Origin of the sequence: Ensifer sp. 22460 (assembly GCF_052044935.1) — a bacterium.
GTDB lineage: Bacteria > Pseudomonadota > Alphaproteobacteria > Rhizobiales > Rhizobiaceae > Ensifer.
Map to the genome: position 1 here is coordinate 1 of NZ_JBQENZ010000038.1, position 55,243 is coordinate 55,243.

Below are 55,243 nucleotides of genomic sequence, written 5' to 3' on the forward strand. Positions count from 1 at the left end.
GTGAGCGTCCGGCGAAGGCATTTTCGCTTGGTCGAGAGGCCGATATTATAGGTCGCGTTTCATCTCGTCTGCCATTACGCGGTCGACCACATCCGGATCGCATTGTTCATCGACGAGAAACTGGCGGATTCCACCATCCCATGTCCGTATGTCGGCGAGGAGATTCTGGAGCTCGTCCACGCCGTTCTCGGTCAGGCCCTTTGTGCCGTATTCGCTGCCGTCGCGGACATAAAGCAATTCGCCTTCGCTGATATTATCCGAGTTGGCGGTCACCTCTTCGATCAACTCGAGGTTCTCGCCGATCATCTCAGCGACCTGTTTGAGGGTATAGATGATCCTTGAGCGTGCCATCACGCAGCCTCGTACCGGTCTTTTGCCGGAGTCCACTGCCACGGGAGCAGTTCCGCAAGTCGATCCTTGGGATGGCTCTGGATCCTGGTCAGGACGTCTGCCAGATAGGTCTCTGGATTGTGGCCATGGAGTTTAGCTGTTTCGATGATGGTCAGGATATTGGCGATGCGCTCGCCGCCCTTGTCTGACCCAGCAAAGAGCCAATTTTTTCTTCCAATTCCGAGTGGCCTCATAGCGCGCTCAGCTATGTTGTTATCGATTTCGACACGGCCATCGTCAATGTAGACGCTCAAAGCTGCCCATCGCGAGAGAGCGTATCGCATCGCTTCGGCAAGCTTCTGTTTCTGCGGCAGCGTCGAAAGCGACGTTTCAATCCAAGCCTTGAGGTCCGCCAGAATGGGTCTGGCGTGTTGCTGGCGCAGTGTTCGCCTCTCGTCGGAAGACATGCCGCGGATACGATCCTCGATATCGTAGAGTGCACCGATGCGCGACAGAGCCTCGTCGGCGATCGGAGATGGCTTGAGCTTGATCACATCATGGAACTTGCGGCGAACATGCGCCATGCAGGCGGCTTCGATGATCTGGTTGCCGTAAAGCTTGCTATAGCCAGCATAGCCATCCGCATGCATTACGCCGCTGAAGTCAGCGAGGTGTTCAGCCGGATGCACGCCCTTTCGGTCGGGGCTATAGTAATAGGCGATCGCTCCGGGCGTGGGATCCTGGTAGCCGCTGCCGTCGAAGACATAGACCCAGACCCTGCCGGTCTTCGTCTTTCCTCGTCCTGGATCGAGAACATCGACCGGCGTATCGTCCGTGTGTACTCGGTCGACCGCGGCGATATGGGCTCTGATCAGCAAGATGAGGGGCGAGAGCAGAACGGACACACGGCCAACCCAGTCCGCCATGACAGACCGGGAGATGTCTATCCCCAGCCGGTCGTACATCTCGGACAAACGATAGAGTGGGATATGATCGTCAAATTTGGCGACCATGATGTGTGCGAGCAGTCCTGGTCCAGGTTTCCCTCGCTCGATCGGCAAGCTCGGCATCTCACCCGATACCGTCGTGTCGCAGTCCTTACAGACCATGCGCTTCTCGATATGCCGGACGATCTTCACCGAAGCCGGCACATGCTCCATCACCTGGACCACCTTGTCGGCCGCCTTCAGGAACGACATGCCACCACAAGTCGGGCAACTGCAGGGCGCTGTGTACACCCGCTCTTCAGTTGGAAGGCCATCCGGCAGAGGTCTGCGTTTCGGCTTGTCGGGGGTATCATCCAGATCTGGCAGCAGGCCTTTTCCGGAACGAGCATCAGCCTCGGCGCGGGAAGCCTCGATCTCCTCGAGCATCAGCTCGAATTGCTCAATCTTCCGATCGATCTTTTCCGAGGATGCGCCGTGCTGCCGATGTCGGAGCAGTTCCAACTGCGCGCGCAGAAGGCCGATGATCGAGTCGCGTTTGATGACTTCGGCTTCTTGTGCGCTGAGTTTCGCCGCCTGTTCTGCGACGAGCGCGCGCAATGCCAATAGCTCGTCCTGACTGTCCAGCGGCGGTGCTTTCATGCCCAAAAACATAGCCGATTTGCAGCGAAAGCACTAGCGTTTTGCCCCGGATGTGCCTGTAAAATATAGCTTTTAACCCGTGCGGCCAGGGGCGGAAGTCCACGCTGGTCGGCGCCAGTCAATCCCCTCAACAAGCATCGACAACTGAGCCTGCGTCAGATGCGCAACACCATCTTTCGCCGTCGGCCAAGGAAAGTATCCGCGCTCGAGAATCTTGTAAAACAGGCAGAACCCTTGGCCATCCCACCATAGAAGCTTGATCCGGTCGGCGCGCTTTCCACGGAAGCCGAAGATCGCTCCGGAACCCGGCGCTTCCTTGATCACCGCCTCGACCATAGCAGACAGACCATCGATACCGCGCCGCATATCGGTCACCCCGCAAGCCAAGTAGACCCGCACATTTCCTGTCGGCCCGATCATGCAGCCTCAACACACGCGATCAACGATGACAACGTCTTGCGTTCAATGTCCGCCGGAACTTTCAAACTGCGACCATTTCGTAGCTGGATCTTGATAAGCGCGGGCGCCCCGCCGGCCGCCGGCATCTGCCCGAGGCTTACTTCGTTGACCAGGTGGACCGGAAGGAACGTTGCTGACACATCGAAGTGGCTAAGCGCTTTCCGCCATAAACGGATCTGCGCAGGATAAATGTCATGGCGACGAGCGACATCACCAATGCGAACGCCCGGTTGATCGGCTTCAGCCAATATCGCCAGCTTCGCTTCCTTCGACCACCGCCGCCTACGCTCAACGCCGGAAATGATCTCCATGCGAGCCATGCCAACCTCTCAGATCTGATATTAGTGCCAGCACTAATGCTGGTTCTAATGCCAGAACATCGCCTAACTGGCTCGTTCAGCAAAATCCGCTCACCGGACGCTCACGAGGTGCTTAAGGGCAGATACCTGTTCGCACTTCTACGGCAGTACGATCATCAGACAGCTTTGGAAGCGTTTGGGTCGCCGCGGCAGAAGGTGTTGTCTAGCGATGAAGTGCGTAGCGAATTCGCTCGCCTGGAAAAGCTCCGAGACGAACGCGTTCTGTCTCCCGACAACTATCCGGACCTAGCCACAATTGACGATGTGGGCAATCCGGCGAGCATTAATGAAGTCGATCCCCGTCACCTTGACCTTACGTTTGGTCCCGGCGTTCGCCTGAAGGCGATCACGATATCGCTGACGGACGATCCCGTGACCAAGGGCAATGTAGAGGCGGTCCTTGGTCCGGATTTCTTCAAAAAATGGTCCGTGCAGATGAAGGAAGACTTCAAGAAGAACGGACCTTTTGTCCAGCCACCATTCGCATTTCAGATTTCTCCAAACGATTTTGTGACAAGGAATTAGGCCGATGACTATTTCGCGGCAGTTGTTTCAGGCAATTTTGTCCATAGACTCTTACAACCGTGGATACAATCCGGGTCTCCAACTCACAGGCACCCGTATAGGGAGCGCCGTAATTGGTCGTGACTCGTCGATCTTGACTGAGGGTGATCAGCGACTCGATATCGACGCCGGATTCTATGCGATTTCCTACGACTGGGATGGTCCGACCGTTATTTCGTATCGCGGTACCAGTCCCCAGAGTGACGGTACTATTCTCGTTGACGTACTAAATGGCTATTTTGTGGGCGCTGGGCATTCAACCAACGACCAAGCCTGGCTGGCCGCACAATTCTATCAGCAAATAACGGGCACAGAAGCTGGAGATCCGACTGCGGCCAACGCGATTTTGACAGGGCATTCGATGGGCGGCGGTCTTGCCGGGTTTATCGCCGCCTTGTATCGCCAAGAAGCCTACATTTACGACAATATGACATTCGAGAATGCGGCCGAGAGCGCCTACGACATTGTTCGTGCTGCAACGCTTTTAAGCCGCCCCGGCATGTATTATTGCCTTGAGGGGTCATGACCATCCGGCTGGTCAATGGCCTGGAAGCCTTTACCGAGGAAAAACAACATCTGGTTACTCCAATCGCCAACGCTCCAGCTCAGCCAGAGTGAAGCGCGGCGTAATGTGCTGCGGGCAGTTCCAGTCGAACGCCTCCACCGCGATGAGGACGAGACGCTCCACCCTTGCGGGATAATCGGGTACGGTCAGCTTTTTCGCCAGCACCGGATCGTCTTCTGCATCGATGACGCGCATGTGACCATAGATTTTCAGGCGCCGCCGGTGCGCGTAGTCCATCAGAAACAGTGAGACGCGGTCATTGGCGCTGACATTGCCTGTCGTGATGTATTGCCGGTTACCGCGAAAATCCGCAAAGCCGAGCATCGATGCGTCAACCGTGGTGAGAAAGCCTGCAGGCCCACCACGGTACTGGACGTAGGGCCAGCCGGTCTCCGAGACACTGGCAAGATAAAAACCGTCGCGCGCGCCGATGAAGGCCGTTTCTGCCGGACCGAGGCGCTGGCTCTGCGCAGTTTCGGCTGCGTGAGCGCGCGCGCCGATCCGCGCCCACTGCTCCGCGCTGCCATAGTGCTCCTGTGCGGCCGCTACGGAGGGCGTCGTGGCGATACTGAGATATCTGCTGCTCATTCCATTCCTAACTTTCTAGACCGCCGGAGCTAACTTCAATCCTGCAAGGCCCAGTCCGCCACCTCCCAGCGCATCTGCCCACGGTCGGCGACGACACGGCCGAGCCCTGGGAAGGGCATGTGCGTGGCGGCGATGAGTGCGCCTTCCGAAGCGGCGCGAGGGAAAAAGCGGTCGCGCATCGCCTTGGCCGCTGCACGCTCCTGCTCGAACAGGAAGAACACGTCGGTCGCCCCCGGATGCACGACCGGAAAGATCATGTCCGAGACCATGATGAGGCTCTTCCCGTCATCTTCGACCCGCACGCCGATATGGCCGGGTGTATGGCCGGTCAGGTCGACAATTGAGACGCCGCGCACAATTTCGCGTTCTCCGTCAATCGCCTGGAGTTTCGGGTAGAGGCGCACCACCTCCTCCGCCATCTTAAAGCTGGTCTGCAGATAATCGGGCGCGCCGCTGCGCTTGGCCGGGTCGGTCCAATGGGTGACGTCGCGACGATCGATGTAGAGCTCCGCCTTGGGGTAGTTGTTCTTGCCTCCGGCGATCAGACCGCCCATGTGGTCCTGATGCATATGCGTCACGATCACCGCGTCGATCTGGTCAAGCTGCAGGCCAAGCGCACCGAGCGCCTGCGGCAGTTTACCGGTCTGCCCGATCGAGCCCGCTGCACCGGCATCGATCAGGATGCGGCGCTCGCCATCATCGATGAGATACTGGTTGAAGAGGAACCGCACCCCACTCGGCCGGGCGGTGAACTGAGCGACTGCCGCCTGCTCCACCTCGGCCGGGGCGCGTCCCGGAAAATAGTCGAAGGGCATATCGGCATACCCGTCTGTCAGCGCCGTCACCGCGAAGCGACCGATGCGGATCTGCGCCAGCGGCGTAATGCTGACCGGCGTTTTGGCGGTATTCTGCGCGGCGGCAAGGGCCGGTGCGCCACTGATCAGTCCTCCCCCGAGGAGGCCGAGAGGAAGAGCGCTGGCAAAGGCACGACGTGAAAGTTGAGGCATGACGTCTTTCTCCTGATCATTGGCAATACGGGGAGCCGGCCGGCGTCCCCTTGGCACGACACAAAAGCTAGGATATCCGAAATCAATAGGGTATCCTGCCATTTCAGGAACTTTCCTCTCAATTTCCGGAAGGATTGGATGGATCGGTTTGAAGCGATGTCGGTGCTGCTGGCGGTGGTGGACGCCGGCAGCCTCTCGGCTGGATCGCGGCGATTGCATGCACCGCTCGCCACGGTCAGCCGCAGGGTCGCGGATCTTGAAAAACGCCTTGGCGTGCGCCTGGTCCTGCGCACCCGCCGCGGCCTCACCTTGACGGATGAGGGGCGCAGCTTCGTCGCCGCGTCACGTCGTATTCTGGAGGAACTGGATGCGGCCGAGCGGCAGGCCAGCGGCGACTATGGCGCGCTGCGTGGAGGGCTGCATGTGACCGCACCGATTGCCTTCGGCGAGCGCCATCTGCTGCCAATAGCTCTGGAGTTTCTGAAGCAGCAACCCGATATCAACCTGCGCCTGACCCTCGCCGATCGGCAGCTAAGTCTGGCAGATGAGCACGTCGATGTGGCCCTGCGGATCGGACACTTGGCGGACAGCGCGCTTATCGCAACGCGCGTCGGCGCCGTCCGACGGGTGATCTGCGCGAGCCCCGACTATCTTGCCCGCCGAGGCGTTCCGCGTCAGCCGGAAGACCTCAGCCAGCATGACGGCATAAGCTTTCAGGGCTTTGCGACCGCGCCGGAATGGCGCTACCGCCGGGACGGCGCGGCCTTTACCATCGAGCCGCGCCCCAAATTCGCGGTCAATACGACGGAGGCTGCCATTCAGGCTGCAATAGCCGGTATCGGCATTATCCGCGTGCTGTCTTACCAGATCTCCGATCAGTTGCGCTCCGGTGCTCTGCACGAATTGCTGACGGACTTTGCACCGGAACCGCTACCTGTGAACGTTATCCATGGACCAGCCGATCCCCTGCCGCTGAAGGTGCGGTGCTTCCTCGACTGGATCGTCCCAAGCCTACGCGCGCAGCTGGCTTATTAGCGTCCCGCTTCAGGCGCACCACCGTTGATGGCAGTGAGGCGCACCGGTGCGAATGCTGCCAGATGCGGCCGTCCTTCCTTAAGCGCCTAACATGTCGTCTTCCGCTAAGAGCCAAAGCTTTCTCTAAGACTGAAATGGGGGCGCATTGCTACCGGGCCAAGTCGGACGCTGAGGACCCGGGCTGCCGTTCGATCCGCATTAATGCGCACAAGCTTAACAGCGTTATCGTAGCCCAGCTGATCCACGTTGTCCCGTTCCTGCGCTTGGTTTACCCAGGTCTCAATCGGGTTGATCAAGGACGCCGCGAGTGGGATGGGAAGCACTAGAGCTGTGGGGTAAAGACGCGGTTCGCATAGAACGGCTCGCTGGCGGGGTTGCCAATGACGTCTGGAGCGTGCACATCCACGGGCAACTTGCAGTCAGTCGTCTGGGTACCAGGAGCAACGCTGATCTGGCGTGGGAGGTTGAACTCCTCCGGCACCTTGACCGTGAAGGTCTGAGCGTGCCGGTGCCGATCCCGGCGGTCGACGGCCGGCTATTCGCGGATGGCCTGATGGTTATGAAATACATACATGGCGGACCACCCGAGACCGAGGGCGACTGGCGGCGCGTAGCCGAGACCCTCCGCGAACTGCATCGTTTGACGCAAGGCTGGCCGCAGCGCCCAGGGTGGCGATCCTCGACGGACCTCCTGCATGCCGAGACGGGGACGAGGATCGACCTTGCCGCGATGCCGCCAGATGGCGTCGCTCGATGCCGCGCGGCATGGGCACGGCTTATCGGACGTGAGACAAGCGTCGTCCACGGCAATCCCAACAACCCTGCCAACATCCGCATGACCACGGACCGCGTCGCACTGATCGACTGGGATGAGTCGCATATCGACGTGCCCGACCTTGACCTCGTCTTGCCCCATAATGCTGCCGATCTGGAAGCCGGGGCGTATGACATCGCCGCGCAAGCATCGGCCGCATGGGAAGCCGCCGTCTGTTGGGATGACAAATACGCGAAACAGCGACTTGCCGAAGTTCGAGCGGTCTAAGCGACGGCCGCTCATGGCGCATTGATGCCGTCGAAGCTTAGCTTGATCGACGTCTGCTTTCGGGAAGACGCCACCGCGGGCACTGCGACCGAAATGCGGGCGCAAAGCGGAAACCATTTCCACTTTGGGGCCGGTTGCGGATTGGCGGGTGCCCGAAGACGACCTTTAGCTTCGCTGCTCTCGACGGCGGTAGCGGGTGGAGAGCGGTCGTCGCCAAGCGGATCCCCGAATGACGTGTTTCGGGCCGCATTCCGGACGGGCAGATTCCTGGCGATGAGGATCGCAGAAGGTTAACTGCGGCCGGTGGTGAACTGACCGAAGGTGGAACTGATTACCCCGCTACATTGTATATCTCGGCAAGGTCGCGTAGATCCCAGTTCCCGCCAGACAACACCGCGCAGACTTTTTCATCGGGCTTGACGTCTATGCTGCCCGCCAACAGTGCTCCGACGCCAATCGAGGCGGCTGGTTCAGCGATCAATTTCGCATCCTTGGCAAGAGCACGCATTCCTGTGATGATGTGCTCGTCGTCAACGAGAACAATCTCGTCCACATATTTTTCGATAATCGGATACGGGTTTTGACCCGGAACGCTTATCCTCAAGCCATCCGCAATCGTGTTCTTCAAGGGAAGCGATGTGCGCTCCTTATTGATCCGGCTGTGAAAATACTTCGGTGTCAAGGCAGGCTCCGCCCCGATAACGCGCACCGATGGCTTCGTTTCCTTGATAGCCGTCGCGATTCCGGAGATTAGGCCTCCGCCGCCCACGGGAACGATGACCGTATCTATATCGTCCAGGTCCTGCAGGATTTCACAGCCGATCGTTCCCTGACCGGCCATCACGATGGGGTCCTCGAAAGCGTGAACAGTAGCGTATTTGTTTTCTTCAGCGATTTCATACACCCTTTTCCATCTGGCGGCGGTGTCGCCATCGAAAAGAATGACCTCTGCCCCGAGGGCTTTTGTGTTTTCGATCTTGATTCTGGGCGTGGTGACCGGAACGACCAATATCGCTTTTACGCCCAGCATCCTGGCGGCATAAGCAAGCCCTTGGGCATGATTGCCCGACGACGTCGCAATAATGCCGTTTGCGATCTCTGCTCTCGAGAGCGAGAGAGCCTTGTTCAGGGCGCCGCGGATTTTGAATGCGCCAGTAATCTGCAGGGTTTCCGGTTTGAGATATAGCTCACAACCAGCGGCTTTCTCTATTTTTTCCGCACGCAATAGCGGCGTGTGCTTGACGTGCGGTTTCAGCCGTTCCTGAGCTTCACGGATGTCCTGAATGGTGGGGTAGTTGCGCATAGTCATTACTCAAAGAACTGAAAGAACGTGCCGACGTTATTGGCTATGGCGTTCTGATAGATTTTGCTGGCTGTCGTATTGTCTTGTATGGCCATCCCCGTGGAATCGAAAATCGTGATTTCATCATCACTTTCTCGTCCCGGCTTCCTTCCCAGCAATACCTCGCCGATTTCACCATGGATGTCGTCTCTGGCGATGATGTTTTTATTCAGCGGGTGCCAGGTCTCGCCCTTTTCGGCGCACTGCGCAATTGAGTCGACGACTACTTTTGCGTTCCTGAAGAGCTCTGGATCCAGTTCTTGTTTACCTTGTTGATCTGTACCGATTGCAACGATGTGGGTGCCGGGCTTCACCCAATCCGCTTCCACAAGCGACCCTTTCCCGCGGGTCGTCGTAATCAGGATATCGGCCTGCTCAACGGCCTCTTTTTTGGAGTTTGCCATGATTACAGGAATGCCGAATTCGCTTTCGATATCCGTCTTGTATTTGGAAACCGTGTCCGGATTACTGTCCCATGCGTGGATCTCTTCGATCTTCATGATCTCGTTGATCGCCCGGATTTGCATTCGTGCCTGATTGCCTGTCCCGATCGATGTAATTCTTCTGGCATTTTTCCTTGCCAGTGCCATTACGGAAACGGCTCCAGCCGCCCCGGTTCTGAGACCGAGGATCAAGCTTCCATCCATAATGCAAATCAGCGCACCGCTCCTGGCATCAAACAGGAGAATGGTCGCCATGCCATTGGGCAGGCCGTGTGCTGTCGGGTTATCAATGAACCCTCCAGAAGACGCCTTCATGGAGATCACTTCATTGGCTTTGTAGTAACCAAGCTTGAAGTCAATCTCCCCCCGAGGCGACGGCAGATCTATTCCGATATAGTCAGGTTGTTCCACCTGATCACTGTTAAAGCCTTTGTAAGCCTCTTCCACCGCGCCGATGATTTCCGCCATACCGATTAGCTGCCTTACTTCATCCTTCTTGAGCAGCAGCGTTTTCATGCATGACCTCTCTATTGCCGGATTCATGGGACGCATCGGCACAGCCCGATCCGTGCCGCACTCACCATAGCGGGCGAACCGCGAGACTAGCGCCCGCATTCGCCCCGACCTGAAGCAGATTGTTTTGAATCGCATAGGGGCTTTGGCAGAGAGTTGCGGCAGGAGTTCTTCCGAGCTTAGGCGTCAGCGCGTAGGCTTCGCCGCGAGTGGGAACGCTTGAGAGGGAAGAGGATTCCATGACTATTTGGGACTTGACGTGTCGCGTCCCCTCGACCTGGCTCCCTCCCCATGTCCCGCCAACTTCTTCAGTTGTTCGGCTTACCCGCACTGCAATGCTGCTGGATGAAGTCCGACAGGAAGGTTGAAGCGTGAACACACCTCCGATGCACAGCGATCGCCTGAGGCACTTTCGAGAATGTCCCCTCAACAACGCGGAAACCTGGATTCTCTTCGCAGAAACGTGACAGGGACTCGGTCAAGCCCGCAGCCGCATCGCACCGGGAGGATACAAGCATGTCCAGGGCGGAGGCGGGATTTTCGGTATGGAGGACAATTGCATTTCTAACCTGTCGCTCAAGCTGCTTTGTATACGCAGCGGTTCTGGCGGCGGCAATGCGCACCCCTTCGACATCAACATGCTCCACGCTGCCCAGCGGGCTACTGTCTGACACCAGAAAGCTGGCGGTCACCGTGGTATAGGGGGGCGAGAAGGAGAACCTGTCGGCACGTGATGGATCGGAAGCAATGAACGCAACGTCCCACTCGTTGCCTTCGGCAGCGGCAAGAATGTCAGCGGCCGATCCGTATTGAACCAGCGACAAACCGCAGTCGAGTTCTGCCGCAAGTTCGATCGCGATCTGCTCGCTCGGCCCTGTTAGGGTGCCTGTCACTGGATCGAGTTGGACAAGTGCGGCATTCGACATGTTGACCGCCGCTCTGATGACTCCCGTCGGTGCGATTTCAGTGAGGAGCTCATCACGTTGCGGCATCGTGGTGCGCTCCGTGAGATGCAAATCGTGCCGCCAGTGCTTCCGATCCCCTTGCCAGGACAGCGACATCGACACCAACAGCAGTAAATAGTGTTCCCAGCGAGATGCACCGTGCCGCGAACTTCTCATCGGGGGTAAGAATGCCCGCAGGTTTGCCCAACGATTTCAGACGTTCAATCGCGTCGACAATTGCATCGACCACCTCCGGGTGGCTCGGTTGGCCCCTGTGTCCGAAACTCGCTGCCAGGTCTGCCGGTCCTACGAATACGCCATCCACTCCCTCTACAGAGGCAATCGCCTCCAGGTTGCCAAGCGCTTCCCGCGTCTCGACTTGTAGCAACAGGCAAATTTCCCGTTCCGCATTTTGCGCATAGTTCGCAACTCGCCCGAAACGAGTGGCGCGCGTCAGGGCAGAAACACCACGAATTCCATCCGGAGGATATCGCACGGCCGCGACTGCGGCTTTCGCCTCTTCTGCGTTCTGAACGTAAGGAATGAGCAGTGTCTGAACGCCAATATCCAGGAAACGTTTGATGAGAACGGGGTCGTTGATGGCCGGGCGGACGACTGGGGAAACGTCGTATGGTGCGACCGCTTGCAATTGTGGCAGGACGGTCAGAACGTCACCCGGAGAATGTTCCGTGTCGAACAGGAGCCAATCGAAACCTGAAGGCGCAACGATTTCCGCGGCGTAGTTTCCCGGCAAGCCACACCACAGTCCGATCTGACTTTGACCAGCAAGAAGCTTCTGCTTGAACCGATTGACAGGATGTTCCATCTAGCACCTCAAACGAACGACACGCCGATGGAGCCAACAGGGCCATAGTCGGCCTGAATGACATCACCTTTCGCGATATCGACAGGACGCGTGAAGGAGCCGGCCAGGACTATTTGTCCCTTCTTCAGGCCACCGCCCACAGCATGAAGTTTGTTGACCAGCCACGCGATGCCGGCTGCCGGATGTCCCATGATCGCCGCCGACACGCCCGACTCCTCGATGATGCCGTTCTTGGAAAGAGTCGCTCCGACCCAACGGATATCAATGTCCATCGGGCGAATTATACGGCCGCCAACGACGAGGGCGCCGAAAGCCGCGTTGTCCGCAATGGTATCGGTGATCGCTCGAGGGACTTCGGTCCGGTAGTCGATAATCTCGAGCGCCGGGACAACGAACTCGGTCGCACGCATGACGTCATAGATCCTGGTGCCGGGCCCGACGAGATCCTCACCCATAACAAAGGCCAGCTCGACCTCGAGGCGCGGCTTGATAAACAAGTCAGCCCTGATCTGCGCTCCGTCGTTGTAGAGAGCATCGTCAAGAATGCAGCCGTAGTCCGGCTCCGTCATTTTCGAAGCCATCTGCATTGCGCGTGACGTCAGGCCGATCTTATGCCCCACGATCCGTGCGCCCTTGGCCACCCTCGCCTCCGCCCACAAAGCCTGAATCCGGTAGGCGTCCTCGAGTTCGAGGTCCGGGTAGGTCTCGCTTGGCTGTATGATCGGCTTCCGCTCGATTTCAGCTTTGAGCAGCGCGTCTGCCGCGGCCCGGCGTTCTTCTTCGGTGATCATATCGTTTGCTCTGCTGATAGTGAATTTATTTGATCGGGGGACGCGGCAAAACTGCTTCGCCGGGTTCCATGACATAGGTGTAGTCGAGCGAGAACCATGGACCAGGAATATCCGTTTCGGTCGGATGGGGCTCCTCATGGCGAATGAAGTCGCCGGTCAGGGCCGCCGTGACACCGAACTGAACATCGGAGTCGATGTTCGGGTCGCTGGGGTCGAAGACCTGGGAAATCAGCGTCTTGTATCCGTGCTTGAAGATCAGTGCATGCAGGTGCGCCGGTCGGTACGGATGACGTCCCTGAGCTTTGAGCAAGCGTCCGACCACGCCATCGACCGGTATGGGATACCCGACCATCTTGACGGTCCTGAACCAGAACCGACCTTGCTCGTCGGTCATGAATTTGCCGCGCAAGTTCATCTCGGCCTGGTCCGGGTCCTGGTTTTCATAAAGACCGACGGGAGATGCATGCCACACATCCACTTCGGCGCCGGCAATTGGCTTACCGTCGCGGTCAACGACCTTGGCATGCACGAACAAGGGAGTGCCCGGCGTCTCGGATCGGATAATCGTTCCGCCATTTTCGACTCGCGGAGAGTTGAGGCGCCAGAATGGGCCCAACAGCGACTGGGAGGTCTCAGTCTGTCCTCTGTCGCCATTGTTCAGCAGGCAGACAAGTGAAGACACGCCAAGAGAACCGGCCATCAGCACAAACTCGTTGTGGTGATCAGTATGCAGCTTCCCGATCTCATTCAGCATGGCTGTCGCCTCCCGAAACTCGACCTCCGTCAGTCGAACCTCGCGCACGAAGGCATGAAGATGCTTGACCATCGCGACGAGGATTTCTCGCAGGCGGGGGTCTTCAGTGCGATTCATCACAGCGAGGACGGCTGGCGTCAGATCGCTTTCAGTTTTGATCACCATGTGGGCTACCTCCCGATTTCCTCGACTATCCAAATAATCGATTATCTGTCAAGGTCGCCGTACATTCTTGGCGGCGCCAATAGCCGAGAGAAACAGGATATGGCCATGGTAGTCCATTGATTCCAATACATATTAATCGCACAAAGTTAGCTGAGGCTCGACTTTTTGCAGATTTCAGAGCTCTCACGTTGACACGAATAATCGTTTATTGTATCGATCATCGACAATTAGTTCGGGGAGCCTTGGGAGGAACAATGGTACCGGATGACGACGGCGCATTTGCTCCGACGACAGAAGATGCCCCATCGTCTTCTGGATTTCTTGACGACGGCAAAAACACAATTGGGAGCCAGCTTGCATCCCGTCTTCGTGAGGCGATCATCTCCGGCGAGCTTCAGGCCGGCAGCAAGATCAATCTCGACAAGGCGCGCAAGACGTTCAACGTAAGCCTCAGTCCGCTGCGTGAAGGGTTGGCGCGGCTGATATCGGACGGCCTAGTGGAGTTCGAGGACAATCGCGGCTACCGCGTTTCATCAATTTCCTTGGCCAATCTGGAAGAGATCACCACCCTGCGCGAAGAGTTTGAAGTCTTTGCGCTTCGCGAGTCCATGCGGCTCGGCGATGTGGAGTGGGAGGGCAACGTCATGCGCGCGCTGCATCGCCTTAACCGCACCGAGCGCGACGCGGCTCGGCCAGAGACACTGGAGCGCTGGGAAGAGCTCCACCGCGAATTTCATCTGACACTCATCTCTGGCTGCGGGAAGCCGATCCTGCTCCATTTCTGCAGACTGCTTCTTAATCTCAACGACCGTTATCGCCGGGTGTTTCTGACCCGCACGTCGGGTGACCGCAACGTTAGCCAAGAGCACAGTGAGATTGCTCAGGGAGCCGTCGCGCGGGATCTGGACTATTCGTGCGATATGTTGCGTCAGCATATTCACCGCACGGGAACCAATCTGCGCAATCACCTCGCGACAAAGGGGATCTTGTGATGACCGTCGCGACGCCAAGACCGGGGCTTGAACTGGGCGTGGCGCATTTTTCATCCATCGCGCTGCCGCCCAAGGAATTCGCCGTGATAGCTGCTCGGGCGGGTTTTGCGTCGATAGGCCTGCGTCTGCACCCCGCCTTTCCCGGAGCCCCTTTCTACGAGTTGCCTGTGGGCAGCCAGAGTGCCCAGGAGTTCAAGACAGTTGCCGATGGCGAAGGCATCAAGGTGTTCGATATCGAGTTCTTCGTGATCGACGAGAGCTTCGTTGCGGCCTCCCATGAGGCGACCGTGGCAGCCGCTGCGAACATAGGGGCCTGCCGGCTGAGCGTTTGCGGCGATGATCGAGACGGCGGCCGTCTTGCCACAAACCTTTCTGAGTTTTGCGCCCTCGCGGCGCGATATGGCATGTCAGTCGACATCGAAAACATGGGCTGGCGGACGGTAAGAACCTTTCGCGACAGCGTAGCGGTCGTGAATTCCTGCGGAGCAGAGAACGTCGGTGTCCTTGTTGACGGGATTCACTTCTTCCGAAACGGAGCCTCGATCGACGAGCTTCGCGCAAATGCAGGGAAGGTAAAACACGTCCAGCTTTGCGACGTCCGCGGGCCTGCTCCCAAAACATCGGACGCAATGATCGCCGAGGCGAGAAGCGGCAGGCTCGCTCCTGGAGAAGGCGAATTGCCATTGAAGGACCTCTGGGCGGGAACCGAATACGGCGCTGCTATCTCGGTTGAAGTGCCACTCGTCGGGCCGGTGGCCCCGGAGGCACATCTAAAACATCTGCATGACAGCGCATTGGGGATTTTGAAACCGGATCATTGATTCGGCGCCGACGCGGCGTACGCCGGTCGGAGGGAGGAAATCTTACATGACTTATACGTTTGATTTCGGTGCGGTCCTCGACCGCGCCCCGGAATTGCTATGGGGTTCGCTTGGAACGCTTGGCCTTGCGTTGGCTGGGATGCTCCTCGCACTCGTCATCGGAATCCTGGGCGTTGTTGCAAGGACTTCCAAGAGCGAGATCACGCGCACCCCCGTGATCGTCTTCGTCGAGGTCGTTCGTAATACGCCATTCCTCGTGCAGATCTTCTTCATATACTTTGCCCTCCCTCTCATGGGCATCCGCCTCAATCCGACCGTTACGGCGATCTTTGCCCTCGGCATCAATGGTGGGGCGTACGCAATCGAGATCATCCGAGGCGGGGTCGAGAGCGTGTCGCGCGGCCAGATCGAGGCAGGTTTCGCACTTGGACTGCACAAGGCGGACGTCTTCCGGCTCATCGTGCTCAAGCCGGCACTGCGGGCGATTTATCCCTCGCTCACAAGCCAGTTCATCATGCTGACACTGACAACGTCTGTCTGCACGTCAATCGCCGCCTACGAACTGACCTCGGCCGCTCAGCGCATTGAGTCTGACACCTTCCGCAGCTTCGAAGTCTATTTCACGGTAACCGCTATCTACCTGGTTATTTCGACCCTGATGATGGGCCTCTTTGCCCTCATTTCTCGCCACTACTTCAACTACCCGACGCGATAGGAGGCAGCCATGGGTCCCATCGGCGAAAATGAATTCTTCTTTCTGATGCAGGGTTTGAGGTGGACCGTGCTGCTCGCGATCGTGGGCTTCATCGGTGGGGGGATATTCGGAATCCTGATCGCGCTGCTGCGCACCTCGAAGACGAAGGTCGCCCGGACGATCACCGCAGGGTATATCGGCGTCTTCCAGGGCACGCCCCTTCTGATGCAGCTCTTCGTTGTCTATTACGGCGTTGCGCTGGTGGGCGTCGAGGTCAACGCCTGGATCGCGGTCGCAATCGCCTTCACGCTCCATGCCAGTGCTTTCCTGGGCGAGATCTGGCGCGGCGCCATCGAGGCTGTGCCGAAGGGCCAGACGGAGGCCGCCAACGCCCTCGGTCTGCATTATGTCTCGCGGATGAAAGATGTCATCTTGCCGCAGGCCCTGAAAATCTCGATGCCGGCCACGATCGGCTTCCTTGTCCAGCTCATCAAGGGCACGTCGCTAGCAGCAATCGTCGGCTTCATTGAACTGACTCGCGCCGGCCAGATCATTTCAAACCAGACCTATCGTCCGCTGCTCGTCTTCGGGATCGTCGGCGCAATCTACTTCATCATTTGCTGGCCGCTCTCCCATGCCGGAAGTGGCCTCGAAAAACGGATGGCGAAAGCTGCCCGCTAACCGCTTCGCTCGAAGCGAAACTCTTGAGGAGGAGAATAAGCATGCATAACAATCGTAGGAATTTTCTCGGACTTGCACTGGCAACCGTTGCCTTCGCAACCGTTGGCGCTGCCGCCGCCTCTGCGGCAACTGTAGAGGAAATCAAGGCAAAGGGCACGCTTGTGGTCGGCATCCAGGGCGACAATGCGCCATGGGGGTTCGTCAACACAAGCGGTCTGCAGGACGGCTTCGACGCTGACGTCGCCAACCTTTTTGCCAAGGAGTTGGGCGTGAAGGTTCAATTCCAGCCGCTCGCCGTTGCCAACCGAATTCCTGCGCTTACGACCGGCAAAGTCGACATCCTGTTCGCAACGATGGCGATGACGGAAGAACGTGCGAAGTCAATTCAATACAGCAAGCCCTACGCCGCTAACACGATTTCGCTTTATGCCGCGAAGTCCGACACGGTTACGAAGCCTGAAGACGTTGCGGGATGGGAGATCGGCGTTCCGAAGTCCAGTTCGCAGGATAAGGCAGTAACGGACGCCGTCGGATCCACCGCAACGGTCCGCCGCTTTGATGACGACGCCGCAACCATCCAGGCTCTCGTCTCCGGACAGGTAAAGGCGGTTGGCGGCAACCAGTTCTATGGTCAGCGTCTGGATGCGGCGAGTGCCGGCACCTATGAGCGCAAGATTGACTTTCTGACGACCTACAACGGCGTCGGGACCCGTCTCGGCGAGAAGGACTGGAACGAAGCCGTCAACGCCTTCATCGAGAAGATCAAGGCCAATGGTGAGCTGGCCGCCATCACGAAGAAGTGGATGGCGATCGATCTGCCGCAGTTCCCGGAGTCCATTCCGAACATCCCGTTCACCGTCAATTAAAGCCCAAATGGAGAGATCCGTGCTCAATTCCGCAAACGATCAACCGACGCTGATTTCCCTTGAGGATGTGCAGAAGTGGTACGGCGCTTTCCATGCCTTGAAATCCATCAGTCTGTCGGTCCGCAAAGGCGAAAAAATCGTCCTCTGCGGGCCGTCAGGCTCCGGGAAATCAACGTTAATCCGCTGCATCAATGCCCTCGAAACGATCGAGGAAGGCAAGATCGTCGTCGAGGGTCAGGTACTGGACGGAAGCACCAAATCCGTCGATGCGATACGGCGCGAAGTGGGAATGGTTTTCCAGAGCTTCAATCTCTTCCCGCACATGACCGTACTTCAGAACTGTACACTCGCCCCGATGCGTGTTCGAGGCACAAGCCACGCTGACGCAGAGCGACTGGCTCGAAAATATCTCGAGCGCGTTCGAATCCTTGATCAGGCCGAAAAGTATCCTGCGCAGCTATCCGGCGGGCAACAACAACGCGTTGCCATCGCTCGCGCGCTCTGCATGGAGCCGAAGGTCATGCTCTTCGACGAACCAACCTCTGCCCTCGATCCTGAAATGGTGAAGGAGGTGCTCGACACCATGATCGGGCTCGCCCGTGACGGCATGACGATGATCTGTGTCACGCACGAAATGGGCTTTGCCCGCCAGGTCGCTGATCGCGTCATCTTCATGGCCTCCGGAGAAATCGTCGAAGAGGCCGAACCGGAGATCTTCTTCAAGTCTCCCAAGCACGAACGCACGAAAACCTTCCTCGGCGAAATCCTTGCCCACCACTGACGTTCGAAAGCGATACCAATGCACGACAAGAAATTCCTCGTGGGACTGATCGGGGCCGACATCCAAATGTCAAAGTCCCCGGCGCTCCACGAAACGGAGGCTCGACATCAGGGCTTCGATTACCGTTACGAGCTTCTCGATCTGGCCGAGCGAGGCCTTCCCGCCTCGGCGCTGCCGGACCTCCTAGATGAGGAAGAGCGGCGCGGTTTTGCCGGGAGCAACATTACACATCCGTGCAAGCAGTCTGTGATCGCCCACCTCAGCCGCCTTTCCGAGGATGCAGAGATGCTAGGTGCGGTCAACACAGTGGTGTTTCGTGACGGCGAGAGGATCGGCCACAACACTGATTGGTACGGCTTCTACGAGAATTTCCAGCGCGGCCTTCCGCACGTCGCGAAGTCGCATGCCGTCCTGCTTGGCGCCGGCGGCGCCGGTGTCGCCGTGGCGCATGCTGCAATCAAGCTCGGTATTAAGCGATTATCGATCTTTGACCATGATTCGAAACGAGCAGAAACCTTGGCTGGGCAGTTGAACGATCGGTTCTCAAGGGATTGCGCTCGTGCCACGACGGATGTCGGCAGCACCCTGCGCTCCGCCGACGGCCTTATTCATGCGACGCCGACGGGTATGAAGAGCCATCCTGGTTTGCCGATCGACCCGGAATGGCTTCTGCCACAGCATTGGGTCGCCGACATCGTCTATATGCCGCTCGTCACAGAGCTCCTTGCTCTCGCCGAAAGAAAAGGCTGCCGGACCCTTCGTGGCGGCGGCATGACCGTCTACCAGGCAGCAGCGGCTTTCGAATTGTTCACCGGGATAGCGCCCGACGCAGAGCGCATGTCCCGTCACTTTATGGACTTGTGCCGCCTGTCGGCTTGATGGGGAGATCCCAAATGCCCCATATCATCATCGATTATAGCCGGGGCGCGGGCGAGCATGTAGCCATGGACCGGCTCACGCTGAGCGTGCATCGCTGCGTTCGCGATGGCGGACTTGTGAAACCCTCCGCCGTGCGCACGCTTGCGCGAGAGGCGGCATACTCCTGCGTGGGCGATGAGCATGTCGATAATCATTTCATCCAAATCATCGTGCGGATGGCACCGGGTCGTACTGCAGAGACCAAGCAAAAACTCCTCACCGTCGTTCTCGACGCCGCGCGGGAGATCGCCGCGCCTTCTCTCGAAGCTGGGAGGCTCGGCTTGCGTGTGGATCTCTACGAGTCGGACCCTGATTTTGCCGTTCAAGCAATCGCGTTCGTCTGACCAGGACGGCGTGCTCAACAAGGACACTATACTATGAGCCTGATCTACGTTCTCAATGGACCAAACCTCAACCTGCTTGGCAAACGCCAGCCGCACATCTACGGGCATGAAACGCTCGCAGACGTAGAGGCGGACTGCCGCAAACTGGCAGCCGAACTCGGCCATGAAATCCGCTTTCATCAGAGTAACCGGGAATACGAGATCATCGATTGGATTCATGAGGCGCGCGAGGACGGTGCGGGCATCGTCATCAATCCTGCAGCCTTCACCCATACCTCACTCGCCATCCTCGACGCTCTGAACACATTTGAAGGGCCTGTGATCGAGATCCACATCTCCAATGTGCATAAGCGCGAAAGCTTCCGGCACTATTCGTTCGTTTCGCACCGCGCGGACGGCGTGATCTGCGGCCTTGGAACAGAAGGATACCAGCTTGGCATCCGACGCGCGGCGACAATGATCAAGGCGGCGAGGTGACCATGACCCAACGGGTCAAGCTGGCCGTACTTGGCGCAGGCCTCATCGGTAAGCGCCATATTCAGCACGTCCTGGCCGAGCCCTCGGCGCAACTCAGTGCCGTGGTCGATCCCACGCCGGTTGGCGAGATTATTGCCAAGGAAGCCGGCGTGAAGTGGTTTACAAGCTTCGCGGACATGATTGCCGCAGACCGACCTGACGGGATCATCGTGGCTACGCCCAACCAGGCTCACGTCCAGAGCGGGTTGGAAGCCGTTGAAGCCGGCGTTCCCGCACTCATCGAGAAGCCTATCGCCGACGACATTATATCCGGGGAAAAGCTGATCGCAGCGGCTGAGGCAAAAGGTGTTCCTCTTTTGACCGGCCATCACCGCCGACACAATCCGGTGATGCAGAAGGCAAAGGAAATCATCGAAAGCGGGAAGCTCGGCCGCGTTCTTGTTGTCAATGCGATGTTCTGGCTGTTCAAGCCCGACGATTACTTCGACATCTCGTGGCGTCGTGAGCGCGGTGCGGGGCCGGTTTTCCTCAATCTCATCCACGATGTCGATAATCTGCGCTACCTTTTCGGCGATGTGGCTGCGGTTCAGGCATGCGAGTCCAACGCGGTGCGCGGCAACGCAGTTGAGGAAACGGCTGTGATCCTGATCGAGTTCAAGAATGGAGTTTTGGGAACTGCGACAGTCTCGGACGCGGTGGTCGCACCGTGGAGCTGGGAGATGACAAGCGGAGAGAATCCGGCTTATCCCAAAACCGAGCAATCCTGTTACATGATCGGAGGAACGCATGGGTCGCTGGCTGTTCCGTCGCTCGAGGTCTGGCGCAATCCTGGTAAACGGAGTTGGTGGGAACCATTTGACCAAACGCGTATCGAGGTCGACGACGAGGACCCGCTCGTTCTGCAGATCAGGCAATTCTGCAAGGTGATCCGCGGAGACGAACCGCCGCTTGTCAGCGGGCGTGAGGGGCTCGAAACCTTGAGGGTAGTCGATGCGGTAAAACGCTCGGCGGCAACGGGAGAACGTATCGAGTTGAACTGACGCCGAGTAATGTGACCGCCTGCTCGCCCTTCGCGTCTCCTTGCATCCGATGCGATGAGAACGCCGGCTCAACACCGACTTTGGGCATCGCGCTTCCGGCGGAGGAAATCGTCGCCGCCGCTCTGTCTTCGCCGCCATCGAAACGCGCCTGCTTCGGCAACGACGCAACGCTTCATCGAATTTCTGGGTGACTGCTTGAACCAACTTAACGCAGAAATCAACGTCCGCCTTGACGTGCCTTTTTGTCATTCGGTACTTGGAGCCGGATGTCCGCAACGGGTCGAAACGCGTCGATCGCAGCTTCCGAGGTAAGGTCTGGAAGTGGCGCAAACCTGCAACTCGGCGGCATCTATGCATGTCCGCTTCCGGGATACCACCGTGCTCTGCTCAGTGTTGGGCCACGAGGATCGCATAATGTATCGACTGGAATGGGGTTTCGGTCTTTCGGTTGCAGCCGGCGGCGTTGAGCTCGCGCTGCTGAACGGCCAACGGCAGTAACCTTCAAGGCGAGATATTCGAGCGAAATTCCCGCGGTCCGTTGCCGGTTGCCTTTCGGAATGCCCGGGCAAAATTGGCTGGGGAGGAATATCCTAGCTCCGCCCACCGAAATGCAGTTATTCTTAACAGGAGTGAATAGTTGACGCGCTACCTACCCCTGGACGCCAACGGTGGCGCGAAATCAAGACCGTATATATCCTTGGTCGTTGGCCTAAGCGTCACTCTGCTCTCTGCTTGTGCAAGCCGGCCGACAGGCGTCCTCGAGCCAGTCGTAGCCGTCTCATCGGCCAGCCAGGTTGAGATGTTGATCGCGACGACGCGGGGCCGAGCCACAAAGCGAGGCGAAATGTTTAGCGGCGAGCGCGCGCCTAGTCCGACGTTTGCGGACATTACGGTGTCGATCCCGCCTGACGCTGCCCGTAAGGCGGGCGAAGTCGCCTGGCCACGCAAACTTCCGCCCAACCCGAAGACGGACTTCGCAACGCTGAAAGCTGAGGAAATCAACCGAGCGACGGCCGAAAATTGGTTGAACACGAAAGTGCGAAAGAGCCCGGATGGTAGCGTCCTTGTCTTCATCCACGGGTTCAACAATCATTGCGAGGATGCAGTCTTCCGCTTCGCGCAGATCGTCCACGATTCAGGTGCCCGGAGTGTGCCGGTGCTCGCAACGTGGCCATCTCGCGGCAGCCTTCTGGCCTATGGCTACGATCGCGAAAGCACGAACTATACGCGCAATGCCGTGGAAAGCTTGTTCCAGTATCTGGCGCGCGATCCAGAGGTGAAGGAGGTCTCGATCCTCGCGCATTCGATGGGCAACTGGCTTGCACTCGAATCCCTGCGCCAGATGGCCATCCGCAATGACGGACTTCCGGGCAAGTTCAAGAATGTCATGTTGGCGGCGCCGGACGTCGACGTCAACGTTTTCAGCTCGCAGATCGCCGATATGGGCAAACAACGTCCGCGCTTTACACTTTTCGTGTCCCGTGATGATCGCGCCCTCGCAGTTTCTCGACGTGTCTGGGGCAATGTTTCCCGATTGGGCGCCATTGATCCGGAGCAGTCTCCCTACAAGGAGGAACTGGCAGCGAACGAAATCTCGGTCATCGATCTCACCAAGATCAAAGCGGGCGACAATCTGCACCACAGCAAGTTTGCGGAGTCGCCAGAGATCGTCCAACTGATCGGTACTCGTCTGTCTAGCGGACAGACCTTAACCGACAGTCGCCTGGGACTTGGCGACCACATCGTGGCAGCGACGGCGGGAGCCGCGCAAACAGTTGGAACCGCCGCGGGCCTGGTTGTTTCCGCTCCGGCCGCGATCGTCGATCAGAACACAAGGCAAAACTACGCTCAGCATGTCGAGATGCTTGTCGGGCCATCCAGTGGAACGACCACGACCAATAGCGTTTGCGGGAAGAATAATCGGGCTAGGAGCGAGAATTGTAACCAGTAGCGCGAAAGACCTTAACGCAAATACCATTTGGCCAAACCGCGATCTTCATCGATGTCTGATCGAGGACGCGGATCGATCTTGGTCGCATCAGCGACCACCAATGGGGAAGCACCAGCGCAATGCGGAAGCAACCTGACATCGCGGGAGACCTTGGTCCGATTGTCTATGTCATCGATGACGACCCGAAGATTCGTGACGCGCTGATTGACCTCTTTGCCGCCACCAACAAGCGGGCAGCCGCCTTTGCCAACGGCAAGGAGTTCCTGGAAACGGCCGACATCGATGCGGCGGGGTGCGTTCTTGTTGACTTCAGAATGCCGGGGCTCAATGGGCTCGATCTTCAGGATCGGTTAGCGACCATGGGCAGCAGTCTCCCGGTGATTTTCTTGACGGCCTTCGCGGACATACCGACCAGCGTGCGTGCAATGAAAGCCGGTGCCACGGATTTCATAACCAAACCGTTCGACACCACGGAACTCCTCGATGCGGTCGAGTACGCCATCGAGCTCAATCGCGAGCGACGTAAAGACTCTGCGGAAAAAGACCAAATAGACGAACTCATAGGTTCTCTCACTCCGCGCGAAAACGAAGTGATGCAGGCCGTCGTCCGTGGTCTGATGAACAAGCAGATCGCCTTCGAGCTTGGGATCAGTGAGATGACGGTCAAGCTCCACCGGATGAGCCTTATGCGGAAAATGCAGGTCAAATCACTCGCAGAGTTGGTCCGTACGGTCGAGCACGCGCGGCGCTGACGGCGTTGCATCGAAGAGCCGAAGACGGTGACGCGCCCGAGATCCGCTGTCAGTCATCGTTACTGGAGGAGTTCGGCTTTCTTTACCAGGTCTGCAAGCGAGCGCGCCTGCATCTTCCTCATGGCACTGCCGCGATGAAGCTTGACCATGATTTCGCTAATCCCCAATACGTAGGCGACCTGCTTGTTCATAAGGCCGTCCGTGACGAGCTTCATGACCTGGCGTTCCCGCGGCGTGAGGCTTGCCGCGCATTCCGCGACATATCTGCGTCTGGAAGCCAGCTCGCGTTGCTCTCGCCCCCTTGCGATGGCGGCGTTGACGGCAACGAGCAAATCGTGCGTGCAGAATGGCTTCAGCAGGAAATCGACCGCCCCAGCTTTCATGGCCGATACACTCATCGAGACATCGCCATGACCGGTCATGAACACGATCGGGACCTCGGATCCCGTTGCAGCCAGCTTTCTTTGAAACTCAATGCCGCTAAGACCAGGCAGCCGCACATCCAGAAGAAGACATCCGGTTCTTTCAGGATCCGCACGGTGATTGAAATCCGTCGTATCCGCAAAGGCGTCAGAATCGATACCGACTGTCTGGAAAAAATCGACCAGTGACGCCCGCAACTGTTCATCGTCGTCGATGATGTAGACCATCTCATCGGTGGGGTTTCGCATATCGGTTGTTTGATACGCCGACATCGTTTCTCCCTCCGCAGGTCGAGGCCGCCAATCCATTGGCGCGGCGATTCTACAAAATGAGGCGAGGTTGTCTATAGAACCAACGTTTACTTGTGCTCGGTTGAATCGGTGCGGCACGGGACAATGATTGCTCCCCATTCAACTCGTGCTCTCGTCCGCCAAGCGGTGTCCGGCGCCTGCTTTGTCCTGGAGCCAGCGCGCCACGCGCGCTCGGCCCATGCGTCTTGGTCCACCGGCATGGCACAGGCCAGGCCAAACCACCGTATAGTTTTGGCGATCAGTCTAATCGCCTAGCCTAGGTCTAGTATGCGTAAGCGGCAATGTCGGAGCCCGTCACATCCCGGCCGATTTGGAGGGCTTCACGGCGCAGTAGCGATGGCATTGCCTTGTCAGCCGCGGAACATCCCACGGGCTAAACGCAAGCGGGCCACCGTCACTCCGGCAGGCCTGCGAGACGCAATCCATCCGAAAACCGCTTGAAATCGTCTGGTCGGTGGATCGGAAGCCAATCTCTGAGATTTGAAACGCGCAGCGCCGGATCAAGCGCCCGCAGGCGCTGCATGTACCGACTTGCCTCGTCGGGACGGCCCGCAAGAGCATGGCTCGCCGAAGTAAGCGCGACCGCCACCAGCAGGCTCGGCAGGTTTGCAAGTGCCTTCTCGGCCCAGACTAACGCGTCGTCATAATTTCCGGAAAAGAAATGCGCAATTGCCGTGCCCGTCTGCATTCTGAACATCTCCGGATCGAGCGGGCTCAGGCGAACGGCATGGGCGAGATCCTTGATCGCGCTCTCCGTCTCACCACGGAAGACCCGCAGCACGCCGCCCAGAAACCACGCGAGCGCGAAGTTCGGATTGAGCAACCGAGCCCTGTCGATCAGCGCAATGCCGGCATCGAGGTCGTCGGCGAGATGACCGAGTGCGTGGCCGCCTCTCGTCAGCGCCACGGCGTCGTCCCGGCCAAGCTCAACCGCAAGCCGCGCCAGTCGTGCGCCTTCAGCGATCTCTGCTGTGCGGTCGACCATCCATCCGTTGAGCTTTCGCCAGAAGAAGCACCAGGCGGCGCCGGCATAGGCGGAAGCAAACTCATCATCAAGGGCGATGGCCTTGTAGAAGAGCGGCAGCGCCGCCTCGAGCGCCTCCTGGGTCCCGCTGTGCAGTTTCGCCATGCCGCGAAGATAGTAGTCGTAGGCATCAAGGCTTTCGGTGGGCTTGCGCTTGGCGCGCTCGATCTCGATCCGTTCAAGCTGCGGCGAGATCGCGCCGACGACGCTTTCGGCTATGTTATCCTGCAGCTCGAAAATGTCGTCGAATGTACCTTCGAAACGCTCCGCCCAGAGATGTGCTCCGGTCGTGGCGTCGACGAGCTGGCCGGTGATGCGTACTTTTTTTCCGGATTTCCGCACGCTTCCTTCCAGAACATAGCGCACGCCAAGTTCGCGCCCCACTTCGGTCGCTTCCACGGCGCGGTCCTTGTAGGTGAAGCTTGAATTGCGCGCGATGACGAAGAGCCAGCGGAACCGTGACAGTGCGGTGATGATGTCCTCCACCACGCCGTCCGTAAAATATTCCTGCTCCGGATCGCCGCTCAGGTTCTGGAAGGGCAAGACGGTTATGGAGGGCTTGTCGGGCAGGGGGAGCGCAGGCGGCGCCGTGCTTGCCTCGCTTGGACTGCCGACGGCGGCACCCAGCCCTTCGGCAAGATCCCCGTTACCAACATTTAAGGGGCTGACCGCGCCAATGAAGCGGAAGCCCTTACGGGCGATGGTTCGGAGCAGGTGCTGTTCTTCGCCGCTGTCGCCGATTGCCTTGCGAACGGCGTTGATGTGGCTGGTGATCGTCGATTCCGACACGATCCTGCCGCCCCAGACAGCCTGCAGCAGATCATCCTTGCCGACGACCCTGTCGCGATTCTCGATGAGATGCAGCAACAGATCGAAGACTTGCGGCCCGACGGCGACGATCTGCCCGCGCAGGGTCAATTCCCGGCGCTCCGGATCGAGCAGATAGTCTGCGAACTTGAACTGCACCTCAGCCCTCCTTGCCGGATTTTCCCTGGCCAGCGATTGCTATCCACCGATAACTACCACGTCCTCGCGTGCTTAGAGCATCCCGCCAAGATCACACAGTCGCTTGGACGGACAATCAAGCTATCCTCAAGGGTAATTCAAGACAGGCCCAAGGACTTCCTTAGAGCATACGGGCACTCTCAGCGCAGATCGGCGGCAATGGTGCAGTCGAGAAAAAGCAGAGTGAACCCATGAAGATCGTCGTCATCGGAGGCACCGGCCTTATCGGATCGAAACTTGTGAAGAGCCTGCGCGAGCACGGCCACGATGTGCTTGCTGCCGCGCCGAATACTGGCGTCAACACGATCACGCGTGAAGGCCTGGCCGCGGCGATGGATCGGACCGACGTCGTCGTCGACGTCGCCAACGCCCCGGTTTGGGACGACAAGGCTGTTCTCGAATTCTTCGAGACGTCGGGGCGTAACCTACTGGCAGCGGAAGCTGCCGCCGGCGTGCGCCATCACATCGCGCTGTCGATCGTCGGCAGCGAACGGTTGCCCGACAACGGCTACTTTCGGGCAAAGGTCGCGCAGGAAAACCTCATCAAGGCATCCGGTATTCCTTATACCATCCTGCGGGCCACGCAGTTTTTTGAGTTCGTCGGCGGTATTGCGCAATCGGCAACAGTCGACGGAGAGGTTCGCCTATCGCCCGCGCTGTTCCAACCTATCGCTTCCGACGACGTCGTGGCGGCGCTTGCCGATGTCGCGCTCGCAGAGCCGCTCAACAGAACGATCGAAGTCGCCGGACCGGAGGCCATACCGCTCGACGAGGTGGTCAGGCATTTCCTGCGGGCGACAAAGGACGATCGAAAGGTCGTCCCGGACGTTCATGCACGGTATTTCGGCGCACTGCTCGACGACCAATCGTTAACCCCCGGCAAGAACCCGCGGCTCGGCGCAATTCGGTTCGATGATTGGGTCGGTCAGCAAGTCGGGTACTGAAGTCGCAAGGACCGGCAAGGGGGCCGCGCTCGTGCTTCGACGCGCGGCTCCGACATCCCCTTTGCCGCGAGGTCGCTTCGCAGCCAACGAAACCCAACAGGGACTGAGACAATGGATACGCTCGAGGACAAGATTACCACCGCCACAGGAAGCGCCTCCGTCGGCGTCACCCCGAAGCGATCCAGCAAGAGGAAGAAGCTTGGTGTGTTGCTGTGTCTCGGCGCTGTGGTGGCCATCGGGGGCGGCTGGGCCTGGGCCCGTCCGGGAGGTGAGGCGTCGACGGACAACGCCTATGTCCGCGGCGATGTGACGTCGCTTGCGCCGAAGGTTGCAGGTTATGTCGTGGCCGTCGAAGTCCGCGACAACCAGAGAGTTCGGGCGGGAGATGTGCTTTTCCGGATCGACGACCGGGACTACCGGGCACGCCTGGCGCAAGCTCAGGCCAACGTCGAAGCTGCAAAGGCCCGGCTCGTCCATGTCGATGCGGAGACTGAGCTTCAGCACGCCCTTATTCGTCAGGCCGAAGCCCAGAAGCGTTCGGCCGTCGCCGAGATGAATCTGGCCGCCAAGGCGTATGAACGCCGGCGCGAATTGATCCGCAGCAACACCATCAGCCAGGCGCATGTCGATGAAAGCGATGCGGCCCGATCGAGAACAGAAGCAAGCGTATCTGCGGCCTCTGCGACGATCGAGGCGCAGAAGCAACGCATCGCCGTCCTCGCGGCGCAGCGTGAAGCCGCCGTCGCCGCCGTGGCGCAGGTAGAGGCCGCACGCGATCTCGCTCAGATCGATCTGGAGAGCACAACCGTCCGCTGCCCGGTCGATGGCGTTATCGGCAACCGTCAGGTTCGCGTCGGCCGGTTCGTCGCGCCGGGCACCTCCCTGCTCGATATCGTTCCGGTCGACGATGTGTGGGTTGTTGCCAATTTCAAGGAAACGCAACTTGAGCACATCCAGTCGGGCCAGCGCGTCCGTATCACTATCGACGGATATCCGGACCAGGTCCTTGAAGGCACGGTTGACAGCTTCGCTCCGGGCAGCGGCTCGGCCTTCAGCCTGCTCCCGTCAGACAACGCAACCGGAAATTTCGTTCGTGTCGTCCAGCGCGTGCCGGTCAAGATCCGATTTGCGCGCAACCCGTTGACTGGGCGCCTCGTGCCCGGCCTGTCCGCAAGGGTGGACGTTTATCTCGGGACCGGGTCATGACCTCGCACGTAGCCACTACCAGAAGCCGCGACACGTCTGCGTCAGCCGCGCTGCTTGTCATCGGTATCGTGCTGACGGCACTGACGGAGGCGATTGCCAGCACCGTTCTTTCGCTCGGACGCGGCGATATCATTGGCGACATTTATGCCACGCCGGACGAGTTCGCCTGGCTTGACGTCGATTACACCGCCTTCAAGCTCATCGGCTTTATGGTCGCTGCTTCGATGCTGGGCCGTATCCGACCGCTCACTCTCGTTATCGTCTCGACGCTCATCATGGGACTTGCGTCCGGCATCGCGTCCGTGACGACATCGCTGGATCTTTTGATTGCCCTCAGGGTCATGCAAGGTCTCGCCGGCGGCACCCTCCTCGTCGCAGGGCAGACCATCATCTTCTTCGCCTTTCCGAGCGCGCATCAGCCAATCCTCCAGGCGCTGTTTGCGATGGGTGCCGTTGTCGCTCCCGCGACGATCGCTCCGGCGCTGCAGGGGTGGCTGCTGGACAACCAGTCCTGGACCTGGATCTTCTACTGCAATGTCATCCTGTCCTTGGCCGCCGCCGGGCTTCTGTTGATGGCCGATGATCCGGCGCCCACCACAGTGCGGCCACGTCCGTTTGATTGGATCGGATTGATACTTATCTCGGTCGTGCTTTTCTGCTCCACCTATGTCCTCAGCCAGGGAAGTCGCTGGGACTGGTTCGAAGAACCGCGCATCCTTTGGCTGTCCGTGGTGGGCGTGGCCTCACTGCTCATGTTTTTGGGGCAGCAGGCGCTCCGCAAGGGCAATGGCCTCCTCGATTTTACCCTGTTCAGGTCGGAAGACTTCGCCTTCGCCTTTATCGTCAGTTTCGTCGCCGGTGCCGCACTGTTCGGGAGCGCATTCCTGATCCCGTCCTTTGCCGTATCCGTTCTGGCGTTCACGCCAACCGAAGCGGGCCTACTTCTCCTGCCGAGCGGCGCGCTCTTTGTCGGGGCGCTGCTCTTTGCCGCATTTCTCATGCAGGTCCGTCGTATTGCTCCATTCGCAACCGTGCCCTTCGGTATCCTGCTGATCATGATTGCAATGTGGATGCTGTCCGGGTCGACCAGTGAAAGCGGTGCGGACGACATGATGGCCGCGATCCTTTTGCGTGGCCTTGGCCTTGGCTTCCTGTTTCTGTCGATCACGCTGATCGCTTTTAGCAATCTCAGTGGGCGAAACCTCGCGTCCGGGATCGGGCTTTTCAACACCGGGCGCCAGCTCGGGGGCCTTATTGGCGTCGCGGGGCTTCAGACCCTTATCGACCATAACATTGCCGCCAATGTTGCGGTCCTCGGCTCCAGCATCAATGCCGGAGGTCAGGCCGTCATTGAACGCCTGACCAGCACCACTGCCATGCTCGCTGCGAGGGGGATGGATGCCGTTCCCGCCAGCCGAGCCGCGATCGCACTTCTCGGCCGCGCCGTTACCGGTCAGTCTGTCGTGATCGCCTTCGACACCGCATTCAACGCCGTGGCACTTCTGTTTGTCGTCGCGGCGCCCCTGCTCGTGGCAATCAAGGTCGGATTTGCCCGTCGAGCGAAGGCGCGCCACACGCAGTAGCGCCAGGATGCGTGGCATCCGAGTCAGGCGACGGTCGTCGACCGCACAGACTGCCCTAAACCCAGGTATAGCTCGACCCTCAACACCTCTCCAACTTAGACTCCACCCCATGCCCCGTGAGCGACACGTCTCGATCAGGCAAACAGGAGGGTATCATGGCGCAGGTAGAAGCAAGATCCCATACGATTGATCAGCAAGATACAAACACAACCTTGGACCCCTCACGCCGTGGTCGGTCGGTGCCTGAAGAACTGGTTCCATCGCGTTACGCGGTGCGGGTCGGTGACATCGAGGTGCTGGTGGTCAGCGATGGGGTGCTGCCACTGCCAACCACGATGTTGGGACACAATGCCGACCCGGCCGATCGGGCAGCTTGGCTCGACGGCATGTTCTTGCCACCGGATACTTTCGACTGGTCTCTGAACGTGATCGTGGTACGAAGCGGCGCCCAAACCACACTCATCGACGCCGGGCTTGGCCTGGATCCGGACTTGAACCTGCCGCGGGCGGGTCAACTGATCAGGCGGCTGGAGGCCGCGGGCATCGACCTCGGATCGGTGACCGACGTGGTTCTCACCCACATGCATATGGACCATATTGGCGGACTGCTCGTTGATGGCGTGAAGGAACAACTGCGTCCGGACTTGCGGATCCACGTGGCAGCCGCCGAGATCAAATTCTGGGAATCGCCGGATTTCTCGCACGCAGTCATGCCGCAGGGGTTCCCGGATGCTCTACGGGCGACTGCCAATCGGTTCGCGAACGAGTACCGCAATCATCTGTGGCCGTTCGAGGAGGAGTGCGAGGTAGCACCGGGTGTGGTCGCCCAGCGCACCGGCGGCCATACGCCTGGACACTGCGTGGTCCGTGTGGCCTCAGGCGGCGACCGGCTGATGTTTGCCGGCGACGCCTTGTTCGCGGTCGCTTTCGACCATCCCGACTGGTACAACGGTTTTGAGCACGACCCCGAGGAGGCGGCTCGCGTTCGGGTGCGTCTCTTGACGGAACTGGCGGAGACAGGATCGTCGCTGGTGGCCACTCACCTGCCGTTCCCGTCCGTAGGGCATGTAGCAGTCGACGGCGACCGCTTCCGGTGGGTCCCGGTCTTCTGGGATTACTGACGGGTTTAGCTGAGCGATGGCCTCACAAGAACCATCGGTTCGTCTTGTCCTCCGCGCGCCAAGCTTCCCTGAGAGCCAGAGCACGGCTGATGGCGCCGCACTATACGGCAACGAGGGCGGTCTCGCCCTCGTACTCCCCCGAAAGCACTGAAGGCGATGCAAACGTTGGTATGTCTTTTGGGCGAATACAATCGTGATACGCTGGCGAATGTAACCAGAATACGCTGCTCATTTTCTGTATGCCTGCTTGAAGGTGCTAGACGAACCACGACACGGCCCCTTTTTCAGAAAAGATTGCCACGGATGTCCGGATCTCGAGCGAAGATTGTCGCGATAATCGATGACGATCGCAACCTGCGGTTGGCTCTGCAGGATCTTTTGGAAACCGTAGGCATAATCGGCGAAGTATATAAGTCCGCCGAAGACTTCATTTCCCGGGAAGGATTCAGAACGGCCGATTGTATCCTGACCGACCTGCGTATGCCTGGTATGTCCGGATTAGAGCTCCTTCGGATGCTCAGGACGCAAGGGCACAAACAGCCCGTATTGATCATGACATCCTATGCAGACGCCGACGCCGAGGCGTCAGCGTTGAAGGGCGGGGCATCGGAGTTTCTGAGTAAGCCGTTAAACAGCGACAGGCTGATAAGATCCATCCGACAGTTATAGCGGGGGAAGAGCGGACAGCGAGAGACTCTGCGCGCCAGGATGATCTGGCAGCAATCCTGCTTGTATCCGAAGATCGCGGCGCTCGCGCCCATGCGCTTCGTCTTCGCTCGGACGAAAGAGCTCGTACGGTTTCGCCAGGAGACCGGAAATGGACCAGCAAACCCAAGTGCTTCCTGTGCTCGTTTGTGTTCTTGGCCTCGCTGGAAATGTTGTCTGGCACCTGCAGGGCAGGGTGCGTCCAACGGCGCGGTTGGTCGTGCAGATCGCGTTCTTTGCGGCAATGACCGCAGCCGAAATTGTCGGCGAAGGCCGGTCGCTTGCCAACCTGATGATCATCAAGAATGGCGTAGTCGCGATAAAGAGTGGCGAGAAGGAGATCGCACGCCTGGCGGCGAACATGGCCTGCTCGCCGGCATGAAAGAGAAGCATGACCTCCATGCTGTCACCCGCCTCGCCGTCTATGAGGTCGGTCAGGCAGCGTTCGCACCACTTTTGCTCAAGCGCCCGGAAATTGCGGAGGATCTGGCGGCCGGTCTGGCACAACGGGAGGCGCTCGGAGCCAACTCGGAATTGCCTGCGAACCAGCGTGAGCGGCGCAGACTGGATCTGCTTCACGCAATCCGATCCATCTTTCGAAGCCAACGAGAGAGCGCGAAAAGCTGAAGCGGTTACGCGGCGTTCTCGAGCTAAGGCACGACCTCTCCAGAGTTAACATCGCCGCTGCGGCAAACCTACGTATATCTGTTTCTTCCCAGAAGCCGGCCATACGATCCCACACGTTGCCAATAACGTGAATGGAGGAGAAATCCATGCGAAGATTAGCGAGTGGTTTGCTGGTTGCGACGCTGATCACCGGACCGGTAGCGGCCTCCGACGAGCCCTATAATGCCAAGGTCACAGTGGTGTTCGACCACGCGCTTCCGAATGTACCCGGCAAGAGTATGCGCGGCGTTCTGGTCGAATACGGCCCCGGCGGGCACAACCCGTCACACACGCACCCCAAGAGCGCTTTTATCTACGCGACGGTGATCGAAGGCAGCATCAAGAGTCAGATCAACGACGGTCCTGTGAAAGTCTACAAGACGGGTGAGAACTGGGCCGAAGTTCCGGGTGATCATCACCGCGTAAGCGCGAACGCCAGCGACAGCGAGCGGGCGAAGATTCTGGCCGTTTTTGTCCTCGATACCACCGAAACGGAGATGGTGTTGCCCGCGAACTAGAGCCCTTCGAAACCAGTTGCGATGACCTATCGCCGAGCTTGCAAGGAGCAGAACCATGAAAATCGTCATTATCGGCGGCACCGGCCGCATCGGGTCAAAGGTTGCAGAGCGCCTTAGAAACAAGGGCCACGACGTTGTGCGATCAGCGCCGTCCACGGGCGTCGATACCCTCACAGGCGAAGGATTGGCCAATGTGCTAGCCGGCGCCCAGGTGGTGCTCGACGTCAGCAATTCACCCTCCTTCGAACCAAGCGCCGTTCTTTCGTTCTTCGAACGGTCGACCTCCAACCTGCTCAAGGCGGAACTGGCGGCCGGTGTCGGCCATCACGTTGCGCTCTCCATCGTCGGTATCGAACGGTCGCCCGACAACGGCTATTTCCCCGCGAAAGTCGCGCAGGAAAACCTGATCAAAAAGGGCGGTGTCCCGTACACCATTGTAAGGTCGACGCAATTCCTGGAGTTCCTTGGCGGCATTGCCGACGAGGCAACGGTCGACGGGACCGTCCGTGTCTCATTGGGCGCGTTCCAGCCCATCGCTGCAGACGACGTCGCGGGCTTTGTCGCCGAAGCGGCGATCGGAAAACCGGAGAACCAAACGATCGAAATCGCCGGTCCGGAAAAGAAGCCCATGAGCGATTTCATTTCCGAGTATCTCGCAGCTGTCGGCGATGGCCGCAAGGTTGTTGCCGACCCTGATGCCAAGTATTTCGGCTCGCGCGTCGACGATCAGTCGCTGGTTCCCCTCGGGCCGGCCAAGATCGGCAAACTGGACTTCAGGACCTGGAATGCTCAACATCCTCAGGCTGCCGCCTGAGGCCTATCAAGCGGAGGCCGATGCGCGGATACAATGCGTGTCGGCCACCAAGGAACTGGTCGATCTTGCCGCAGGATCCGTCGAGAGAGTTTCGCTCGCTCTGGAACGAGCTCGAGGCGAAAGCGACCGCCGAATCCCGTTTCACCAACGCGATCGACTTTTGCAGCCTCTGCTGCACAGCTTCTTCACAGGTGGCGAAAATTGGCATGCTGGCGCAGTGACGTCGTCCGACGTGGAATGCCGCATGCGCCCAATCGGGCTGCATCCGAGACCCTGGGTAAACTCGGCAGAAGGCTCATGATGGTCGCAATCGAGCAGGGCATTCTTTCTCGAGGATTTACTACCGAAGGTAAGGAGTAAAACCAAGGTTTTTCATCCAAATCCGCCTCGATCATGGTAGTTGTGGGAGCTAGCGACCGGATCGAAGCTGTGATTGCATGGGACTTATCAAGACAAATGTAGTCAGCAGAGTCTAGCTCGTGCAAAAATTGAAGCTCGACAAGAACTGAATCGGTATTTGAATCGCGTCGGCAAATCGCCGACGCTCATGGCCTGGAATGCCAAGGTGATTATCGACAAACCAGAACCGGCCGGGAGACCGAGCCATGGCCAATCTTTCAATTGACCCGATCGCGTCTCGCGATCCGATTTCACTTCGGGTTGGTGCAACAGCCTGCCAGGTGATCGGTGGCCTCGTTCCGCAAATGTCGCCCTTTGTGGTCGCGGGACTGATTGACGGTCTTGCGCTGTCCGAGCGCGACGCCGGCATCGTGGCCTCTGTCGAACTTCTGGCGCTGGCCGCCACCGCGATCTTGATTGCGCCCGTCCTACCGCGGGTATCCTATCGGCGCGCCGGCATGTTTGCGCTGGCATTGACCTTGGCGGCCCAAGCGGCCTCGATTACCGCCGATGGGTGGGCTTCGCTTATTTTGCTACGGGGCCTCGCGGGCATTGGCGAGGGAGCGCTCTATGCCATGTCGCTCAGCATCGTCGCCTCCCATTGCCGCAATCCGGAACGGATCTTCGGTTCGTTCCAGCTCGTCTGGGCAATCGGCAGCGTGGCGCTGTTCAGTATAGGCGGTGAAGTGACCGCGACATATGCCCATAGAGGGATTTTCGCTCTCATCGCGGCCATGACACTGGCAATTTCACCGCTTCTGCTTCTCATCCCGGATCTTAGAGCTCTGAAGCATGCCGAGACCCGGGCGATGCCGTCCGTCCCGCTGCTCGGAAGCCTGCTGTTTGTCGCAATCGTTCTTTACGTGGCGGTCTCTGCCGGTCTCTTTGCGTTCAGTGGACCAATGGGCGAGCGTATCGGTCTGGACACGGCCGCGGTCGGGTACATCCTCACGGTGTCGACCGTCGTCGGTCTTGCCGGGGCGGGCGCGGCCACCGCACTTAATGTTCGCTGGGGGCGGGCGATCCCGATCTCAGCATTCTGCCTTGGCTACATGCTCGTCGCATTCGTCCTTTGCCTTTGGAAAGACCCGGTGGCGTACAGTGTGGCGGTCATTGTCTCCGCCGTCCTGTACTATTTTTCGCTACCGTATCTGTTCGGTCTGGCTGCAGCGTTGGACCACAGCGGGCGTTGGGCGGCAGTCGCCGGGTCGGCGTACCTGCTCGGATTTGCAGCAGGGCCGATTTTTGCAGGGGCAGTTGTTGCCGCTTCGGGATACGCAAGCCTCGCAGTGGTGTGCGTTGCCATGACGGTGGCCGCATGGATTCTCGCCATGTTCGTCGTCGGTCGAGCATTTGCGGCACGAGGCTTGGTTGGCCGGCTTCCCAGTTCGCCGACATAGGCCCCAAAAGCTATTCGGCCCCTGCGACGGGCAGAGTGAACGCCACTGTCGCGCCGAAAACCTCGTTGTTGGCGACCCAGAGACACCCGCCGTGGGATTCAACGATCGATCGACAGATAGGAAGCCCCATTCCCATGCCGTTGTTCTTGGTCGTAAAGAACGGTTCGAACACGCGCTCCGGATCCTTAAAACCGCTTCCGGCGTCCTCAACCGAAATGCGGATCGTGTCAGGGCGCTCATGGCTGGACATGATCTTCAACGAACGCAGAGGGTTCGTGCTGTCCATGGCCTGGATGCCGTTGCGGATGAGGTTCACCATAACCTGTTGAACCTGCACCCGATCGAGCGATACCTTCGGAAGATGCTGGGCGAGGTCCATGTCGATACGGGTCGTCGTTGCAGCTATCTCGTCTGACATGAGGTCGAGCACCTCATGAACAAGGCGGTTTATATCTTCGAGCGTCCGCGCCTGCGGCTGGTGTTTGAAGAGTGCGCGGATTCGGCTGATGACCTCGGCTGCCGCCGCAACATCCTGGGTAATGCGCTTTGCCGCGAGCTTTCCTCGCTCGACGTTTGGAGGATCGGCCGAAAGCCAGCGAAGGCATGCGTCGGTATCCGTGGCGATTGCCGCCAGCGGCTGGCTGACTTCGTGTGCGATCGAGGCGGAAAGTTGCGACAGATTGGCCGCCTGGGTTGCCCGCGCGAGTTTCTCGGCTGAACGGCGCAACGCGGCCGTTGTTTGCACCTGATCTTCTATATCGTGGCAAAGGCCGAACCACTGGACGATGTTGCCGTCCTGATCCCGCAAGGGCTCCGCGCGCCCGGACATCCAGCGATAGACGCCGTCCGCGCGAAGCAACCGATATCTCATCGAAAATCTTTCTCCGGTCGCTAGGCAGCGGGTCAGCTCGGCATAAACGGCGTCAGCATCATCCGGATGGAAGATCGTGTCCATTACGGATGCAACGTCACTCACATTTGACAGGTCAAGGCCCAGATAGTCTGCCATGCGTCTGTTGACGAGCGTCGTGGTCCCGTCGGGTGTCAAGCGCCATAGATTGCTCGGAACCATGTCGACCAGCAGGGATAGCTCGACCGAACGAGCGCGCAGGCTCTCTTCAGCCTTCTTTTGGTGTTCGATGTCGATGGTCTGACCGTGCCAGGCTGTGACGTGGCCGCCTGTGTCTTTTGAGGGCCTCCCCGAAGCACGAAACCAGCGAAACTCGCCGTCCACGCCACGTAGGCGGTGCGCGCTGTCGAATGGTTTGCCTGTCTCCATGCTCTGCCGCCAGATCGTAGCTACATATCGCTGATCATCTTTGTGGACACGTTCAAGCCATGCGCCGTGATCATGCAGGCCACCCCCGAAGTAGGCGTCCATGCTCCGGTTGCGATAGATGAACCGGCCTGCCGGATCCATCGACCACACGTGGCCAGGTATATTCTCGAGAAGACCAAGCGCGAACTCCGCGGAATTACGGGTGTTTTCGCAAGAGGGGGCGTCTTTCGTCAGTCCATCGTCGTTGGACATCTGTCGCTCCGCTGAAGTCAACAAATAGAACGTCACGCCGAAGCTCGGCGGCGGACCGACAGCCTTGGTGAATGAATGGCTGCATTATATCCCGAAGGACTTCGTTTTCAATCTGGCCCCTGTGGACTGGGCGCGGACCTTTTGTCGGCCGGCGCATAAACGGATGTATATCTGCCGGATTGGATGCACTTCCGGCACAATAGTGGCGACCACCTCGAAGGCGAAGGTGTCCGTCGACAGCATTCGGCAGAAGGATGGAGCACCATGACCCAACGGTTCAATTACTCCCAGCTTTCGCCCGGTATGGTCAAAGCCATGATGGCGCTCGGCAACGAGATCAAGAAGGGCTCGATCGAGGAGACCCTGATCCTCGTCGACATGCGGGCATTTGCCAAGGAAGCGATCATCCACGGCGAGCGGCCCCTGCGGCTCTTCCATATCGCGGCCTGGCGTGAGTCCACGTTGTTCTCGCCGCGTGGGCGGGCCGCGCTTGCCCGGACGGAAGCGCTAACGAAGCTGCCGGACGGCGGTGTTCCCGACGAAATCTATGAAAGGGTGAGGAATGAACTGTCCGAGAAAGAGATTTCCGATCTCACGTTCCGGATCATAGCTGTCTATGCCTGGAACCGCATGAGTATTGCGGCCCGCGCCGTTCCTGGTTCCGCCGACAAGGCTTACGGACTGGACAAGGCCGGTCTCTAGATGAATTTTTGTCGGGCAATGGCAGGGTTCCTCATGCTTGTCTGCCTTGTCGGCTGTGCCACGCAGCGTGCCGAGGTTGCAACGCTTCCCGTCACCGCATCACCGGCGCTGCAAAGCACGCAGGCCGTTCGATCCCAACGAAGCTCCGGGACCTCCAACCTCCTCTACATTACGGACCGAGCACCCGTGATCGCTTCCGGCAACACGTTGTCGTACGGTGCCGAGCGAGCCATATTCTTGAGCTTCGGATCGGTGTCGATCACCTCAAAACGTAACTCTCCTACCAGCAAAAGTGAGCTGCGTGTCGGCGCAGTTTCCGAGACCGGACGGTTTCCGGCAACACCTTACGGCGTCGTGGCGACGGCTAACGGGCTACGCCGAACACCGGAGGCAGTCGCGGCCCATGAACAGGCTGTCGCATCGCTGCAGGCCGAAGTCGCTCGGCGTCTCGCAACAGCCAGACGTAAGGAAGTCGTCGTCTTTATTCACGGATACAACAACAGCTTCGACGACGCCGTGCTCGCCACCGGCGAGATTTGCAGATCGCTGCAAAACCAATTTGTCTGCATTGTTCTGACATGGCCTGCCGGGGGCTCCGGCGGCTCGTTCTTTGGCTACAACATTGACCGCGAGTCGAGCGAGTTTGCTGTTGCGGACTTCAAGAAAGCCGTTCGCATCATCGCCGAGACGAAGGGTGTCGAGCGGCTTCACCTCTTGGCGCATAGCCGCGGAACCGATGTGCTCGCGAGTGTGATCCAGCAACTCGCCATTGAAGCCTATGTCAGCGGGTCCTCGCTTTGGCAGCGCTACAAGATCGTGAACGCGGTGTTTTTCGCTCCCGATATTGACCTCGATGTGGCTTCTTCCAAGTTGTTCGCCTGGGTATCAGACCCAGACCTGGCCTTCGGCAGCAAATCAAGTGCAGGTATGTTGCCGTCTCAGGGCGCTATGCATCTCACGGTTTATTCGTCTCAGAGGGACGAAGCGCTGAGGGCGTCAACGCTTCTCTTCGGCAGCGCCTTGCGGCTGGGGCAGCTCTCTATCGGCAGGCTCCCCAAGGACAGGAGCGAGGCGGCGTCCAAATGGGCAGGGTCTCATATGGGAGGGTTGGTCGATTTCATCGAGTTTTCCGGTCGCGGTGGCTTCATCGGCCATAGCTACTTCTTGTCGGATGCAACCGTTAAGGCAGATTTGGTTGCGATCATTCGCGACAGAGCGAAAGCCGGCGATCCCCGACGCCAACTCGTCGAAATCAAGCGCCCTTTCTGGCTAATATCGGATGTCCAGCGGACCTCGCGCTGATTGTACCAAGGCTTCGGAAGCTACGGTTTGCCTCAAAGCCATGCGGCCTCCTTCGCACTGATTGCATACGCCTCTTCCTGGCTGAAATGTTGGCATCCGGATGTCTCGTGCGCGGCTCTCCTCAACGCCCAGCCGATGGGCTTCCACGCCCCGGCTCAGATCGTGCGAGACGCGCGCGACCATGGCGTCGAAGTCCGGCCGGTCTGTTTAAACGCCGGCTGCTGGGATTGCACGCTCGAGGCCGGCAGCCATTGCCACCTATCTCTCGCAGAATGGTTGCAACATTTCCGACAGCGCCCAGTTCGATGACGCTGACACCGACCGCTACTTCATGCGCGTCAGCTTCCAGCCGGAAGAGGGGCGCACCCTTGAGCAGCTTCGTGAAGGCTTCAAGCCGATCGCGGAGAAATACGAGGCGAACGCCGAGTTCTTCGATGAGAAGAAGAAGAAGAAGGTCATCCTGATGGTGAGCCGCTTTGGCCACTGCCTGAACGATCTTCTCTATCGCTGGCGGATCGGCGCGCTGCCGATCGACATCGTCGGGGTCATCTCGAACCACGTGGACTATCAACGGGTCGTCGTGAACCACGATATCCCGTTCCACTGCATCAAGGTCACCAAGGAGAACAAGCCGGAGGCCGAGGCAACTCAGATGCAGATAGTGGAGGATTCCGGTGCGGAGCTCATCGTGCTGGCGCGTTACATGCAGGTTCTGTCCGACGAAATGTGCCGCAAGATGTCCGGCCGTATCATCAACATCCATCACTCCTTCCTGCCAAGCTTTAAGGGCGCCAATCCCTACAAGCAGGCCTACGAGCGGGGTGTGAAGCTAACGGCGCGACGTCGCACTACGTCACGGCGGATCTGGACGAGGGGCCGATCATCGAACAGGACATCGTTCGGGTCACCCATGCGCAGAGCGGCGAGGATTACGTGAGTCTCGGGCGCGACGTCGAAAGCCAGGTGCTCGCGCGTGCGATCCACGCCCACATCCACGGACGTGTGTTCATCGACGGCAACAAGACCGTGGTGTTTCCTGCATCTCCGGGCTCCTACGCGTCAGAGCGCATGGGCTGAGGGCGGCGTGACGCGGCATCGACACCGGGCCGGCAGGAGGCCGGCCGAAGTGTTGCATACTGCCGGAAGCTGCCCCTGCCGATTGGCATGATGCATTTCACTTAAGATGTGAGCGACGTCCGCCTGAGCAGAATGGAGCCGTACTTTACGAGCGTCATGGACGGCTTGTTGCGCGTATGTTCACTTTTTGGGCCAATAAGATCGCATAATGTATCGACTGGAAGGTGCCGCGAGTCGCGATTCTGCGGTCTCCTTGTAGCCGCGGGAGCGCTTGGACTAGCTTGCGACCGGCACGAACATCCCGAGCTTGATATCTTTTAGCACGACATTGGTGTGAATGCGCTTGATTTGCGGGTTTTCTGACATCAAGTTGGCCGTGATCTCGTCATATTGGCCGACGTCCCGAGCCGTGATGATCGCGATCAAGTCCACTGCACCGGTCACATAGTAGACCTGTTGAATATGTTCCTGTTTGGCAAGCCAGACGCGAAACTTCGACAGGGCGTCGTAGTTCTCGCGTTCGATCTCCATTCCGGCGATGAAAGTCATGGGGTTGCCGGCGACTTTGCGGTCGATGATGGCAATCTCGGCGGTAATGATGTTTAAGTCCCGCATCCGTTTCAGGCGACGTTGCACGGCTGATGCGGACAAACCCACCAAGTCGCCGATGGCCTCCGCCTTCATCTGGCAGTCAACCTGAATGATGCTCAAAATCCTGCGGTCGAAATCGTCAATCGGTTCCATTCTCTCATCCTAGGCAGTCCTTGGCCGCCTCTGCACTATCACGCTTTTTGCCACATTTGCGCAGTTGTCGCGTAGACTTGTCAAAGCGGCCAGATCTTTGGCCATTTCGGAACCTTCCTGCTGCGTTTGGCGGCCAGCATGCTCTTCTCATCGCCCAGGATGAGGAACCGACATGGTACAGTACAACATAGCTCTTATCGGATTCGGTGGAGTCAACCGCGCTCTCGCGCAGCTCGTGGCCGAGCGAAACGACCTCTGGCAATCGGAACTCGGCTTCCGGCTCAACATTGTCGCAGTGACCGATCTCAACCTTGGCTCCGTCGTCTCGCGAAACGGCATTGATGCACGAATGCTCGTCGAGACCAATTTCGAGAAAGGCGGCTTCGCCAGGCTTTCCGGTGGGTCTGCGGAAGCTGACAACGAAAAGGTCATCCGGCAGGCGCCTGCTGACATTGTTGTCGAGGCCACATTCACGAACCCGCATAACGGAGAACCGGCCGTTTCCCATTGCCGCTGGGCGCTCGAGAGTAGCAAGCATGTTGTAACCACCAATAAGGGTCCGGTGGCGCTGGCAGCCGCCGACCTCAAGGCGCTGGCTGGTCGTAACCATGCTCATTTCGAGTATGAAGGTGCCGTCATGAGCGGAACACCCGTCATACGTTTGGCGAAGAACGCACTTGCTGGCGCTGGCCTCAGTGGATTTGAAGGCATTCTCAACGGCACCTCAAACTTCGTCCTCGGTCGCATGGAGGCTGGGCTCGGCTTTTCCCAGGCGGTTAAAGAGGCGCAGGCGCTTGGTTACGCCGAGGCCGATCCGACCGCTGATGTTGAAGGTCACGACGTGCGGCTGAAGGTGGTCATCCTGGCGAATGAACTGCTGGGCGCGGTGCTCAAACCGGCGGACGTCTCTTGTGAAGGAATTTCGGCGCTCACCACCATGGACGTCGAGACAGCCGCCAAAGAGGGATACCGCTGGAAGCTGATCGGTTCGGCAGCGCGTCTCGAGAACGGTAGCATCGAGGCATCTGTCGTGCCGCGCCGTCTGCCGCTCGAGCACCCGCTCGCGGGAGTGAGTGGCGCTATAAACGCGGTATCCTTCACCACTGAGATGCTCGGTTCAGTGACGGTAACGGGTCCGGGAGCTGGCCGGGTCGAGACCGCTTATGCTCTTCTCTCCGATATCATTGCTATCCACCGCTCAGCGTCGGCTGGTTCGATCAAGGAGGCCGCGGAATGACAAACGTCAAGCTTCAAGTTGCCCCGACTACGGAAGTGATCGACGTTTTCAATCCTTATGACGGCATGGTTGTCGGAAGCGTAAGAGCCAGCACGTCCGATGACGTTGGCACCCTTCTTGAGCGTGCCAAGCGGGGGGCGGCGGTGTCGCGAGCGCTCCCTAGGCATCGCCGGGCCGCCATTCTGGAAGGAGCAGCGCGGCTCGTCTTGGAGCGCCTCGAGGATTTCGCTCGCACGATCGTCTGCGAAGCGGGCAAAACGATCACGCAGGCCCGCAAGGAAGCATCGCGTTGCGTGAACACGTTGAAGCTCTCTGCGGAGGAAGCCAAGCGCAACGCCGGCGAGATTATTCCTTTCGACGCCTACGCGGGCTCGGAGGCGCGCCAAGGGTGGTTCACACGCGAACCGCTTGGGATCATTGCTGCCATCACCCCTTACAATGATCCGTTGAACCTGGTTGCGCACAAGCTTGGCCCGGCAATCGCGGGCGGCAATTCGGTCTTTTTGAAGCCGTCGGAGCTCGCGCCGCTTTCCGCTCTCAAGCTGGTTGGGACGTTGATTGAAGCGGGCCTGCCGGAAGAAATCGTCACTGTCGCTGTCGGCGGCGCGGATCTCGGGCGCGCCATTGTCTCAGCCCGCGATATCCGCATGGTGTCGTTCACCGGTGGTTTTGCGACCGGCATGGCAATCACGCGGACGGCCGGTCTGAAGAAGCTCGCCATGGACCTTGGCGGCAATGCTCCGGTAATCGTCATGGCGGACAGCGACATTCAAAAGGCGGTGGATGGCTGCATCTCGGGCGCCTATTGGGCGGCCGGCCAGAACTGCATCGGCACGCAACGCATTCTCGTTCAAGCCGCCTGCTACGAAAAGTTCCGCCAGGCATTTGTCGTTGGCACCAGCAGCCTTCGTGCCGGAGACCCGCGCCTTGAAGGTACAGATGTCGGCCCCATGATTTCCGCCGCTGCGGCCGAACGCACCGAAAAGGCCGTGGAAAGAGCTCTATCTGCTGGCGCAAAGCTACTCTGCGGCCATCGCCGCGAAGGCGCCATCTATCACCCAACCGTGCTTGAAGGCGTCCCGCGCGACAATTGTCTCTGGAAGGAGGAGGTTTTCGCACCAGTTGCGATCCTCGAGCGCTTTCAGACGCTTGCGGACGCGATCCGACTGGCGAACGAACCGGACTACAGCCTGCATGCCGGCGTCTTCACCAACAACCTCGCCGTTGCGCTGGAGGCTGCAGCCGGCATCGAGGCCGGTGGAGTCATGATCAACGATTCCTCCGATTATCGGTTTGACGCCATGCCGTTCGGAGGTTTCAAGCACGGCAGCATGGGACGCGAAGGCGTGCGCTTTGCCTACGAGGACATGACCCAACCCAAAGTGATCTGCATCAACGGGCAGTGACGCGGAAAAGCCGCGATTCATTGAGGGTTTTCGCGGAAAACAGTCGAGGTACATTACGATTGCGCGGCAAAGCCGCGCAAGCGATTGCTAAATTGCGACAAAATAAGCCACGAAAAAGTGGGGAACCAATGACAACAAGCATTTCAGGCGCACTGCGCGTCGACGACGTACACAAGAGTTACGGCACCCACGAAGTGTTGAAAGGCGTATCACTTGCCGCGGGCAAGGGGGATGTCATCTCGCTGATCGGGTCGTCAGGATCCGGCAAGAGCACTTTCCTTCGCTGCATCAACTTTCTCGAGCTCCCGGACAGCGGCCGTTTCGTCATCAACGGTGAGGAAGTTCTAATGAAGGCTGGACCGGCCGGTCGCGTACATCCTGCCAACTGGCGACAAATAGAGCGCATCCGGACCGGTCTAGGCATGGTTTTCCAGAGCTTCAATCTTTGGGCACACATGACTGTCCTTGAGAATGTCATCGAAGCGCCAGTCCACGTGCTCGGGATGAGCCGCAGGCAGGCGACCGAGAAAGCTGAAGCGCTGCTGCATAAAGTTGGGCTCTACGAAAAACGCCACGTCTACCCCGCCTTCATGTCAGGTGGCCAGCAGCAGCGCGCATCAATAGCGCGGGCACTTTGCGTGGATCCGTCGGTGATGCTGTTTGACGAACCGACCTCGGCTCTTGATCCCGAACTGGTTGGGGAAGTGCTCAAGGTCATCCGAGATCTCGCGGAAGAGGGCCGCACGATGCTGCTCGTAACGCATGAGATGAAGTTCGCCCGCGACGTCTCAAGCCACGTGATGTTCCTGCATCAAGGCCGCGTCGAGGAAGAGGGCAAACCGGAGCAAATCTTTGGCGCTCCCATCAGCGCCCGGTGTCGCGAATTCACGAGCTCGTCACGCCATTGAGTGTGGGCGTGCACCAATCAAAAACGAAAGGGAACTGACATGAAGACCGCAATTTACCTGATTGCCGGAGCAGCTCTTCTCGCCTCGGGTGCCGGCGCGAGTGCGGAAGTGCGCTTTGGCATCATGAACGAAGCCTACCCGCCGTTCTTTACCAAGGACGCGTCGGGCAAATGGATCGGCTGGGAAATCGATCTGATGGATGCGATCTGTGCCGAAATGAAGGAAAGCTGCTCGGTCGTTGACATGTCTTGGGATGGGCTTATTCCCGGTCTTCAGTCAAAGAAATTCGACGTCATCTGGTCTTCCATGTCGATCACGGATGAACGCAAGAAAACAATCGCCTTCACCAATAAGTACTACAACACACCAAGCAAACTGATCGGTGCACAAGACGGCATAAGCGGTACCACCGCCAATGACGTCGCCGGCAAAACGATTGCCATCCAGGTATCCACGGTCCAGACCGAATACTACAAGAAGCACTTTGCGAGCGTGGCCGACGAGAAGACTTATGCCACGCTGGATGAGGCTTTCCAGGACCTGTCAGTCGGCCGCGTGGACTACGTGTTCGGCGACTCGATCCCGCTGATGACATTCCTGGGATCGGATTTTGGCAAGGATTGTTGCGAGGACAAGGGTAATGTCCAGGATGACCCGGATGTTCTGGGGCAGGGGATCGGCGGCGGATTGCGCAAAGAAGATGTCGAGCTGCTCGCCAGGTTGAACGCCGCCATCGCAGCCATTCGAGCTAACGGAAAATACGCAGAGATTTCCAAGAAGTATTTCAACTTCGATCCCTACGGCGAATAGCCGACGTAGCGGACGTCAAGGCGACCCGCTCTATCTCCGCCGATTGCACCCTCTCAACGACAAAGCGTTCGAGCCGTAATGATCCTGCTCGCACGCCGCGGAGCTGTTGTACTCATGCAGACAAGCTTATCCATTTTCGAACTGCTTTCGCCCAACCCACCAGGATGGGGCGGGGTACTGCTTTCGGGCGCGGCCTCGACCGTTATGATTTCGCTCGGAGCGTACCTGGTCGGCATATTGATCGGGCTCGCGGCTGCGGCCGGCAAACTCAAGGGCAGCCGTGCCGTCGCCACGTTGCTTGATCTTTATACGACGGCCGTGCGCGCTATCCCGGAACTGATCCTGATCATTGGCCTCTATTATGCCGGGACGGATGGCATCAACAGGCTGCTTTCCGCACTCGGCTTCCCGCCAATCGAGATCAACGGCTTCCTCGCCGCCGTTGTTGTGCTCGGGGTCGTGCAGGGCGCCTACATGACCGAGGTGCTGCGCGGTGCAATCCTTGCCATTCCCGCGGGCCAGGTCGAAGCCGCCAGCGCCTTCGGCATGCGACCCTGGCTGCGCTTCCGCCGAATTGTTCTGCCGGCGCTAATGCCGAATGCGATACCCGGCATGGCCAATCTCTGGATGTCGGTGACCAAGGACAGTGCGTTGATCGCCGTTGTCGGCTACCAGGAACTGGCGCTTGCGACACGTCTCGCCGCTGGAAACACCAAACATTATTTCCTGTTCTTCCTTGCCGCTGCCGCAATCTATCTGGCGATCACGGTCGCCTCCAATGTCGTGTTCGCTAGCCTGGAGACCCATTTCCGGCGCGGGCAGGCAAGAGCAGCCTGAGGAGACGCACAATGGATTTCTCGTGGGTCTCCAATTACTGGCCGCTCATCGCCGCAGGTGCGTTGCAGACGATACTTCTGCTCTTCATTTCGGTCACTTTCGGCTTCGTTCTGGCGATCGGCCTTGCGCTTGCGCAGGTGAGCGGTCTCCGTTGGCTGCGATGGTGCGCAAAAGCCTACTGCACGTGCTTGCGTGGTACGCCCCTGCTCATCCAATTGTGGCTGCTCTACTATGGCGTCGGGTCTTTGCTGCCTATGATCCCCGGGCTGCGCTCAAGCTTCCTTTGGCCGATCGTGCGCGAGGGCTTCTTCTTCGCGGCCGTCAGCTTCACGCTGAATTACGCGGCCTACGAGGCGGAGGTACTGCGCGGTGCGCTGCTCGCCGTTCCGAAGGGCGAGCTGGAAGCCGGGCGCGCCTTCGGCATGACGCGATGGACGCTTTTGCGGCGCATATGGCTGCCGCGGGCGATCCGTATCGCGCTGCCGACAATCACCGGCGAGGTTGTGCTCCAGCTGAAGGCGACGCCACTCGCCTTCACCGTCACCGTGATGGATCTCTATGCCGTCGCCTACAAGATCAGGCAGGACACGCTGCTCGTCTACGAGCCTTTGGTCGTCGTCACCGTCTTTTATGTCTGCCTCACCCTCATCATCACGCGCGCCTTCCGCATCGTCGAGATGCAGGTGCCGATACGGCGCTGACGTCGCCGGTCGAAGTTAAACGGAGATCGCGATGTTTAAAGGATCGATCACGGCGCTTGTCACGCCGTTTCAAGACGGGAAGGTTGATGAAGAGGCCTTCCGATCGCTCGTCGAGTGGCAGATTGCCGAAGGCACCCACGGTCTCGTCCCCTGCGGAACGACCGGAGAGAGCCCGACCCTTTCGCACGCCGAGCACAAGCGCCTGGTTGAACTGACTGTCGAGATCGCAAGGGGACGGATTCCGGTGATCGCGGGCGCCGGATCCAACAGCACTGAGGAAGCGATCGATTTTTCAAGGCACGCGCAGGCGGCAGGCGCCGATGCGCTGCTTATCGTCGCGCCCTACTATAACAAGCCGACGCAGGAAGGGCTTTATCAGCACTTCCGCGCCATCGATGCCGCGGTCTCCATCCCGATGATCGTTTACAACATACCACCGCGCAGCGTCATCGACGTCGCCGTGGACACCCTTGCCCGTCTGGCACGGGATTGCCGCAACGTGATCGGCGTCAAGGATGCTACCGCCAATTTGCTGCGTCCGTCTCTGGAACGGATGGCCTGCGGTCGCGATTTCAATTTGTTGTCCGGCGAGGACGGCACTGCCATTGGCTACATGGCGCATGGTGGCCATGGTTGCATATCCGTGACCGCTAACGTCGCACCGCGACTTTGTGCGGAGTTCCAGTCCGCATGCCTTGCGGGTGATTTCCGTCGCGCGCTCGAAATTCAGGATCGCCTGATGCCGCTGCACCGCGCGCTTTTCCTGGAAACCAACCCGGCGGGACCAAAATACGCCCTCTGGCGTCAGGGTCGCCTGCCCCGGGAGGTACGCATGCCCCTCGTGACGGTGACCCCCGCTGTGGAGGCGGAAATCGATCATGCCCTGCGGCACGCCGGTCTTTTGGTCTGATCCGCCGATCTCGCGACTAGACCGTTTTACGCAGCACCGGGATGCGCGGCGAAACGACGCCACCTTCCCTAGTCAGGGACTGAGTGCCCAGGAGGATACTGAGATGGCAACGAGACACCCAGCCTGTTTGGAGCGCGAGCCAGACGCGAAGATGCGCATGCCCGGCGCAACGATGGGTCTCAGTCGCGAAACCCTCGCTCTGAGCGGCGGGCTCGTCATCGATCCCTCGACGAAGGCGATCGCCCCGAACCTCTCCATGTCCGTCAACAATGTGTTGGTACCGGGCGACGGCGCTTTTTCCGCCGACGGCATCGACGATCTGACGGCTCTGCCGTTCCTCTATGCGCGTTGGACCAATCCGACAGTGCGGCAACTGGAGCAGCGCCTCGCCGCACTTGAAGCTGCCGACGATGCAATGGCCACGGCTACGGGCGTTGCTGCAATCGGTGCTACGTTCCTCACCTTCTTGAAGAAGGGCGACCACCTGATTGTTAGCGACGTTTGCTATGCCGGTGCCAACGAACTCGCCCGGCGCATATTGCCCGACTATGGGATTGAGGTGACGCCGGTGAACATGTCGCGCCCGGAGGACGTTGCCGCCGCCCTCCAGCCCAATACCAGGCTCGTCCATTGCGAAAGTCCGTGCAATCCGATCCTACGCCTGACCGATCTTGCCGTCATCGCCGGCCTTGCGCGAAAGCACGGTGCTCTGATGTCGGTCGATTCAACGCTGGCCACTCCCGTGGCCACGCAGCCGCTGGCACTCGGAGCTGATCTCGTCATCCATTCCCTGACAAAGTTTATCAACGGGCACGGTGATGCGTTGGGCGGGGTCGTTTGCGGACGCAAGGACTTGGTGGAGAGAATTCGCTCACGCGCCGGCGTATATCTCGGCGCATCGATGCCGGCCATGAATGCCTGGCTCATCATGCGTGGCATCGACACGCTGTTTCCCCGCATGCGAGCGATCTCAGACTCCGCGGCGAAGATCGCGACGTTCCTGCAAGGCCATCCGGCTGTGGCGGCTGTGGCCTATCCCGGCCTGACCTCCCACCCGCAACATGACTTGGCAAAGCGCCAGATGGATCTGTTCGGTGGTGTAGTGACCTTCCAGGTGAAAGATCCCGCGACGATGGCCCAGAAACTCGCGGAGCGTCTCAAGGTTGCCCATTATGCCTTCTCGCTCGGCCATCAGCGCTCGATCGTAGTGTTGCTCGACACGCAGGAGATGATGAAGTCGACCTACGGGCTCACAGGGGAGCAGCTTGCTGATTACCGGCGCTTTGCAGGGGATGGAGTGTTCCGGCTATCGGTCGGTCTGGAAGCGACCGACGATCTTATTGCCGACCTCGACCAAGCTATTACCGCCTGACCCGGACTGCGGAGGAAATCATGTCAAAGCCACGCGTCGAAACTGATCTACTCGGACCCCGGGCGCTTCCGGCAGACGCCCTGATCGGTATTCATACACTGCGTGCAACGGAGAACTTCGACGTCTCCGGGATCAGGCTCCAGGATTTTCCTGAGTTCGTGCAATCCTTGGGAATGGTGAAGCAGGCTGCCGCCACAACCAATCTTGAACTGGGGCTTCTCTCTCCTTCCGTCGCACAGGCGATTGAACGGGCCTCCAGCAGGCTGATTGTCGGCGAAATCCTCGCGCCGCATTTTCCGGTCGACATGATGCAGGGTGGGGCGGGGACCTCGACCAACATGAACGTCAACGAGGTAGTCGCCAATCTTGCGTTGCAGGACCTGGGGCGCCTGCCAGGCAGCTACGATGCGATCAACCCAAATGATCACGTGAATCTCTCCCAGTCGACCAACGACGTTTACCCGACCGCGATTCGGCTGACCGTGCTGCGGGAAGGTGAGAAATTGATCTCGGCTCTTTCGGCATTGGTCGCCTCGTTTCGATGCAAGGGGGAGACCTTCGCAGACATCCTGAAGGTTGGCAGGACGCAGCTCCAGGATGCCGTCCCGATGTTCCTTGGGCAGGAGTTTGAAGCCTTCGCAGAGACGCTGGAGGAAGACGTCGCACACTATCTCGGCGCCGCCGAGCTAATGCGCGAAGTCAATCTGGGTGGCACTGCGATCGGTACCGGCGTCAACGCGCCCGCCGAGTTCTCCGTGGCCGCCTGCGCACATCTATCTCGCATCTCTGGCGTTACCCTTCGACCCGCGCGCAACCTCGTCGAGGCGACGTCCGATACCGGCGCCTTCGTTTCGATCTCGGGCGCGCTCAAGCGCATGTCGGTGAAGCTTTCGAAGATCTGCAACGACCTACGCCTCCTGTCGAGCGGCCCGCGCGCTGGTTTCGGCGAAATCCGGCTTCCAGCCATGCAGGCCGGCTCGTCGATCATGCCGGGCAAGGTTAATCCGGTGATCCCCGAAATGCTGAACCAGATCGGCTTCCAGGTGATCGGCAATGACCTGGTGGTCACACTTGCAGCCAGTGCCGGGCAACTCCAGCTGAACGCGATGGAGCCGGTCATCGTGCTCAACATCCTCCAATCCATTCGGCTTCTGACGAGAGGCATGGAGGCGCTGCGTATCCGATGCATTGAAGGGATCGAAGCCGATGCAGAGCGTTGCCGGTCGCTTCACGACTCTTCGCTTGTCCATGCGGCAGCCCTCAATCCATTGGTCGGATATGCCAAGGCCGCATCCCTTGCCCGTACAGCCCTTGCGGAACGGATATCGCTGCGCGAGGTGGTCGAGCGCGAGAGCGACCTGTCTGCAGCCCAGATCGACGCGATTTTTGGCGTGAAAGCTCTCGAGATCTTTGAACCGGGGCAACACTGAAGGGAGCGGAAGAATGGCTGTTTTCACGGATCTGTCGGAGACCGACTGTAGCCAAGTCGCCATGGTTTACCGCTTGGGACGTCTGACCTCGGTCATCGGCATTGCCGACGGCGATGCCGAGACGACCTTTCTCTTCCGCTCAGAGCGCGGCGACTTCATTGTCACTTTGTTCGAAAGCGGCGCCGATCCCTTCGATCTCGAGCGTGCTTTTCGCACGATGGAAACCCTTTCTGCCGCAGGCGTACCCTGTCCGACGACGTTCCGAACCGATGCGGGCGCAGCGACGGTCACCGTGTCGGGAAAGCTCGTTGCGGTTGTCGGCTTCGTGCCGGGGGCGCGACCGAATGAGATCACCCCTGAGAAGAGCCGGGCGCTAGGGGGCTGCGTCGCGCGCATCCACCAGACCCTGAGGCGTTCCTTTGACGAAGGGCGCTCAGGCCTCCCGAAAGGTCCGGTGCACGGAGCCCTCAACCGGGACAATGTCTTCTTCCTCGACGGAGCGGTAAGTGGTGTCATTAATTTCCGCTTACGCCACGACGACATTCTGATCGCCGAACTCGGTCAGGTTTTGATGCGTTGGACGGCGCGGGCTGACGGAACTCTGGAGAAAAGGCTCGTCCAGCCCTTACTTGCTGGATATGAAGCGATCCGTCGCTTGAGCGAACCAGAACGGCAAGCCCTACCGGCGTTCGTGATGGCGGCCGCTGCTACCGAACTTGCACAAGATCGCAGGCTTACGGATCTCGAAGCGGCCACACTCAGGACCTTGCGCTCCGCCAAGGCATGTATCGAGGAGATGCAGCCATGAAGCGTATTCTCGACCGATCGGATGAGCGCATTCTAACCGAGCTGACCAGAAATGCCCGAATCCCACACGCCGAGTTGGCGGAGGTCGTCAATCTCTCGCGCAACGCCGTGCGCCAGCGGATTGAGCGGCTGGAGCGCGATGGCCTTATTCAGGGATACACGATCGTCGCTGGCGAGGGGAGGCCGCCCAGTGCAGCCGTCACCGCGATGATGTTCGTGTATCGCCACGACCGCATGCGGGGCGGTGACGTCATCCACGCGCTCAAGCGACTGCCAGAGGTGGTGTCCTGCGACGTCATGAGCGGCGAGTTCGACCTCGTCGTGCGAGTCGAGGCGAACGCCACCGACCGCATTCGCGAAATCTGGCAGGAAATATCAGCACTTCCGGGCGTTCGAGACACCCTCACAGCGTTCGCATTGTCTTCGATGATCAAGCGATGAGCCGGGCAAAAAAGGTATAAGCCATGAAACCCATTAGAATTCTCGACGGCGGCTTGAGCCGTGAACTTGTCCGGCTTGGAGCGGACCTCAGGCAGCCGGAATGGTCGGCGCTGGCGCTGATGGAGGCTCCGGAGGTCGTCAGGCGCGTGCATGAGGAGTTCATCGCCGCGGGCGCCGATGTCATCACCACCAACAGTTACGCATTGGTGCCGTTTCATATCGGCGAGGAGAGATTTCGGGCCGAGGGCCGCAGGCTGATTGCTCTTGCTGGAAGTCTTGCGCGTATAGCAGCCGATAGTGCTGGAGATCGCAAAGTGCTCGTCGCCGGATCTCTGCCGCCGATCTTCGGTTCATACGAACCGCAACTCTTCAGACCGGAGCGGGTGCAGGACTATCTTGGCCTATTGGTGGAAGAACTCGCGCCCTACGTTGATCTGTGGCTAGGTGAAACCCTGAGCCTCATGGCCGAAGCCGAGGCAGTGCAGCAGGCGATAGCGAGCACCGGTAAACCGTTCTGGATTTCCTTCACGCTTGACGACGGGCCAGGCACAGAACCAAACCCGGCAGCCCTGCGTTCCGGGGAAAGCGTGGCCGATGCTGCGCGATGGGTTGCTGGGTCGGGAGCTCAGGCACTCCTCTTCAATTGCAGCCGTCCCGAAGTTATGCAGGCAGCGGTCGAGGAGGCCTCGGGGATCTTTGGCGATTTGGGCGTTTCCCTTGATATAGGTGTTTATGCGAATGCATTCGCTTCCGATGAAGAGGGAGCGGCAAACGAAACGTTGCATTCCGTTCGAGATGATCTCTCAGCTGAGCGATATTCGAGCTTTGCCTGCGTTTGGGCGGAGAGCGGAGCCTCGATCATCGGTGGTTGCTGTGGTGTTGGTGCGTCGCATATACGGTGCGTCGCTTCTCGGCTTAATCGGCGCAAAAACGAACTCGCGGCTAGCTGAATAGCTGCCGCGATCCTGCGAACTGGCCTTTTGCAAACAATTGCGCTCGGCTTTCTCAACTGGGCTAAGCCCCCGACCGACCAAGGCCGACTGAAGCGATAAACCTCGCAATGGCTTCTCTTTTTGCTGGCGTCGCACGGGCAATTTGCGTCTTTCACGGTAGACAAGCGCTATCGGGCAACGCGTTGTCGTAACGCAGGCCTCCCTCAAAACCATGTCTCGGCGAACCACTGCCTTCACACAGACCGCCCCGACGGCCTCTACGATGAGCTGGTTTCCGAGGGACTGCGCGAGGAGGAAGACACCTATCTTCCGGTCTCGCAGTGGTCGTCGGACGTTTCGCTTGGCGTCTATCCGCTCCCGAAATTCTGGGCCGACAAGATCGCGGCCCGCATGAAGGAGGTCTTCCTGAGGAAGACGGCGGCCGAATGGGAACGCGTCTTCGGGGAAGGGCTGTTTCCGGGTGCGCCACAGCGCTGGCTAAAGGAATGGATCGCCGACGATCACGCCAAGGCTGCCGGCCTCATGATCGAGGTGGACGATCCGACCCTCGGCCGCATGATCCAGCCGGGGCCGATGGCGTGGCTGCAAGAGAGCGCGGAAGCCATGTTAACGCCGCACCCGCGGCGTTGGGGGACCTTTAAGGACGCGCTGGCGATGCTTTCCGGTATAGAGCGGCCGTCCTTGCCGGCGCCGACGGCCGACGCCCCCGGCGGCTGGCTGGACGGCGTAAAAGTTCTCGATCTCTGCAACGTGATCGCCGGTCCACATTCGGTCGCCTATCTTGCCCGCTTCGGTGCGGAGGTGATCAAGATCGACCCGGCCAAGCCGCTTTATGACTGCTGGAACACCGTGATCTTCGGCATGTCGCACATGCGCGGAAAGCAGTCCGTGTTGCTGAACATAGGTTCGCCCGATGGCCGCGTCGTCTTCGAAGAACTGGTGCGCTCCGTCGATGTCGTCGTCTGGAATGCCACCGACCGTCAGGTCAAGGCGATGGGGCTCGATGCCGAAAGCCTGAGGGCGCTCAACCGCCAAGCGATCTTCTGCCAGCTCGATTGCTTCGGCGGCCCGCGCACCGGCCCGCGCACCGACTATCTCGGCTATGACGATCTCGTGCAATCGGCAACTGGCATCATGCTGCGCTTCGGCGGCTCGATGGAAACGCCGGAGGAACACGCCCATGTCGGCACCATCGATGTCATGTGTGGCTTCGGCGCGGCGCTCGGCATTGCCGCGGCCCTCTACCAGAAATCCCGAACCGGGATCGTCGGCCGCCCGCGCACCTCGCTGTCGGCGCTAACCGGCCTCGCACAGATACCGTTCTGCTACGATTATGCCGGGCGTGGCCCCTTCGATGAGCCGTCCGGCCGCGAGACCAAGGGATATCATGCCCTGTCGCGGCTCTACGAAACGGCATCCGGAGATCACCTTCTTTTGTGCGCCTCGGAAGCCGACCTTCCGCGCTTCGGCAAGGTTGAAGGTCTGGGGGGCATTGTCGGGATGGCGGCATCCGATCGCGAGGCCTATCTCGCGGAGGCCTTTATGACCGCACCCGCGGAAACCTGGCAGCAGCGGCTGCGGGAAGCCGATATCGGCGTGTCGCTTTGCAAGAACATCGAAACGATCCGCAGCCGCAGTGCCCGCATTGCCGACGGTACGCCGGGGATCGACCGAGGCAGCTATTCCTTCTCGATCTTCCCGAACCATCCGAGCGGGCACACAGTCACACAGCTCGATCCCTTCGCCATCCGTCCGGCTGTTGGCAAGGTCACGGCCATCGCCCCGGCGGAGAAGTACGGAGCCTCCACGCGCGCCGTTCTCCGGTCCCTGAACTACACCGACGCCGAGATCGACCGGCTGATCGCCTCCGGCACGATCAGCGAAACCTGGAGTGCGGAGTATCTGCCAAGCTAGCAGGAAACGGCGGCTTCGGGTTCTGAGGAGGATACCGGAGCCGCCGGCGGCCCGCTGAGGTACGCGGTGGCGTCGACGGGCTTAAACTTCAACATCGCCCATAGGGAGGAAGTGCCATGAAAGAACTTTTTGCCTCGACATGCCTTGCAGCAGCCATGTTGACCTTCGGCAATGCTGCGCAGGCTGCGGATTGCGGTGACGTCACGATCGCCAGCATGAACTGGCAGAGCGCCGAAGTGCTCGCCAGCCTGGACAAATTCATCCTGAACGAAGGTTACGGTTGCAACGCCGAAATCATACAGGGCGATACGGTCCCGACGATCACGTCGATGACCGAGAAGGGCCAACCAGACATCGCGCCGGAAGGATGGGTCGATCTTCTGCCCGATATCGTCAGCGCCGGCGTTAAGAA

General features: G+C 59.2%; 57 protein-coding genes and 5 pseudogenes (1 of these 62 cut by a window edge). 46 read left to right on the plus strand and 16 right to left on the minus strand.

Annotated features, from left to right (window positions below):
• Window positions 1–45 precede the first annotated feature (45 nt).
• The 4 genes from ACTJKM_RS32155 to tnpA form a co-directional block, all read right to left on the minus strand.
• Entirely contained in the window at window positions 46–351 is a 306-nt protein-coding gene (locus tag ACTJKM_RS32155) for a hypothetical protein (RefSeq protein WP_440660022.1), read from the minus strand.
• Window positions 351–1,916, minus strand: coding sequence for an IS66 family transposase (gene tnpC, locus ACTJKM_RS32160; RefSeq protein ID WP_440660024.1), 1,566 nt, complete (start codon window positions 1,914–1,916; stop codon window positions 351–353). The genes ACTJKM_RS32155 and tnpC overlap by 1 nt, the downstream gene beginning before the upstream one ends.
• A gap of 72 nt (window positions 1,917–1,988) precedes the next feature.
• The gene (gene tnpB, locus ACTJKM_RS32165) at window positions 1,989–2,336 is read right to left on the minus strand and encodes an IS66 family insertion sequence element accessory protein TnpB (protein ID WP_018240454.1); all 348 of its coding nucleotides are present in this window, start codon (window positions 2,334–2,336) and stop codon (window positions 1,989–1,991) included.
• The gene (gene tnpA, locus ACTJKM_RS32170) at window positions 2,333–2,686 is read right to left on the minus strand and encodes an IS66-like element accessory protein TnpA (protein ID WP_440660025.1); all 354 of its coding nucleotides are present in this window, start codon (window positions 2,684–2,686) and stop codon (window positions 2,333–2,335) included. The genes tnpB and tnpA overlap by 4 nt, the downstream gene beginning before the upstream one ends.
• On the opposite strand from tnpA, the gene ACTJKM_RS32175 reads away from it, so the two are divergent.
• Together ACTJKM_RS32175 and ACTJKM_RS32180 are read left to right on the plus strand one after the other, a co-directional pair.
• Complete coding sequence (locus ACTJKM_RS32175; RefSeq protein WP_440661646.1) at window positions 2,570–3,259, plus strand: hypothetical protein; 690 nt, start codon at window positions 2,570–2,572, stop codon at window positions 3,257–3,259. The two genes, tnpA and ACTJKM_RS32175, sit on opposite strands and share 117 nt — an antisense overlap.
• A 4-nt stretch (window positions 3,260–3,263) precedes the next feature.
• A complete protein-coding gene (locus tag ACTJKM_RS32180; RefSeq protein WP_058328435.1) occupies window positions 3,264–3,824 on the plus strand; it encodes a hypothetical protein in 561 nt (186 codons plus the stop codon).
• A 54-nt stretch (window positions 3,825–3,878) separates the two neighbouring features.
• Here ACTJKM_RS32180 and ACTJKM_RS32185 read toward each other — a convergent pair whose 3' ends face one another.
• Both ACTJKM_RS32185 and ACTJKM_RS32190 read right to left on the minus strand, forming a co-directional pair.
• Window positions 3,879–4,451 (minus strand): pyridoxamine 5'-phosphate oxidase family protein, encoded by a 573-nt coding sequence (locus ACTJKM_RS32185; protein ID WP_058328434.1) that lies wholly within the window; start codon window positions 4,449–4,451, stop codon window positions 3,879–3,881.
• 35 nt (window positions 4,452–4,486) lie between these two features.
• Window positions 4,487–5,458 carry an MBL fold metallo-hydrolase gene (locus ACTJKM_RS32190; RefSeq protein WP_058328433.1) on the minus strand — a complete coding sequence of 324 codons (972 nt, stop codon included), beginning with the start codon at window positions 5,456–5,458 and terminating at the stop codon, window positions 4,487–4,489.
• A 138-nt stretch (window positions 5,459–5,596) separates the two neighbouring features.
• Here ACTJKM_RS32190 and ACTJKM_RS32195 point away from each other — a divergent pair, with 138 nt between their 5' ends.
• Both ACTJKM_RS32195 and ACTJKM_RS32200 read left to right on the plus strand, forming a co-directional pair.
• Window positions 5,597–6,493 (plus strand): LysR family transcriptional regulator, encoded by an 897-nt coding sequence (locus ACTJKM_RS32195; RefSeq protein ID WP_058328432.1) that lies wholly within the window; start codon window positions 5,597–5,599, stop codon window positions 6,491–6,493.
• A 307-nt stretch (window positions 6,494–6,800) separates the two neighbouring features.
• On the plus strand, window positions 6,801–7,535 hold the full coding sequence (locus tag ACTJKM_RS32200) for a phosphotransferase (protein ID WP_058328431.1): 735 nt from the start codon (window positions 6,801–6,803) through the stop codon (window positions 7,533–7,535).
• A gap of 331 nt (window positions 7,536–7,866) precedes the next feature.
• On the opposite strand, the gene ACTJKM_RS32205 is transcribed toward ACTJKM_RS32200, so the two are convergent.
• The 6 genes from ACTJKM_RS32205 to ACTJKM_RS32230 form a co-directional block, all read right to left on the minus strand.
• Entirely contained in the window at window positions 7,867–8,844 is a 978-nt protein-coding gene (locus ACTJKM_RS32205; RefSeq protein ID WP_197423486.1) for a threonine/serine dehydratase, read from the minus strand.
• A complete protein-coding gene (locus tag ACTJKM_RS32210) occupies window positions 8,844–9,836 on the minus strand; it encodes an ornithine cyclodeaminase family protein (protein ID WP_440661615.1) in 993 nt (330 codons plus the stop codon). Before ACTJKM_RS32210 ends, ACTJKM_RS32205 begins: the two co-directional genes overlap by 1 nt.
• Window positions 9,837–10,141: 305 nt before the next feature.
• Window positions 10,142–10,825, minus strand: coding sequence for a transporter substrate-binding domain-containing protein (locus tag ACTJKM_RS32215; RefSeq protein ID WP_058328430.1), 684 nt, complete (start codon window positions 10,823–10,825; stop codon window positions 10,142–10,144).
• Window positions 10,812–11,603: a 4-hydroxy-2-oxoheptanedioate aldolase gene (gene hpaI / locus ACTJKM_RS32220; protein ID WP_058328429.1), complete on the minus strand. Its 792-nt coding sequence runs from the start codon at window positions 11,601–11,603 to the stop codon at window positions 10,812–10,814. Before hpaI ends, ACTJKM_RS32215 begins: the two co-directional genes overlap by 14 nt.
• 8 nt (window positions 11,604–11,611) lie before the next feature.
• Entirely contained in the window at window positions 11,612–12,394 is a 783-nt protein-coding gene (locus ACTJKM_RS32225; protein WP_058328428.1) for a fumarylacetoacetate hydrolase family protein, read from the minus strand.
• A gap of 25 nt (window positions 12,395–12,419) precedes the next feature.
• Window positions 12,420–13,313, minus strand: a complete 894-nt coding sequence (locus ACTJKM_RS32230) for an intradiol ring-cleavage dioxygenase (RefSeq protein ID WP_058328427.1) — start codon at window positions 13,311–13,313, stop codon at window positions 12,420–12,422.
• Window positions 13,314–13,567: 254 nt separating this feature from the next.
• On the opposite strand from ACTJKM_RS32230, the gene ACTJKM_RS32235 reads away from it, so the two are divergent.
• The 12 genes from ACTJKM_RS32235 to ACTJKM_RS32290 all read left to right on the plus strand — a co-directional run bounded on the left by ACTJKM_RS32235 (window position 13,568) and on the right by ACTJKM_RS32290 (window position 23,630).
• Complete coding sequence (locus ACTJKM_RS32235; RefSeq protein ID WP_014766263.1) at window positions 13,568–14,305, plus strand: GntR family transcriptional regulator; 738 nt, start codon at window positions 13,568–13,570, stop codon at window positions 14,303–14,305.
• Window positions 14,305–15,126, plus strand: a complete 822-nt coding sequence (locus tag ACTJKM_RS32240; RefSeq protein WP_058328426.1) for a sugar phosphate isomerase/epimerase family protein — start codon at window positions 14,305–14,307, stop codon at window positions 15,124–15,126. Before ACTJKM_RS32235 ends, ACTJKM_RS32240 begins: the two co-directional genes overlap by 1 nt.
• A gap of 46 nt (window positions 15,127–15,172) precedes the next feature.
• Window positions 15,173–15,841, plus strand: a complete 669-nt coding sequence (locus ACTJKM_RS32245; RefSeq protein WP_058328425.1) for an amino acid ABC transporter permease — start codon at window positions 15,173–15,175, stop codon at window positions 15,839–15,841.
• 9 nt (window positions 15,842–15,850) lie between these two features.
• On the plus strand, window positions 15,851–16,501 hold the full coding sequence (locus tag ACTJKM_RS32250) for an amino acid ABC transporter permease (RefSeq protein WP_058328424.1): 651 nt from the start codon (window positions 15,851–15,853) through the stop codon (window positions 16,499–16,501).
• Window positions 16,502–16,542: 41 nt separating this feature from the next.
• Window positions 16,543–17,367, plus strand: a complete 825-nt coding sequence (locus ACTJKM_RS32255) for a transporter substrate-binding domain-containing protein (protein WP_058328423.1) — start codon at window positions 16,543–16,545, stop codon at window positions 17,365–17,367.
• Between the two features lie 7 nt (window positions 17,368–17,374).
• Window positions 17,375–18,148 (plus strand): amino acid ABC transporter ATP-binding protein, encoded by a 774-nt coding sequence (locus tag ACTJKM_RS32260; RefSeq protein WP_058328422.1) that lies wholly within the window; start codon window positions 17,375–17,377, stop codon window positions 18,146–18,148.
• Between the two features lie 18 nt (window positions 18,149–18,166).
• A complete protein-coding gene (locus tag ACTJKM_RS32265) occupies window positions 18,167–19,027 on the plus strand; it encodes a shikimate dehydrogenase (protein WP_058328421.1) in 861 nt (286 codons plus the stop codon).
• Window positions 19,028–19,041: 14 nt separating this feature from the next.
• Window positions 19,042–19,410 carry a 5-carboxymethyl-2-hydroxymuconate Delta-isomerase gene (locus tag ACTJKM_RS32270; RefSeq protein WP_058328420.1) on the plus strand — a complete coding sequence of 123 codons (369 nt, stop codon included), beginning with the start codon at window positions 19,042–19,044 and terminating at the stop codon, window positions 19,408–19,410.
• Window positions 19,411–19,443: 33 nt separating this feature from the next.
• Window positions 19,444–19,887 (plus strand): type II 3-dehydroquinate dehydratase, encoded by a 444-nt coding sequence (gene aroQ, locus ACTJKM_RS32275; protein ID WP_058328419.1) that lies wholly within the window; start codon window positions 19,444–19,446, stop codon window positions 19,885–19,887.
• A gap of 2 nt (window positions 19,888–19,889) precedes the next feature.
• Complete coding sequence (locus ACTJKM_RS32280; protein WP_058328418.1) at window positions 19,890–20,927, plus strand: Gfo/Idh/MocA family protein; 1,038 nt, start codon at window positions 19,890–19,892, stop codon at window positions 20,925–20,927.
• 691 nt (window positions 20,928–21,618) lie between these two features.
• Window positions 21,619–22,878, plus strand: a complete 1,260-nt coding sequence (locus ACTJKM_RS32285) for an alpha/beta hydrolase (protein WP_440661645.1) — start codon at window positions 21,619–21,621, stop codon at window positions 22,876–22,878.
• Between the two features lie 119 nt (window positions 22,879–22,997).
• The gene (locus ACTJKM_RS32290; RefSeq protein ID WP_058328417.1) at window positions 22,998–23,630 is read left to right on the plus strand and encodes a response regulator transcription factor; all 633 of its coding nucleotides are present in this window, start codon (window positions 22,998–23,000) and stop codon (window positions 23,628–23,630) included.
• Between the two features lie 59 nt (window positions 23,631–23,689).
• On the opposite strand, the gene ACTJKM_RS32295 is transcribed toward ACTJKM_RS32290, so the two are convergent.
• Together ACTJKM_RS32295 and ACTJKM_RS32300 are read right to left on the minus strand one after the other, a co-directional pair.
• A complete protein-coding gene (locus tag ACTJKM_RS32295; RefSeq protein ID WP_058328416.1) occupies window positions 23,690–24,325 on the minus strand; it encodes a response regulator transcription factor in 636 nt (211 codons plus the stop codon).
• A gap of 433 nt (window positions 24,326–24,758) precedes the next feature.
• A complete protein-coding gene (locus ACTJKM_RS32300; RefSeq protein ID WP_440661618.1) occupies window positions 24,759–26,354 on the minus strand; it encodes a winged helix-turn-helix domain-containing tetratricopeptide repeat protein in 1,596 nt (531 codons plus the stop codon).
• Between the two features lie 230 nt (window positions 26,355–26,584).
• Here ACTJKM_RS32300 and ACTJKM_RS32305 point away from each other — a divergent pair, with 230 nt between their 5' ends.
• From ACTJKM_RS32305 to ACTJKM_RS32355, 11 genes and pseudogenes are all read left to right on the plus strand, one after another.
• Window positions 26,585–27,337 carry an SDR family oxidoreductase gene (locus ACTJKM_RS32305; RefSeq protein WP_058328414.1) on the plus strand — a complete coding sequence of 251 codons (753 nt, stop codon included), beginning with the start codon at window positions 26,585–26,587 and terminating at the stop codon, window positions 27,335–27,337.
• 111 nt (window positions 27,338–27,448) lie between these two features.
• On the plus strand, window positions 27,449–28,543 hold the full coding sequence (locus tag ACTJKM_RS32310) for an HlyD family secretion protein (RefSeq protein WP_058328413.1): 1,095 nt from the start codon (window positions 27,449–27,451) through the stop codon (window positions 28,541–28,543).
• Window positions 28,540–30,126: a DHA2 family efflux MFS transporter permease subunit gene (locus ACTJKM_RS32315; RefSeq protein WP_440639219.1), complete on the plus strand. Its 1,587-nt coding sequence runs from the start codon at window positions 28,540–28,542 to the stop codon at window positions 30,124–30,126. Before ACTJKM_RS32310 ends, ACTJKM_RS32315 begins: the two co-directional genes overlap by 4 nt.
• A gap of 155 nt (window positions 30,127–30,281) precedes the next feature.
• Window positions 30,282–31,247: an MBL fold metallo-hydrolase gene (locus ACTJKM_RS32320; RefSeq protein WP_440661621.1), complete on the plus strand. Its 966-nt coding sequence runs from the start codon at window positions 30,282–30,284 to the stop codon at window positions 31,245–31,247.
• 303 nt (window positions 31,248–31,550) lie between these two features.
• Window positions 31,551–31,916 carry a response regulator transcription factor gene (locus tag ACTJKM_RS32325; protein WP_058328411.1) on the plus strand — a complete coding sequence of 122 codons (366 nt, stop codon included), beginning with the start codon at window positions 31,551–31,553 and terminating at the stop codon, window positions 31,914–31,916.
• A gap of 148 nt (window positions 31,917–32,064) precedes the next feature.
• Window positions 32,065–32,205, plus strand: a pseudogene (locus tag ACTJKM_RS32330) (mechanosensitive ion channel family protein); the annotation flags it as partial.
• 125 nt (window positions 32,206–32,330) lie between these two features.
• Window positions 32,331–32,579 (plus strand): hypothetical protein, encoded by a 249-nt coding sequence (locus ACTJKM_RS32335; RefSeq protein WP_440661623.1) that lies wholly within the window; start codon window positions 32,331–32,333, stop codon window positions 32,577–32,579.
• 146 nt (window positions 32,580–32,725) lie between these two features.
• Window positions 32,726–33,136, plus strand: coding sequence for a cupin domain-containing protein (locus ACTJKM_RS32340; RefSeq protein ID WP_058328408.1), 411 nt, complete (start codon window positions 32,726–32,728; stop codon window positions 33,134–33,136).
• Between the two features lie 55 nt (window positions 33,137–33,191).
• The gene (locus ACTJKM_RS32345; RefSeq protein WP_440661626.1) at window positions 33,192–33,950 is read left to right on the plus strand and encodes an SDR family oxidoreductase; all 759 of its coding nucleotides are present in this window, start codon (window positions 33,192–33,194) and stop codon (window positions 33,948–33,950) included.
• Window positions 33,951–34,015: 65 nt separating this feature from the next.
• Entirely contained in the window at window positions 34,016–34,171 is a 156-nt protein-coding gene (locus tag ACTJKM_RS32350) for a hypothetical protein (RefSeq protein WP_440661627.1), read from the plus strand.
• 384 nt (window positions 34,172–34,555) lie between these two features.
• Window positions 34,556–35,749 (plus strand): MFS transporter, encoded by a 1,194-nt coding sequence (locus ACTJKM_RS32355; RefSeq protein ID WP_440661628.1) that lies wholly within the window; start codon window positions 34,556–34,558, stop codon window positions 35,747–35,749.
• 10 nt (window positions 35,750–35,759) lie between these two features.
• Here the strand turns inward: ACTJKM_RS32355 and ACTJKM_RS32360 are convergent, their stop codons facing one another.
• Window positions 35,760–37,280 (minus strand): PAS domain-containing protein, encoded by a 1,521-nt coding sequence (locus ACTJKM_RS32360; protein ID WP_440661630.1) that lies wholly within the window; start codon window positions 37,278–37,280, stop codon window positions 35,760–35,762.
• Window positions 37,281–37,544: 264 nt separating this feature from the next.
• On the opposite strand from ACTJKM_RS32360, the gene ACTJKM_RS32365 reads away from it, so the two are divergent.
• The 5 genes and pseudogenes from ACTJKM_RS32365 (at window position 37,545) to ACTJKM_RS32385 (ending at window position 40,361) form a co-directional block, all read left to right on the plus strand.
• Entirely contained in the window at window positions 37,545–37,982 is a 438-nt protein-coding gene (locus tag ACTJKM_RS32365; protein ID WP_058328403.1) for a carboxymuconolactone decarboxylase family protein, read from the plus strand.
• Window positions 37,983–39,284: an alpha/beta hydrolase gene (locus ACTJKM_RS32370; protein ID WP_440661631.1), complete on the plus strand. Its 1,302-nt coding sequence runs from the start codon at window positions 37,983–37,985 to the stop codon at window positions 39,282–39,284.
• Window positions 39,285–39,290: 6 nt separating this feature from the next.
• A pseudogene (locus tag ACTJKM_RS32375) lies at window positions 39,291–39,524 on the plus strand (OB-fold nucleic acid binding domain-containing protein); the annotation flags it as partial.
• Between the two features lie 43 nt (window positions 39,525–39,567).
• Window positions 39,568–40,205 (plus strand): annotated as a pseudogene (locus ACTJKM_RS32380) (formyltetrahydrofolate deformylase); the annotation flags it as partial.
• Between the two features lie 12 nt (window positions 40,206–40,217).
• Window positions 40,218–40,361 carry a hypothetical protein gene (locus ACTJKM_RS32385; protein ID WP_440661647.1) on the plus strand — a complete coding sequence of 48 codons (144 nt, stop codon included), beginning with the start codon at window positions 40,218–40,220 and terminating at the stop codon, window positions 40,359–40,361.
• A gap of 276 nt (window positions 40,362–40,637) precedes the next feature.
• Here the strand turns inward: ACTJKM_RS32385 and ACTJKM_RS32390 are convergent, their stop codons facing one another.
• Entirely contained in the window at window positions 40,638–41,105 is a 468-nt protein-coding gene (locus ACTJKM_RS32390) for an Lrp/AsnC family transcriptional regulator (protein ID WP_058328401.1), read from the minus strand.
• A gap of 172 nt (window positions 41,106–41,277) precedes the next feature.
• Here ACTJKM_RS32390 and ACTJKM_RS32395 point away from each other — a divergent pair, with 172 nt between their 5' ends.
• From ACTJKM_RS32395 to ACTJKM_RS32460, 14 genes and pseudogenes are all read left to right on the plus strand, one after another.
• Entirely contained in the window at window positions 41,278–42,342 is a 1,065-nt protein-coding gene (locus ACTJKM_RS32395) for a homoserine dehydrogenase (protein WP_058328400.1), read from the plus strand.
• The gene (locus ACTJKM_RS32400; RefSeq protein WP_440661633.1) at window positions 42,339–43,748 is read left to right on the plus strand and encodes an aldehyde dehydrogenase family protein; all 1,410 of its coding nucleotides are present in this window, start codon (window positions 42,339–42,341) and stop codon (window positions 43,746–43,748) included. Before ACTJKM_RS32395 ends, ACTJKM_RS32400 begins: the two co-directional genes overlap by 4 nt.
• 128 nt (window positions 43,749–43,876) lie before the next feature.
• On the plus strand, window positions 43,877–44,656 hold the full coding sequence (locus tag ACTJKM_RS32405; RefSeq protein ID WP_058328398.1) for an ABC transporter ATP-binding protein: 780 nt from the start codon (window positions 43,877–43,879) through the stop codon (window positions 44,654–44,656).
• Between the two features lie 39 nt (window positions 44,657–44,695).
• Window positions 44,696–45,466: a transporter substrate-binding domain-containing protein gene (locus tag ACTJKM_RS32410; protein ID WP_058328397.1), complete on the plus strand. Its 771-nt coding sequence runs from the start codon at window positions 44,696–44,698 to the stop codon at window positions 45,464–45,466.
• Between the two features lie 114 nt (window positions 45,467–45,580).
• Window positions 45,581–46,303, plus strand: coding sequence for an ABC transporter permease (locus tag ACTJKM_RS32415; protein WP_440661635.1), 723 nt, complete (start codon window positions 45,581–45,583; stop codon window positions 46,301–46,303).
• An 11-nt stretch (window positions 46,304–46,314) separates the two neighbouring features.
• The gene (locus ACTJKM_RS32420; protein WP_058328396.1) at window positions 46,315–47,004 is read left to right on the plus strand and encodes an ABC transporter permease; all 690 of its coding nucleotides are present in this window, start codon (window positions 46,315–46,317) and stop codon (window positions 47,002–47,004) included.
• A gap of 31 nt (window positions 47,005–47,035) precedes the next feature.
• Window positions 47,036–47,914, plus strand: coding sequence for a 4-hydroxy-tetrahydrodipicolinate synthase (gene dapA, locus ACTJKM_RS32425; protein ID WP_058328395.1), 879 nt, complete (start codon window positions 47,036–47,038; stop codon window positions 47,912–47,914).
• A gap of 151 nt (window positions 47,915–48,065) precedes the next feature.
• Window positions 48,066–49,286, plus strand: a complete 1,221-nt coding sequence (locus ACTJKM_RS32430) for a trans-sulfuration enzyme family protein (RefSeq protein WP_440661638.1) — start codon at window positions 48,066–48,068, stop codon at window positions 49,284–49,286.
• 20 nt (window positions 49,287–49,306) lie between these two features.
• Complete coding sequence (locus ACTJKM_RS32435; protein ID WP_113514749.1) at window positions 49,307–50,716, plus strand: aspartate ammonia-lyase; 1,410 nt, start codon at window positions 49,307–49,309, stop codon at window positions 50,714–50,716.
• A gap of 13 nt (window positions 50,717–50,729) precedes the next feature.
• Window positions 50,730–51,524, plus strand: a complete 795-nt coding sequence (locus ACTJKM_RS32440; RefSeq protein WP_440661640.1) for a phosphotransferase — start codon at window positions 50,730–50,732, stop codon at window positions 51,522–51,524.
• A complete protein-coding gene (locus ACTJKM_RS32445) occupies window positions 51,521–51,964 on the plus strand; it encodes an Lrp/AsnC family transcriptional regulator (RefSeq protein WP_058328392.1) in 444 nt (147 codons plus the stop codon). The genes ACTJKM_RS32440 and ACTJKM_RS32445 overlap by 4 nt, the downstream gene beginning before the upstream one ends.
• Window positions 51,965–51,987: 23 nt before the next feature.
• Complete coding sequence (locus tag ACTJKM_RS32450; protein WP_058328391.1) at window positions 51,988–52,914, plus strand: homocysteine S-methyltransferase family protein; 927 nt, start codon at window positions 51,988–51,990, stop codon at window positions 52,912–52,914.
• Between the two features lie 252 nt (window positions 52,915–53,166).
• A pseudogene (locus ACTJKM_RS32455) lies at window positions 53,167–54,831 on the plus strand (CoA transferase); the annotation flags it as partial.
• 116 nt (window positions 54,832–54,947) lie between these two features.
• Window positions 54,948–55,243, plus strand: a pseudogene (locus ACTJKM_RS32460) (glycine betaine ABC transporter substrate-binding protein) (its annotated part continues 76 nt past the right edge of the window); the annotation flags it as partial.

Bases quoted from the DNA above. Each gene is read 5' to 3' on its own strand.
- ACTJKM_RS32155 (WP_440660022.1), bottom strand. From the start codon at position 351: ATGGCACGCTCAAGGATCATCTATACCCTCAAACAGGTCGCTGAGATG.
- tnpC (WP_440660024.1), bottom strand. From the start codon at position 1,916: ATGAAAGCACCGCCGCTGGACAGTCAGGACGAGCTATTGGCATTGCGC.
- tnpB (WP_018240454.1), bottom strand. From the start codon at position 2,336: ATGATCGGGCCGACAGGAAATGTGCGGGTCTACTTGGCTTGCGGGGTG.
- ACTJKM_RS32175 (WP_440661646.1), top strand. From the start codon at position 2,570: ATGGCGACGAGCGACATCACCAATGCGAACGCCCGGTTGATCGGCTTC.
- tnpA (WP_440660025.1), bottom strand. From the start codon at position 2,686: ATGGAGATCATTTCCGGCGTTGAGCGTAGGCGGCGGTGGTCGAAGGAA.
- ACTJKM_RS32180 (WP_058328435.1), top strand. From the start codon at position 3,264: ATGACTATTTCGCGGCAGTTGTTTCAGGCAATTTTGTCCATAGACTCT.
- ACTJKM_RS32185 (WP_058328434.1), bottom strand. From the start codon at position 4,451: ATGAGCAGCAGATATCTCAGTATCGCCACGACGCCCTCCGTAGCGGCC.
- ACTJKM_RS32190 (WP_058328433.1), bottom strand. From the start codon at position 5,458: ATGCCTCAACTTTCACGTCGTGCCTTTGCCAGCGCTCTTCCTCTCGGC.
- ACTJKM_RS32195 (WP_058328432.1), top strand. From the start codon at position 5,597: ATGGATCGGTTTGAAGCGATGTCGGTGCTGCTGGCGGTGGTGGACGCC.
- ACTJKM_RS32205 (WP_197423486.1), bottom strand. From the start codon at position 8,844: ATGACTATGCGCAACTACCCCACCATTCAGGACATCCGTGAAGCTCAG.
- ACTJKM_RS32210 (WP_440661615.1), bottom strand. From the start codon at position 9,836: ATGAAAACGCTGCTGCTCAAGAAGGATGAAGTAAGGCAGCTAATCGGT.
- ACTJKM_RS32215 (WP_058328430.1), bottom strand. From the start codon at position 10,825: ATGCCGCAACGTGATGAGCTCCTCACTGAAATCGCACCGACGGGAGTC.
- hpaI (WP_058328429.1), bottom strand. From the start codon at position 11,603: ATGGAACATCCTGTCAATCGGTTCAAGCAGAAGCTTCTTGCTGGTCAA.
- ACTJKM_RS32225 (WP_058328428.1), bottom strand. From the start codon at position 12,394: ATGATCACCGAAGAAGAACGCCGGGCCGCGGCAGACGCGCTGCTCAAA.
- ACTJKM_RS32230 (WP_058328427.1), bottom strand. From the start codon at position 13,313: ATGGTGATCAAAACTGAAAGCGATCTGACGCCAGCCGTCCTCGCTGTG.
- ACTJKM_RS32235 (WP_014766263.1), top strand. From the start codon at position 13,568: ATGGTACCGGATGACGACGGCGCATTTGCTCCGACGACAGAAGATGCC.
- ACTJKM_RS32240 (WP_058328426.1), top strand. From the start codon at position 14,305: ATGACCGTCGCGACGCCAAGACCGGGGCTTGAACTGGGCGTGGCGCAT.
- ACTJKM_RS32245 (WP_058328425.1), top strand. From the start codon at position 15,173: ATGACTTATACGTTTGATTTCGGTGCGGTCCTCGACCGCGCCCCGGAA.
- ACTJKM_RS32250 (WP_058328424.1), top strand. From the start codon at position 15,851: ATGGGTCCCATCGGCGAAAATGAATTCTTCTTTCTGATGCAGGGTTTG.
- ACTJKM_RS32255 (WP_058328423.1), top strand. From the start codon at position 16,543: ATGCATAACAATCGTAGGAATTTTCTCGGACTTGCACTGGCAACCGTT.
- ACTJKM_RS32260 (WP_058328422.1), top strand. From the start codon at position 17,375: ATGGAGAGATCCGTGCTCAATTCCGCAAACGATCAACCGACGCTGATT.
- ACTJKM_RS32265 (WP_058328421.1), top strand. From the start codon at position 18,167: ATGCACGACAAGAAATTCCTCGTGGGACTGATCGGGGCCGACATCCAA.
- ACTJKM_RS32270 (WP_058328420.1), top strand. From the start codon at position 19,042: ATGCCCCATATCATCATCGATTATAGCCGGGGCGCGGGCGAGCATGTA.
- aroQ (WP_058328419.1), top strand. From the start codon at position 19,444: ATGAGCCTGATCTACGTTCTCAATGGACCAAACCTCAACCTGCTTGGC.
- ACTJKM_RS32280 (WP_058328418.1), top strand. From the start codon at position 19,890: ATGACCCAACGGGTCAAGCTGGCCGTACTTGGCGCAGGCCTCATCGGT.
- ACTJKM_RS32290 (WP_058328417.1), top strand. From the start codon at position 22,998: ATGCGGAAGCAACCTGACATCGCGGGAGACCTTGGTCCGATTGTCTAT.
- ACTJKM_RS32295 (WP_058328416.1), bottom strand. From the start codon at position 24,325: ATGTCGGCGTATCAAACAACCGATATGCGAAACCCCACCGATGAGATG.
- ACTJKM_RS32305 (WP_058328414.1), top strand. From the start codon at position 26,585: ATGAAGATCGTCGTCATCGGAGGCACCGGCCTTATCGGATCGAAACTT.
- ACTJKM_RS32310 (WP_058328413.1), top strand. From the start codon at position 27,449: ATGGATACGCTCGAGGACAAGATTACCACCGCCACAGGAAGCGCCTCC.
- ACTJKM_RS32315 (WP_440639219.1), top strand. From the start codon at position 28,540: ATGACCTCGCACGTAGCCACTACCAGAAGCCGCGACACGTCTGCGTCA.
- ACTJKM_RS32320 (WP_440661621.1), top strand. From the start codon at position 30,282: ATGGCGCAGGTAGAAGCAAGATCCCATACGATTGATCAGCAAGATACA.
- ACTJKM_RS32325 (WP_058328411.1), top strand. From the start codon at position 31,551: ATGTCCGGATCTCGAGCGAAGATTGTCGCGATAATCGATGACGATCGC.
- ACTJKM_RS32335 (WP_440661623.1), top strand. From the start codon at position 32,331: ATGAAAGAGAAGCATGACCTCCATGCTGTCACCCGCCTCGCCGTCTAT.
- ACTJKM_RS32340 (WP_058328408.1), top strand. From the start codon at position 32,726: ATGCGAAGATTAGCGAGTGGTTTGCTGGTTGCGACGCTGATCACCGGA.
- ACTJKM_RS32345 (WP_440661626.1), top strand. From the start codon at position 33,192: ATGAAAATCGTCATTATCGGCGGCACCGGCCGCATCGGGTCAAAGGTT.
- ACTJKM_RS32355 (WP_440661628.1), top strand. From the start codon at position 34,556: ATGGCCAATCTTTCAATTGACCCGATCGCGTCTCGCGATCCGATTTCA.
- ACTJKM_RS32360 (WP_440661630.1), bottom strand. From the start codon at position 37,280: ATGTCCAACGACGATGGACTGACGAAAGACGCCCCCTCTTGCGAAAAC.
- ACTJKM_RS32365 (WP_058328403.1), top strand. From the start codon at position 37,545: ATGACCCAACGGTTCAATTACTCCCAGCTTTCGCCCGGTATGGTCAAA.
- ACTJKM_RS32370 (WP_440661631.1), top strand. From the start codon at position 37,983: ATGAATTTTTGTCGGGCAATGGCAGGGTTCCTCATGCTTGTCTGCCTT.
- ACTJKM_RS32390 (WP_058328401.1), bottom strand. From the start codon at position 41,105: ATGGAACCGATTGACGATTTCGACCGCAGGATTTTGAGCATCATTCAG.
- ACTJKM_RS32395 (WP_058328400.1), top strand. From the start codon at position 41,278: ATGGTACAGTACAACATAGCTCTTATCGGATTCGGTGGAGTCAACCGC.
- ACTJKM_RS32400 (WP_440661633.1), top strand. From the start codon at position 42,339: ATGACAAACGTCAAGCTTCAAGTTGCCCCGACTACGGAAGTGATCGAC.
- ACTJKM_RS32405 (WP_058328398.1), top strand. From the start codon at position 43,877: ATGACAACAAGCATTTCAGGCGCACTGCGCGTCGACGACGTACACAAG.
- ACTJKM_RS32410 (WP_058328397.1), top strand. From the start codon at position 44,696: ATGAAGACCGCAATTTACCTGATTGCCGGAGCAGCTCTTCTCGCCTCG.
- ACTJKM_RS32415 (WP_440661635.1), top strand. From the start codon at position 45,581: ATGCAGACAAGCTTATCCATTTTCGAACTGCTTTCGCCCAACCCACCA.
- ACTJKM_RS32420 (WP_058328396.1), top strand. From the start codon at position 46,315: ATGGATTTCTCGTGGGTCTCCAATTACTGGCCGCTCATCGCCGCAGGT.
- dapA (WP_058328395.1), top strand. From the start codon at position 47,036: ATGTTTAAAGGATCGATCACGGCGCTTGTCACGCCGTTTCAAGACGGG.
- ACTJKM_RS32430 (WP_440661638.1), top strand. From the start codon at position 48,066: ATGCGCATGCCCGGCGCAACGATGGGTCTCAGTCGCGAAACCCTCGCT.
- ACTJKM_RS32435 (WP_113514749.1), top strand. From the start codon at position 49,307: ATGTCAAAGCCACGCGTCGAAACTGATCTACTCGGACCCCGGGCGCTT.
- ACTJKM_RS32440 (WP_440661640.1), top strand. From the start codon at position 50,730: ATGGCTGTTTTCACGGATCTGTCGGAGACCGACTGTAGCCAAGTCGCC.
- ACTJKM_RS32445 (WP_058328392.1), top strand. From the start codon at position 51,521: ATGAAGCGTATTCTCGACCGATCGGATGAGCGCATTCTAACCGAGCTG.
- ACTJKM_RS32450 (WP_058328391.1), top strand. From the start codon at position 51,988: ATGAAACCCATTAGAATTCTCGACGGCGGCTTGAGCCGTGAACTTGTC.